This window comes from Marinobacterium ramblicola (assembly GCF_019084545.1).
Taxonomy (GTDB): domain Bacteria; phylum Pseudomonadota; class Gammaproteobacteria; order Pseudomonadales; family Balneatricaceae; genus Marinobacterium_D; species Marinobacterium_D ramblicola.
Genome location: NZ_JAHREP010000035.1, coordinates 1 through 44,346, shown reverse-complemented (window position 1 = coordinate 44,346; position 44,346 = coordinate 1). Strand labels below are relative to the sequence as shown.

Here is a 44,346-nt window from a genome sequence, read left to right as displayed (position 1 = left end):
ACGGCGCCGAACAGGCTGCCGCTACCCAGCGTCTTGCTGCCGGAGAAGCCGTACTTGGCGTAGCCTTCGCTCCAGGCGGGGCTGGATTCGCTGTTGCCGTAGGTCTCCTCGCTGCTGAAATGGCCGAGGATTATCTCGATATCCAGGTTCAGCTCGGTGCCGTCCTGGTTGTACAGGTTGTAGGCGGAGGCGGAACCGGAGGCGGCGGCGATTGCCGAGCCCAACAGCAGTGCGGATAGTGAAGGACGAAATGCTTTTCTCATGAAGTGTTCCTCAGTGTGTTTTTTTAGCTTTTCTTGTTGTGTTTGTCGGTTGCACTGAAGGTGAGAGGGGAGTCACCGAAAATACGAGATTCATTAGATCGCTTTTGCGAAAGGCTAAAAATCAACCGTACGGTTGATCCGGGGAACTATTGCTGCTGTTTGCGGTACTGCTGGGCGGTGACGCCGGTGTGTTTCTTGAAGAAGCGGGAGAAGTAGGCTGGGTCGGCGAAGCCGAGTTCGTAGCAGATCTCGCTGCTGCTCAGGCTGCTGAAGGTGAGCAGGCGCTTGCACTCCTGCACGATACGGTCGTGGATCAGTTTTTTCGGCGAGCGGTTGGAGATCCGCTGACAGATCTGGTTGAGACGGCTCTCCGATACCCCCATCTCCTGGGTGTATTGGGGCAGGTGCCACTGCTGTCGGTAATGCTCCTCGATCAGGTCGGAGAAGCGGTGGAACAGCCGGAGATCGTCATTATTGACGGTCATGCTCTCGGCGCGTCTGCTCGACAGCCGGGCGATGCGGATGATCAACAGCCGGACCAACGAGTCCAACGCCAGGTTCTTCGCCACCAGCTCCTGGTACCACTCTGCACGGATATTGCGCAGGTTCTGCGCCAGTCGTGTCCATAGCTTGCGCTGCTCTTGATTGAGGCTGGCGCGCTCAAGACAGATCCCCTCGCTGAGGTTACTTTCGATCTCCTGCTCCAGACCATCTTTCATCAACTGCCAGACGATCGACTGATGAATGGTCAGCACATGACCTTTGGCGTCGGCTTCGGTCAGGAAGGAGTGCGGTACCGAGGGCGGGGTCAGGAAACAGGCCGGGCCGGTGACGTGGTAGATCTTGTCGTCGATATGGAAGCTGATCTCACCGCGGTCGATATAGTGGATCTGCATATACTGGGCATGCCGGTGCACCGGCATATCGCGGCCGAAGAAGCCGGCCAGGTTTTCCAGCACGTCGTAATGGATCGGGGCGTCGATATAGCGCTGGTCGTAATCCTGCCCCAGAATGATGTTGGGGATCCAGGCGCTGTGTTCGGAATCGGTCACGCGGAGTCCAGAATCTGTTAGATAGGGGCGCCCCTGAACCGGGGCGCCCTTCAGTCTACCAGATCAGACTTTACCGAGCTGCGGCACCTTGTGCGTGCCGTGCGCGATGCAGACGTTCTTCGTTTCCATGTAGAAATCGAAGCTCCAGTCGCCGCCGTCACGACCGATACCGGACATCTTGATGCCGCCGAACGGGGAGGGCAGGTTACGGTTGTTCTCCGAGTTCACCCACAGCATGCCCGCTTCGACATGCTTGGCCATGCGCATGGCGCGACCGGTGTTCTCGGTCCAGATGTAACCGGCCAGGCCGTATTCGGTGTCGTTGGCGATGGCGATCGCTTCCTCTTCGGTGTCGAAGGAGATGGCGGTCAGCACCGGGCCGAAGATCTCCTCCTGAGCGATGCGCATCTTGTTGTTGGCACCGGTGAACAGGGTCGGCTGGACGTAGTTGCCGGCCGGATCCAGACCTTCACGACCGTCCAGGATACGGTTGCCGCCGACGGCGATGTTGGCACCATCCGCCTTGGCGATATCCATGTAGCTCATCACCTTCTCGAAGTGGCCGGTGTGCACCAGCGGGCCCACTTCGGTGTTTGGATCGAGCGAGTGGCCGACGCGCAGGTTGCGCACGCGCTGCTCCAGCGCGGCGATGAACTTGTCGCGGATACCGCTCTGGATCAGCAGACGGCTGGAGGAGGTGCAGCGTTGGCCGTTCAGGCTGTAGATCATGAACACCACGGCATCCAGTGCGCGCTCGAAGTCGGCGTCGTCGAACACGATCACCGGGTTCTTGCCGCCCAGCTCGAAGTGCATCCGCTTCAGGGTGTCGGCACCCTGGCGCATGATGTGGGAACCGGTAGCGGACTCGCCGACCAGGGCCACGGCCTTGATCGCCGGGTGTTCGGTCAGGCGCTTGCCGACGTTTTCGCCGAAGCCGTTGACCATGTTCCACACGCCCTTGGGCAGCACTTCATCGGCGATCTCGGCCAGGATATAGGCGCTCAGCGGGGTCAGTTCCGCTGGCTTGTGCACCACGGTGCAGCCTGCCGCCAGGGCCGGAGCGATCTTCCAGGTGGAGAGCATGAACGGCGTGTTCCACGGCGTGATGATGCCGACCGGACCGATCGCCTTGCGCAGGGTGTAGTTGGTGTGCTCATCCTGATGCAGCGCCAGGCCGTTCTGCGCTTCCGGCGCCTTGTCGGCGAAGAAACGGAAGTTGGCGGCACCGCGCACGGCGGCCTGCTTCATGAAGCGGATCGCCTGACCGCAGTCCATCGACTCGACCAGGGCGATCTCGTCGGCGCGCTCGACCAGACGGTCGGCAAACTTGTGCAGCAGCTTCTTGCGTTCGGCACCGGGCATGTTGGACCAGGCGTCGAATGCGTCTTCGGCGGCCTGGCAGGCGGCGTTTACGTCGTCGACGGAGCCCGCCATCACCTTGCCGATGGAGGAGTTATCGGTCGGGGTGAGGTTGTCGTACTCCTTGCCGCCCTGACCCAGGGTGAATTCGCCGTTGATGTAGTGGCCGGTGGTGTTGTTCTTGAAGCGCTCCAGATATTGAGTGGCGCGTTCCAGGTTGGTCTGCAGTGTATCGCTCATCATTATTCTCCCGAAGCTATTGCCTCAATCAGTATTTGTCGCCGTAGTATTCCTGCTCGCTGACCATACGGGTCTCGAGTGAGCAGATATCCTCGATAGTACAAACGATGGTGTCGCCCGGCTGGCAGTCGACAATTCCATGCGGTGTACCGGTGCAGATCATATCGCCCGGGTTCAGGGTCATGATCTTGCTCAGGTATTCGATGACGAACGGCACGTCAAAGATCATGTCCTTGGTGCTGCCGTCCTGAGTGACCTTGCCGTTGACGGTGGTGGTCAGTCTCAGCGCGTTGGCATTGGGGATATCCGCGGTATCGACGATCCAGGGGCCCATCGGCAGCAGTGAGTCACGGCTTTTGACGCGCAGGTTGGGGCGGTAGTAGTTTTCCAGATAGTCGCGGATCGCAAAGTCGTTGCACACGGTGTAACCGGCCACGTACTCCAGCGCATCTTCACGCTTGATGTTCTTGCCGGTTTTGCCGATCACGGCGACCAGTTCGCACTCATAGTGCTGATAGTCGATGTTGTCCGGACGGTAGCTCACCTGCTTATGGCCGGTCAGACAATTGGCATGCTTGATAAAGATCAGCGGCTCTTTCGGCGGCTCGAACGCCAACTCGGATGCGTGATCGGCGTAGTTGATGCCCAGCGCGAAGATGGTGCCCGGCGTTTTCACCGGCGGCAGCCAGGTAATCGCATCGGAATCCAGTGCGACGTCCAGCACCTCGCCTTCAGATGTGGTGATTGTGTCATCAGCGGCGATGTCGATATCCAGTTCGCGGCCGTCAAAAATGATGCGTGCATGTCTCATGTTCAGGCACCTCCCAGAGTATTTGTCAGGGTGCCTACACCCTCGATGCTTGCTTCAACCTTGTCGCCCTTGGCCACGGCAACACGCTCACCGGCGAAGCCGACGGCGATGATCTCGCCCGGCTGCAGGGTCATGATGCGTGAAATGATGCTGATCAGTTCAGCGACGCTAAGCTGCATATTGGCCAGTTCAAAGACGCTCTTCTGTTCACCGTTGATGTTTATGCAGACGCTCAGTGCGTCCGGCTTGGCGATCTTCTCCGCCGATACGATTTCCGGGCCGACCGGTGCGGAACCGTCCAGGCACTTACCCTTGATATCCGGGCGGTAGTAGCTCTCTTCCGGCAGGGAGAAATCGCCGACGATGGTGTAACCGCCGACATGGTCGAGTGCTTCGTCGACGGATACGCGGCAGGTCTCCTTGCCGATCACCACGCCCAGGCTCGCGCCAACTGCCATGGCCGGTACGTCGTTACCGTCAAAGTCCTTGGCCCACTCGATCTCGGCGCCGTCGATGTTCCAGGTGTTGCGCGGCTTGTAGTACAGCACCGGTTGGGTGGGCGGCTTTTTATAGGGCGCTTCATTGAAGGTGCTTGCCAGCGCCGCCAGTTGCGCCTTGTCGTTTAGCGCGACGCAGACCAGTTTGCTGTTAACCAGGGTATTCGTTGTCATATTCAACCTTTGTCTCTTAGTCTCCCGCTGTTATTAGTAACCAGCTTGGGGCTTGTCTTCTTCAACCGGCTTGCCGCTCTTGAACTGCTGTGCCAGTTTGCGGGTCGCCTGGGCCAGGATCATGGTGTCGACGCCGACACCGACGAAGTTGGCGCCCTGGGCCACGTACTGCTCGGCCAAGGAGGGATCCAGGCACAAGAGGCCAGCGTATTTCCCGGCGGCGCGGATCTTGTTCAGACCGGTGTTGATCGCCTCGACCACCACCGGGTTACCGGCATCGCCGATATAGCCCATGGAGGCGGACAGATCCGAGGGGCCGATAAACACGCCGTCGACACCCTCTACGGCGAGGATCTCATCCAGGTTTTCCATCGCGCTGGCGGTCTCCACCTGCACGATCAGGCAGATCTCGTCGTTGGCTTTCTTCAGGTAGCCGGGGATCTGGTTCCAGCGTGCAGCGCGGGCCAGAGAGGTACCCAGACCACGGATACCGGCCGGTGGGTAACGCACGGCGCGGACCAGCTGCTTCGCCTGTTCGGCGTTTTCGACCATCGGCACCAGCAGGGTCTGCACACCGATATCCAGCAGCTGCTTGATCAGTGCGGTATCGCCCTCCACCGGACGCACGATCGGCGCCACGTCGTAGGGGGCGATCGCCTGCAGGTGAGACATGATGGTGCGCAGGTCGAACGGCGCATGCTCGCTGTCGATCAGCAGCCAGTCGAACCCGGCCACCGCGGCGATCTCGGCGGCGCTGTTGTCCGGCAGTCCGAGCCAGAGGCCGTACTGGGTCTGGCCGGTGGCCAGGCCCTGCTTGAAACGGTTTTTCGGCATCTCCATCAGAGACTCCTTCTGAATCGGTTATACGAAGCCTATTTACACGAAACGTAGACCGATGCCGCCCAGCGGGCCGAAGTCGGCATGGATGGTATCGCCGGCCTTGACCGGTACCGGACGGGTGAAGGAGCCGGCCAGAATGATCTGGCCCGGCTCCAGGCCGACGCCGTGCGGCGCGAAGCGCTTGCACACCCAGCTGATCCCCTTGGCCGGATGGCCGAGTACACCGGAGGCCAGACCGGTCTCCTCGATCTGACCGTTCAGGTAGAGCGCGGCACCGGCCCAGCGCAGATCCATCTCGGTCGGCTTGATCGGGCGCCCGCCGAGGATGATGCCGGCGTTGGCGGCGTTATCGGAGATGGTGTCGTACACCTTACGGGTGTAGCCGGTTTCCGGGTCGGTACGCATGCAGCGCGCGGCGATCAGTTCCAGCGACGGAATGACGTAATCGGTAGCGTTGTAGACATCGAAGATGCTGACGTTTTCGCCGAACAGCGGCTTGTTCAATATGAACGCCAGCTCCACCTCGATACGCGGGTCGAGGAAGTCGGATGCTTTCAGTGTGGCACCATCCTCGAACAGCATGTCGTTGAGCAGGACACCGTAGTCCGGCTGATCGATGTTGACCGCCATCTGCATGGCGCGAGAGGTCAGGCCCACCTTGTAGCCGATGACCGAACGACCGTCATCGATCTTGCGGTCGACCCAGGCCTTCTGGATCGCATAGGCGTCGTCCATGGTCATCTCGGGGTGCTGAAGGGTCAGCGCGGGGATCTGCTTACGCTCGACTTCAGCCTGGTAGAGCCGCTCCGCGGCCGTTTTGATCTGCTCTTGGGTCAACATGTCGGGACTGAACCTTTCGTGGTATCGGCGCTGATCCATTGGCTGGCTGCTCTGTGACTGCAGTACCGGGAGCGGTGTTGCCGATGTTAGTTAATTTGTTAAGTTTCGTTCGCGAAGCGTGCCTCGCTTCAGCTAGCGTCCGTTAATTGCATTTTAGTTAACATCTTAAGTAAGTCAACCTGTCGTCGTTCGGAAATCACCATTGTTAGAGCTTAGTAGGAATATTCTGCACGGCCAGAATCGTCCCTGGCCCCCTGGAACTCAGGGGTAGCAGTGCATCTTGAGTCGAAGACACGACCAATTATCCGGGTATGCACATTGACAAAAGTTAATATGTTAATTAAGTTTTGCTGTAACGGACGTGTTTGAGCGTCCCAGCCCCAAAGACAAAATAGCTACAACAAGCACGGGAGTCGCTGAAATGCCCCATTTCATCGTCGAGTACTCAGGAAACCTGCATGACAAGCTGGAGTTCCAGCCGCTGTTCAAGTCACTGCATGAGTATGTCGTGTCAACCGGTGCCTTTCCTATCGGTGGCGTGCGCAGCCGCGCCATCCGCTGCAATGACTTCCGCGTTGCGGACGGTCGCGAAGATTTCGCCTTCCTCAACCTGAACCTCAAGATCGGTCACGGCCGTGATATGGCGTTGAAGAAAGAGGTGGCGGAGCGGGTGTTCGAGATCCTCTGCGATTGGATGAAGCCGATCACCGACAATGGCTACTGTCAGATCTCGTTCGAGATGACCGAGCTCGATCCGGTGCTCAAGTTCAACAAGAACAACATTCATCCTCTATTCGCAAAATCCTGACGCCAGACGACTGGCACAGCGCTTTCGCTGCGGCTTCATGCTGCGTTGAAAGTTAATATGTTAATAAATAACTATAATCTCACTACAGAGAAGCAGGTGGATAGCAATGATCAACAAGAAACTCTTTTCCAAGGCCAAAGCTGCAATCGCGCTGGGAGCGCTGACCCTGTCCAGCAGCGTATTCGCTGAAACCGTACTGCACGTCGGTACCTGGCTGCCGCCAACCAATCCGCAGAACGCCGTGGTCTGGCCGACCTGGGCGAAGTGGGTAGAAGAGGCGACCGAAGGTCGCGTGCGGGTTGAGATTCAGGACGGCCTGGGCCACCCGAAAACCCTGTTCCAGCTGGTTGAGGACGGTGTGATCGACGCCAGCTTCAGCTACCACGGTTATGTGCCGGGCCGTTTCGAGCTGCCGCAGGCGGTCGAGCAGCCGGGTCTGGGAGTCAGCGCTGAGGCGGCGTCCGTGGCACTCTGGCGCGTCTATGACAAGCACTTCAAGCAGGCCGACGAGTTTGCCGGTCTCGAAGTGATCGGTATGTTTACCCACGGTCCGGGCTATATCCACTCCAAGGAGCCGATCACCGCCTGGGATCAGATCAAGGGCAAGAAGATCCGTATCGGTGGTGGCGTACAGAGCGTACTCGGCGAGCGCATGGGCATTACTCCGGTCGCCGCGCCGGCACCCAAGGTGTACGAGATGCTGCAGCAGGGCGTTATCGACGGTGTATTCCTGCCGATGGGCGAGCAGAAGGCGCTGCGCCTGAATGAAGTGGCGCCGAACGTCACCATGCTGCCGGGCGGTATGTACCTGGGTAGCTTCTCGATCTTCATGAACCCCGATTTCCTTGACGATCTGGATCCGAAAGACCGTGAGGCGATCCTCAGCGTGTCCGGCGAGAAGCTGTCGCAGATGGCCGGCAAGGCCTGGGATGCGATCGATGCCGAAGGTTACAAGGTGGCTGAGGAGTCCGGCGTTAACCTGATCGAGGTGAAGGAAACCGATCCGATGGCGCGTGAATTCTACTCTATGATCAAGGGAATGAAGGAGGAGTGGGTCGAGAGCGTGGCTGACCGTGGCATCGATGCCAAGGCCGCAATCGATGAGCTCTGGTCCATCGCCCGCGACTATGAAAGCGGCAAGAATTAATAGGTACGACTATGTCTCTAAGTGCATGGGTTCATGCGCACTATGACGAGGTGGGGCCAGTCAGGTGGCTGGCCTTCGCCCTTGAAGTAGTCGCCGCAACCGTACTGTTTTTGCTGATGCTGCTGACCTGTGTCGATGTCACCGGCCGTTATCTGTTCGCCAACTCCCTCGACGGCGCTACGGAACTAACCGAGATCGGGCTGGCGATCATGCTGTTCGCCGAGATGCCGGTGGTAACCTGGCGCGGCGGCCATGTGGTGGTCGATATCCTTGACCGCGTCATGGGCAACGCCGTGGTCAAGGCGCTGGGTCTGCTCGCCGCACTGGTGATCTCCACCTCGATGTACTTCCTCGGCGTGCGCATCTTCGAATTGGCCGAACGCTCGCTGCGGCGCGGCGTGCAGACCGAGTATCTCGGCATACCCACCGGCTATATCGTCGAGTACATCGCAGCAATGAGCTGGTTCACGGCAGTGGGGATGATCACCTACGGTATCTACCGCATCCTCACCACCCAACCGAAATAGGTCCTAAAAGGTACAGTCTATGTCTGTCGTACTGCTCGGATTTGCGGTCCTGCTACTGCTGATTCTTGTTGTCCGGATGCCGATCGCGTTCGCTATGGGACTGGTTGGCTTCTTTGGCTTCGCCGCGCTTCAGGGACTGGAGTTCGGCAATCTGATGGATTTCCGCTGGAGCGGCGTGCTCTCCATGGCCTCCTACCGTGTCATCGATACGGTGCAGGAGTACAGCCTGTCGGTGATCCCTCTGTTCATTCTGATGGGTAACCTGGTCACCCGCTCCGGCCTGTCGCAGGAGTTGTACCATGTATCCAACGCCTTCCTCGGCCACCGCAAGGGCGGTCTGTCGATGGCGACCGTGGTTGCCTGTGGCGGCTTCTCCGCAATCTGCGGTTCCAGTCTGGCCACATCCGCCACCATGGCACGGGTGGCGATGCCGCCGATGCGCAAGTATGGCTACTCGGATAGCCTGGCGGCTGCCTCGATCGCCGCCGGCGGCACCCTGGGCATCCTGATTCCGCCCAGCGTGATTCTGGTGATCTACGGTCTGCTGACCGAATCCAGTATCCGTGAGCTGTTCGCCGCCGGTTTCATCCCCGGTATGCTCGGTATTCTGCTCTACCTGGCCGCCGTGCGTTACGTGGTCTGGCGTCATCCTGAACAGGGGCCGGCCGGCGACAAGATGGCTTGGCCCGAGCGGTTGCAGGCGCTGAAAGGGGTCTGGGGTGTGCTGGTGCTGTTCACCGTGGTCATGGGCGGTATCTACTTAGGTGTCTTCACCCCCACCGAGGCGGCCGGTATCGGTGCCGGTGGTGCGTTCATCATCGCCCTGGCCCGCCGTCGTCTGACGCTGGCAACGCTGTTCGATACGCTGACCGATACCGCACGCACCTCGGCGATGCTGTTCGGCGTGGTGATCGGTGCGCTGATCTTCTCCGACTTCATCAATCGCGCCGGGCTGCCCGATGCGCTGCTGGGGCTGGTGACCGGCCTCGAGGTGGCGCCGATCGTGGTGATCCTGGTGATTCTGGCGATCTACATCGTGCTCGGCATGGTGTTCGAGAGCCTGTCGATGATGCTGCTCACCGTGCCGGTGTTCTACCCGCTGGTGGCGAACCTGGGCTACGACCTGGTCTGGTTCGGTATCGTTGTCGTCGTGGTCACCGAGATCAGCCTGATCACGCCGCCGGTGGGGATGAACGTGTTCGTGCTCAGCGCAGTACTGCGGGATGTCAAGACCGGCACCATCTTCAAGGGGGTGACCCCGTTCTGGTGTGCCGATATCGTGCGCCTGGCGCTGATCGTATTCGTTGCGCAGATATCGCTGTTCCTGCCGCAGTTGCTTTATCGATAAGTCAAACGACCGACAGGCCCCCATGCGGGGGCCTGTTTTCGGATCAGCTTAAGGAGGCATATGCATGCTGCCTGACGTAAAGAAGATTCTCTATGCATCCGATCTGGAAAAGGGCGCACGGCCTGCGTTTCGTCGCGCGGTCAGCCTGTGCGGTCACTATCACTCCGAGATCACCTATCTGCACGTGATCGAGTCGCTGCCGGCTTCGGCGCAGAACCAGCTCCGCAATATCCTCGACGAGGAGGAGATGGAGAAGTGCCTGCATGACGGGATCGAAAACCTGCAAATCAAGGTCAAGGAGCGGATCGAACGCTTCTGCGAATCGGAGCTGGAGGACAGCGAGATCATGGACCCGTCGCAGGTAACGGCGCGGGTGGAGGAGGGTACCCCCTGGCGGGTGATCCTCAAGGTCGCCGACGAGATCGACGCCGATGTGATCGTGATGGGCGTGCGCCACCACACCGCGATGGAGAAGTTCCTGCTCGGCTCGACCCCGAACCGGGTGATGTACAACAGCAAACGCCCGGTACTGATCGTGCCGCTGCCCGGGGAGGATTGATTCTCCGGCGTTACGGGCGGAACCCGGCGCTCTCCTCCATACTGTCTACAGGGTCCGTTCCGCCTGCGGATCGGACCCGATGGATGGGCGCTTGTGGTTAACCTGAATAAGCGCGACTACGGCTACCCGGAATTGAACTGAGTCAGATCGGGAGGGTGAGTATGTCGGCTTTCAATATCGTGCGCTTGAAGGTCAAGCCCGGCTGCGAAGAGAAGTTCATCGACGTGCACCGCAAGGTCGACGAGGAGTTCTCGGGCATGAAAAGAGCGGCGCTGGTCAAGACCGGCGAGCGCAGTTACTGCTTCGTTGGCGAGTGGGACAGCATGGACAGTATCGTTGCGGCACGTGAGCAGATGATCGGCATTCTGGATCGCTTTCGCGATACGCTGGAGGATCAGGGGGGTGACCTGGGCGTCACCGATCCGGTATCCGGCGAAGTGGTGGTCGATATCAAATAAACCCGATATCGAATGAACCCGGTATCAAACAAACCAGGGCTATCTAAAAAGCCCCCTGCCTTAGTCGGGCAGGGGGCTTTTCCGTTTATGGGCCTGTCCTATGGTGAACAGACTTGGCTCAGAGATCGTAGACCACGGAAGTTTCCGGCAGTGCCGAGAGATTGAGCGGACGCACGCTGCCCATCCAGATCGCGCGATCGCGATGGTCGATCAGATCGAACCCGGTGATCGGATGGATGAACACCGTCAAGCCGCCCCGGTTCAATGTCAGCCAGGGGATCACCTGCTCGAACAGCTCCGCGCGAAACGCCAGCTGACAACTCCAGTCCGGGTGGGGGCCGACCGGCTTCTCATGCACCCGTCCCTTCTTCAGATCGGGGAATCGCTCTGCCGCCTGCTCGCACAGGGCGCGAGCCTGATCGATGCTGTCCGCATCGAAATAGACATGGGCATGCCAGCCCCGGATATCCTTTACCTCTGCTTGTTTGCTCATTACGCCTACACACTGCTGGTTTTGAGGGGTGAGTTTGGATGGCCAGTATAAACCATAGCCGCATCGGCCGACGTTGATCCAGTCGCTTCCCGTCGCCGTAATGAGTGGAGGCAGAGTTTTCATCCTCTGCTTAACTAAAGGTTGCGCGAACAGATCCACCCCAAAAACCAGGAGCGGTTATGAGCAGGCACAACAGATCAGAAGAAAATGCCCAGTCCTCGGTGGCGCTGACGATTCCGCAGCAGGCGTTCGACTGGTATGACGAATACGCCCACGGCGATATCGACCGACGTACCTTCATGCAACGCTTGGCCACGCTGGGCCTGGCCGGGCTGACACTGAATGCCGTTGCCGGCGCTCTGCTGCCCAACTATGCGCTGGCGGAGCAGGTCTCGTTCAACGATCCCGATATCAAAGCCAGCTACCTGGAGTTCGATGCGCCGCAAGGGCACGGCAAGGGACGCGGCTATCTGGTGGTGCCCAGCGGCGTCAGTGCGGACAAACCGGCAGCAGGAGTGCTGGTAGCGCACGAAAACCGGGGCCTGAACCCCTACATCGAAGATGTAGCCCGGCGCCTGGCCAAGGTCGGATACGTTGCGTTCGCCCCGGATGCGCTCTACCCCTTGGGCGGCTACCCCGGCAATGACGACGAGGGTCGCGCCATGCAGAGCACTCTGGAGCGCGGCAAGATCGAGGGGGATTTCGTGGGTGCGGCCAGGATGCTCAAGGCGCACGAGTTGACCACCGACAGGTTAGGCATGGTCGGCTTCTGCTTCGGCGGATATCTGACCAACCAGTTGGCGGCATTGCTCGGAGGGGATATCGCCGCGGCGGTGCCCTATTACGGCACTCCGCCACAGAGCGATATCGGTAATATCAAGGCTGCACTGCAACTGCATTTCGCCGGGCTGGACACACGGGTAAACGGTACTTGGCCGGACTATGAGGCCGCATTGAAAGCCGCGCAGGTGGAGTACACCGCCTTTGTCTATCCGGATGTGAACCACGGTTTTCACAACGACTCGACCGCCCGTTACGACGAGGCCAGTGCCGAACTGGCTTGGCAGCGGACGTTGGAGTTTTTCGCTCAGCAGCTGGCTTGATCATCTGACGTGGAGCGAAGCATGGATGGACAGACTCACGCCGATATTGGGCGGGGGAGGTGATTCGGGCACACTATGGGGATCTGTTTGAAGGTCCCGCCATGAACATCATACGACAGCGTATCGAGCGACAAATATTCAGTATCTCCGGGTTGGCGCTGAACACCATCGACTACGAGCATCCCCGGGGCGACCCGGGTCTGTTTGGCCCGGGGAGCGTCTGCTGGCGGGTTCACGCCGATTTCCCCTCCATGCTTTGTGGCGGCATCGGGGCGCTGATGTTGCAGATGATGCACCCGCTGGCGCTGTCCGGCGTTTGGGATCACTCCAGTTTCCGCGAGGATATGCTGGGCAGACTCAGGCGCACCAGCCAGTTCATCGCCGGAACCACCTTTGCCGCCAGTGAGGATGCGCAACGCCTGATTGCGCGGGTACGGGATATCCACAGCCGGATAACGGGGCGGGCACCCGATGGCCGTCCCTACGCGGCGAGCGATCCGGCGCTGCTCACCTGGGTGCATGTGGCCGAGGTCAGGAGTTTCCTGGCCTCATACATGCGCTACTGCGACCCGAGGCTTAGCGATGAGGAGCAGGATCGCTATTTCGATGAGGTGGCCCGTGTTGCCGAGGCGCTGGGCGCCGAAAACGTGCCCCGCAATCGCCGACAGATCGAGGCCTATATTGAAGCGATGCGCCCCCAACTGGTGTTCGATCAGCGCACCGCCGAGGTGCTCAGGCTGTTGCTGAATGCACCGAGTCCCAATCGCATGACGAGCCCGGTCGGCTATCTGATGGCCCGGGCCGGTATCGATCTGCTGCCGGAGTGGGCGCAGGCGATGGCCGGCCAGAGTCTGTCGGCGCCACAGCGACTGCTGATCCGCTCCTCCATGCACCTGCTGGTGCCGACCCTGCGCTGGTCGATCCGTAACGGCGCGTCGCACCGGGCGCGGCGACGGGTACAGGGGCATCCGGCACCTTGAGAGCAAGGGGCGTTTGTGGATAACCCTTTCCCGGTCGATAGCGAGGGCTGTCGATCAGCGATTGTCTGACGGCCTTTCCTGTTTAATCTCCAGCAGCTGCTCGGGCAGGAATGCGGTACAGAAGTTGCCCCAGTGACGACCGCCGACATAGAGCGGCACCGAGATGGAGTTCAGGATCTCGCCGGTGTCGCGGATGAAGGTCTGCAGCAGGAAGGGGGAGGTGTTGGCGGCACGGCGCTTCTCGGCCCGATTGGCGGCATAGATGCGGCGGTGGCGGCTGAGTGCGTTATCGGTGTTGAAATCGCCGGTCAGTGGCCGCGACACCTTGGCGTTGTGCGCCGGCAGGTAGCCGTTGATATCGAATGCCGAGGCGATCATAAACTCCGGACGCTGTTGAATGAATCGGTCAAACAGTGGCTGCAGTGCACGCTCAAAGGCGTCCGCGTAACGGGTATCGTATTTCTCCGGCAACTGGTTCGGGTTGGTGCGGCGGTAGTTGTGATCGAACAGGTCGTGTCCCTCTTTGGCCAGCGCCTGCAGTTGCTGCTCCACCTCCCTGGCCCAATCGCGGGCGGTGCTGATGATATCCTCGAAACCACCGAAGCCGATGCGGAAGTTGGACAGCAGCTCCTGCATCTCCTCGGTCGCCTCCTCCAGGGTACGGGAGTGGCGGGCGGATACCTCGATCTCGTCGCGGATACTGTCCGACAGCCGGTTGATCGACGAGATGTTGTCATGGGTGGCGCTGTTGGCGTAGGAGAGCTGCTCTACTGCTGCGCTGATCTCGCCGAGCTGGTTGTGCAGGGCGTCGAAATCGTTCAACAGCTCGGAGAACTTGCCATGGGTGGCACTGATAAAGCTATCGGTTTCGCGCACATGGTTCATGATGTTGTCTGATCCGGTGCGGGTGCTCTCCACCAGTGAGGTCATCTCGGTGATGCTGCGATCGATCCTCTGCGTCGCCTCGCTGACTTTCAGCGACAGGTTGCGCACCTCGTCGGCGACCACAGCAAAACCGCGTCCGGCCTCACCGGCGCGAGCCGCCTCGATCGACGCGTTCAGCGCCAGCAGGTTGGTCTGTTCGGAGAACCCCTGCACCATCGCCAGCACACTGATCACCTCATTCGAATTTTCCGACAGCCGGGCGACGATCTGCTGAAAACGGGCCACCTCTTCGCCGATCGCCGTCACCTGATCCTGAATGCGGGACAGCTCGTCGTTGGACGCGTTGATCTCCCCCAGGTTGTGTTCGTTGCGCTGTGCGATCAGCTGGGTGTGGCTAGCGATCTCGTTGATCGCCTGGGTTGCCTCCTCACTGGCCTGGAACACCTGACTGGCCTGGCTCGACTGCTGTTCCGCGGCCTGGTGCACCCGCTGGATGATGCTCTGCAGCTGGGCGGAACCAAGAGATACGTTGACGCTGCGCTGGCGGGACTGAGCGATCATCTGTTTCAGTGACTGGGCAAAATCGTTGTACGCCATTCCCAGGCGGCCTATCTCGTCTTCGCCTTTAACCGGCAGGCTGGCGGAGATATCGCCCTGACGGTTTTTGATCTCCTCGAAGGTCTGCTTGATCTCGAATACGCGCCGCACAAAAGAGCGGTTGAGCAGGGTGTAGCTGAGGATCAGTGACAGCGGGATCAGTGCCGCGATCACCAGGCTGGCGGGTGTCAGCGTGCTCAGCAGAGGATCTGCGCCCGGCACGGTCTGGAAGCCGGCATAGAGTATCAACGTGAGCATCGCAAGGCCGGGTAGGCTGGGCAGCAACAGCATCAGAAACAGCTTGGTGCGGGTATGGGAGGGGCTGGAGATCGACTTCTCTGTTTCCGATGCAGCCATGGATAACTCCTGTCTTATTATTCGTTGGGGTGGCGGAGCTCAGTCGGGATTTTATTCACAGCGCCCCGCATTAGCAGTAGCGCCGAACAACTCTTCACAACCTGTCACAGTTGCGTGCAGCCGGTTACAGCTGCCGTGTCATTGTCAGCCTGTTTTGGCTTATCTGTTACGGCAATTGATATAAATAATGTTGACGTGTGTCAATATAAAGTGCGGTTTTTATCGTCGCTAAACAGCTGTATTAGATCTGTTATATCAATAAAAACAAGGCGTTGAATCACTTTGGTATCTTCATAAATATGATACGCAATAAAAATATATAGTTGTTTTTATGTATCACTAAATCTACTCTTCAACCACGTTCATCACCATAACGACTAGAAGAGGTGTAAGAGATGCACGATAAAATCGCCGACAAGATGGAGTTCCCGCCCGAGACGCCGCAGCCGAACATCTACCCGCTGCGCTGGGAGACCAAATCCTCCAAGGTCGAGGAGATCTGGGACGCATCGCTGCGCGAAGCGTGGAATCCGAAGGATCTGCCCTGGGACACCTTCGACGTCTCCAGCTACAGCTGGGAAGAGCGTGAAGCGATCGCCTACTGGTGGACGCTGCTCTCCGTGTTCGATGCATCCGCACCGCCGGTGTTCGCCGAAGCGTTCATCAAGACCTACGAGTGCCACGAAGAGGACGCGATCCGTCGCTGCTTCTTCTCGGTGACCCGCGACGAACAGAACCACGAACAGATGTGCGGTCTGGCGATCACCAAGCTGCTGGAATCACCGAGCCCGCTGGAGTACGAACCGAAGACCGAACTGGGCCGTCGTCTGCAGAAGAACGCACGCTGGCTCTACTACAACGGTGGCCGTTACTGGAACGGCTACAAGCAGGCGGTGCCCAAGTACAGCCTGGCGGTACTGTTCAGCTCCTTCCTGATGGGCGAGATCGCCGCGGCGACCATCTTCAAGCAGATGTCGCAGAGCTGCGAAGAGCTGGTGTTCAAGGAGGCGTTCCGCAACATCGGCCGCGACGAAGGCCGCCACATGGCGATCTGCCTGTCGCTGATGGAGCGCGACTATCCGAAGCTGACCGCCGAAGAGAAGTCGATCATCACCAAGCAGATCCGCGCCGGCTACCTGTTCCTCTCCGCGGTGCTGTTCGAGCCGCCCGCCGAGTTCTGGGACCTGCCGGAAGACTTCATCGCCACCCAGCGTGAAGCGGAAGAGATCGCCCGTCAGGCCGGTTTCGGTGTGCCCTCGTTCGACGCCAAGAAGGACAACTGGCGCGCCGCGATGCTCAACCTGAAAGCGGTGCTCGACAAGTACGACACCCCGTTCCCGGCGATTCCGGAAGTCGACATCACCGGTCAGGAGGTCACCCAGGCCGACCTGGACTCTGCGGACATCATCCCGATCTTCTGATCGTGAGCGACCGTTGCACGATGCAAGCCGACACCCTTTCCGGGGTGCCGGCTTGTGCTGCCTTTGAACTACAAGAATCGAATAGGATGGGTACCATGACGCGAGTACGACTCTACCCCTCAGGCAAAGAAGTGGATGTAACCCCGGGCGATACCGTACTGGCGGCGCTGGAGAAAGCCGGTTACGCCCTGCCCAACAACTGCCGCGCCGGCGCCTGCGGCGAGTGCAAGGTGCGCGTGCGTAGCGGCGAGTTCGACCAGGGCATGGTGCTGGATATGGCGCTGTCCCAGGAGGAGCGTAACGAGGGCTACGGCCTCATGTGCATGGCCAAACCGCTGGGCGAGGTGTTGGAGATCGAGTGGGGCACCGAGGATGCCAAGCCGAAGCTGTTTCCGCCGCGCGAGAACGTACGCTGCGTCGTCGTCGACCGTATCGAGCGCACACCGCGTATCGTTGAACTGCGTATCCGCCCGGTTGGCGACACCCTGCGCTACTGGCCGGGCCAGTACGTGCAGCTGACCAATATCGAGCGCACCATTCCGCCGCGCTCCTACTCCATCGCCAACGCGCCGAGCAACAACGGCGAGATCATCCTGCAGATCACCCGCGTGCCTGAAGGTGCTACCAGCAACTGGGTACACGACAGTCTGCACCCCGGCAGTATGCTTAGCCTGTCCGGCCCCTATGGCACCTTTATCGGTGATCCGGCCACCGACGCCCCGGTGCTCTGCCTCGCTGCCGGCACCGGCCTTGCGCCGATCCTGGCATTGACCGATGCCGCCCTGCGCCGCGGCTTCAACAAACCGGTACATCTGATGTTCTCGGCGCAGACCGAAGCCGACATCTATGACCGTGGCCTGCTCGAACTGTGGAACCTGCGCCACCGCCGCTTCAAGTTTATCCCCACGCTGACCCGTGAGCAGAAAGAGGGGATGCTGCACGGCCGTATCCCGCAACTGCTGGCACAGCAGTACCCGGACCTGTCCGGCCACGCCATCTACATCGCCGGCAGCCCCGAGTTCGTCACCGACTGCATGAGCGCCGCCAAGGCACTGGGCGCCCGTGACGAGATGATCCACACCGAAGGCTTCTTCGATCAGGCGCTGCCTGAGGTGCCGGCGGGGGAGAGGTTGATGGGTGGCCACTGAGCCACCTTTTACGTTCAGGATGTACGGTATGCCGCGGGCGCACGGGCCGCTTTTTGCTCCTGCAAAAGCGGCATTCGCGCCATCCTTGGCGCTCATGCGCAGGAGCGGCGATTACCCGCCAGGAAACGATGAGCATGGCGTCAGGGTGTGCTTTTTTATGCGCAATAAAGTGTGGTTTTTTGCATTTTTATGCGCATAAAAGTGTGATGTATTGCCGAGAACTTCGTCCAGCAGGAGCTGGCCGCGATCGGTCTGGAGTCGACCTTCTCCTGGCGGGACGCCCGTGCCGAGATCGAAATTATCGTAGCGGACGATACCGGCCGGATTCTCCCGATCGAAGTCAAAAGCGGCAGCCGCACCCGCGCTAAACATGGGGGATTGCCGAGGAACGCGCTACCGTACCGACTGCTATTGGCCCTTAGCTGACGTTGCTTGGTTCGTAGGACTCCTAATCAATTGAAAAGGCTGTGGTTTATATATGGCTTCTAAAATAAATTAAATAAAGCTATCACCAGGCTACTAATAAGCGTACTATGATTTTGCTTGAGAGTAACACCTGCATTTATGCACCTTTTCGACGTCCTGCCTAATCGTATGTACCTCGTTCTGTTTTCATAAGTCCTTGTATTATTTAAAGCATTATCCGAACATCTTCAGCATTTTAGCTGCGGTGTTAAAACATTTTTCGAACGAGAATACTATTATGTCTACTACTACTGGCACCGTTAAATGGTTCAACGAAACTAAAGGCTTCGGCTTTATCTCGCAGAAGAACGGTGGTCCGGACGTTTTTGCCCATTTCAGTGCGATTTCGGGTTCAGGCTTCAAAACCCTGACTGAAGGCCAAGAAGTTCAGTTCTCTGTTACTCAGGGCCAGAAAGGTCCTCAGGCTGAAAACATCTCCGCGATCTGAACCTCGGGTTCAGTAACCGATTAAAAACGGGCCCTTGTGGTCCGTTTTTTTGTTTGGGAATTCGGCCTGACTTGAGACAGCCCTCGTTGCACACTGGGGCTGCGCAGGTTCGGGGTCATCTGCGGCGTTTCAGTCCTATGACCAGCGAGACGACAAACAGTGCAACAAAGAATACAAACAGGATTCTGATAATCTCGACAGCGCCGGCGGCGACACCGGTAAAGCCCAGTAATCCCGCGATGACAGCGACGATAAAAAATACAGCAGCAAAATACAGCATCTGCTTTTCTCTCCCGTTGTGCGATTAGTGATATAGCACCAGCGCCGAAGTCCGCGTGTGGTTGCTACTGGATCAGCCGGTCGTTATGGACCGCTTTCTCGCCTTTGACACCTGGCACCTCTGGGGGACTGTTGATATCAACCTGAGACCTGACGAATCCGCTCGAATGCAAGATACCGTTACTTACAAGATACCCTTACTTGAAAGTCTAGACGTCGATTCCAGAGATAACACGATTCGGGTCTCCGAATGGGGGGGAAGACGTATATTCCGCATCGTCATCCTTGTGTTCGCGTAGCTAGAGGATCGACACCGGCACCTTGATCGAACGGCCGATCATGAGGTCTCGGCAGGTCAGGATGTTTACCCGGAAAACTTGGGGGCGGTATACGCGTGCTATATTGAACCAGTGGCACTGGGGCGTTTCGCTTGTGGTGCCCCTGCAGCAATACAAGGGCTTAGACCCACGACGTCGCACAATCACCTGCCGCCGTGTTGCTAACCGATACAGGAACGTGGTTGTCCGTTTCGAAGTAGACCCTACTGCCTCTGGAGAAGCACATGCGGTTACGTGCCAGTTGTGACTTGACGTTCGATATTACCGTGCCGACCCCTTTTATTCTCATGCTGCGGCCGCGCAGCGGTGCCAATCAATGGGTTGCGCGTGAGGAATACAACATTGAACCCGTCGTGCCGGTTTTTGAATTCACCGATGGCTACGGCAACCTGTGCCAACGTCTGGTCGCTCCCCCTGGCACGTTTTCGGTCCATACGGTGGCCGAGCTGATGGTCGCAGATAGCGTCGACAGGGCGCCCGGGGCGCCATTCGTAAATGTGGAGCATCTGCCGGATGGGGTCCTTTGCTATCTGCTGCCGAGTCGTTACTGCGAGTCCGATCATTTCAACGAGATGGCCGCCGAAATCACCTCGGGGCAGCGGTTGGGATACGATCAGGTTGCGGCGATCGAGGCTTGGTTGCGTAGCGCATTCAGTTATGTACCGGGCAGCACCAGCGCTACCCTGTCAGCCGTGGAGGTAAACGCCAGGCAGGTCGGTATCTGTCGTGATCTGGCGCATCTTGGCATCGCCTTGTGCCGCAGTCTCAGCATTCCGGCGCGCATGGTGGTGGGGTATCTACATCACTTGGAGCCCATGGATCTGCACGCCTGGTTCGAGGCCTACGTGGGGGGCCGCTGGTATACCTTCGATGCCACTCAGTCGGCGTTAAAAGGTGGATATGTGGCGCTGGGTTACGGGCGTGATGCGGCCGATGTCGCGGTGTTCAATCAATTCGGCCCCCCCTCTTTCGCAACAGCGCAGACGGTGCGGGTCGAACGGCTTCACGACTGACTCCAAGCAGGAAGCTGGAAACCTTTAATCGTATGCCGACGAGGATCGCCAGCTTGCTATTCAACATCCAACATCGTACTCGCTACACCTACTCTCAACCCGTGCGGCTGAGTCCACAACAACTGCGCTTTTATCCACGCTGCGACGGCTCGCAGCAGGTACTCGCCCATCAGATTTACATCAACCCTGTACCTCAAGGGCAGAATGAGTTCCTCGACCTGGAGGGCAATCACGTCACCCAAGTATGGTTTGACGGCGAAACCCAATATTTCGAAATCGAGGTCAGCATGCAGGTCCAGACACTGCGGAAAAACGCTTTCGATTTCCTGTTGGCGCCAGCAGCGATGCGGTTACCGATAAGCCACGATCAGGATGCGATCTGCGCCAGGGCCTATCTGGAACGCAGCAGGGCGGACGATGCGGTGACCGTTTTCGCGGCCGAACTCAGCCTGGGCGTGAACCGCGATACCTTGCGATTTCTGGAGCGTCTCAATCGTTACCTGCACGATGAATTTGTTCAGATCCATCGTCACTCCGGCGCGCCGCAGGCGCCGGCATTTACCTTGCAGACCCGGCGTGGCGCCTGTCGCGATCTCGCCGTCTTGTTTGTCGATTGCTGCCGGGCCGAGGGCATAGCGGCGCGCTTTGCCAGCGGCTATCAGAAAGGCGATCTGCAGCGCGACCGCCGGGATCTGCATGCCTGGCCAGAGGTGTATCTGCCGGGCGCAGGTTGGCGCGGATGGGACCCAACTCACGGATATATGCTTGCCGACACGCATGTGACCATCGCAGCGGCGGCACTTGCACAGGATACGCTGCCCGTCAGCGGTGTCTTTGTCGGTGGCGGCGCGAGCAGCACGCTCGACTTCGCTGTGAAGATTCAGGTCTCTGACCCATAGGCGGTATGGATCTTTGAGTCGCCCAGAACAGCTTATCAACTTCTTGCAGAGTCGAACCTCCTTTCCCTCATTGCAGGGCGTTCTGGTTTCAGAGCACTGCAGTTGAAACGCCCCAGCCATCCCTGGCCGGGGCAGAGGGCTTATGACCAATTCTGCAGTGTTTCCACCACAATGCTGAGGAATTTGTTGGTCTGGTAACCGTCCAGCGCGCGGTGGTCGATGCTGAGGGTGAGGTAGCACATCGGCCGTATCACCATCGCATCGACGCCGTTGATCTCCTCGACCACCACCCGTTTCTGCATCTTGCCGATACCGAGGATCGCCACCTGCGGCTGGTTGATGATGATCGGCGCGGCCAGCAGCGAGCCGCTGACGCCGTGGTTGGAGATGGTGAAGGTGCCGCCGCGCATATCGGTCGGTTTCAGTTTGTTGGAGTAAGCCGCGTCGGTCAGCTCCTGCAGGCGGCGGGCGATGCCGAGCAGGTTCAGATCCTGCGCCCTGTGGATAACCGGCACCACCAAGCCGTCGTTGCCCAGCGCGGTGCCGATGCCGATATTGGCGTCGTGGAACATCTCCAGCGCATCGCCGTGGAAGCGGCTGTTGACCTCGGGTACTGCCTGCAGCGCCTTGACCACGGCGGCGATGAAGTAGCTGGTGAAGCTGAGTTTCACACCCTGGGCCTCGAACGCCTTTTTGTTGGCGTTGCGGTGGCGCTGGATCGCGCTCATGTCCAGCTCGAACACGCTGGTGACATGGGGGGCGGTGTGCAGCAGGCTCTCCACCATATGCTGGGCGATCTGCTTGCGCATGGTGCTGTGCGGGCGCAGGGTCGAACCGCCTGTGGTGACCGTTTCCACGGCACGGGGTAGCTGCTCGATGCGCTGTCCGGTGGCGTTCTCGGTGCGGACGGTGGCAGCCTCCGGCGCAGGCTTGCGCTCCGAGGTTTTCGGCAGTGCCGGAGCCTCGATCAGGCGATCGGTCTGGGGCAGGCCGGCGATATGTTCGAGCAGATCGCTCTTGGTGACGCGGCCCGCTTTGCCGCTGCCCTCGATGCCGCTCAGGTCGATCTGGTGATCGCGCACCAGGCGGCGTACGGCGGGGCTGAGCAGCATTCCGCTGTCGCCGTTGCAGGTTGGCGTCGACGGTGCGGCCGCGGTCACGACCTGTTCGGTCGACTCGGACGGGCTGGCCTCGGTGGATGCGCTATCCTCGGCGCCGCTGACAGAACCCAGCACCATGCCGGGGGCGATCTCGTCGCCCTCCCTTACCAGCTGGGCCGCAATGATGCCGTCGGCCGGTGAGGCGACCTCCATGGTGACCTTGTCGGTTTCCAGTTCGGCTACCGGCTGGTCCTTGGTTACCTTGTCGCCCGGCTTGACCAGCCAGGCGAGCAGGGTGGCGGAGGTGCCTTCGAGCTGATCTTCCGGCAGGGTGATATCGATAGATGCGCTCATGCTTACACCTCCAGCAGTTGGTTGATCGCGGAGCAGATCTTCTCCGCGGTCGGCACCACGGCATTGAGCAGCGCCGGGTGGTGCGGGCTGGGGATATCCGGCATGGTCAGACGCTGGATCGGTGCGTCCAGCTCGAAGAAGCACTCGTCGGCCAGGGTAGCGGCGATCTCGGCGCCGAAACCGGCTGTGAAGTTGTCCTCATGCACGATCAGGCAGCGACCGGTCTTGCGTACCGAGTCGAGAATCGCCTGCTTGTCCCAGGGCGAGATGGTGCGCAGGTCGAACAGCTCGACGGACTCGCCGCTGAGTTCCACCGCTTTCTGACAGCGCGGCACCATGCCGCCCCAGGTGACCAGCGTCAGGCCATCGCCTTCGGTCAGGCGTGCCGCCTTGCCGAACGGGATGATGAACGCATCGCCCGGGTAGGGGCGGCGGGCGGAGCTGTCGTCGAGCAGGTTGCGGTGCTCGAAGAAGATGGTCGGGTTGTTGTCGCGCAGGGCATAGCGCAGCAGGCCCACGGCATCCTCGGCGTTGGAGGGGATCGCCACCTGCCAGCCGATAGCGTGCGCCCACTTCACCTCGGCGGCCTGGCTGTGCCAGGGGTCGCCGCACTTGAAGAAGCCGCCGGGGATGCGCACCACCATCGGCGCGGCAAAGCGGTTGTTGGTGCGCCAGCGCAGGGTGCCGCAGTCGTTGAGCTGCTCCTCGGCCGGGTCGGCGTACTTGCGGAACTGGATCTCCGGCACCGGCAGCAGGCCGGCCTGGGCCATGCCCAGGGCGCGACCGATGATCCCCTCCTCGGACAGGCTGGTATCGAACACGCGCTCGACCCCGTACTTCTTCTGCAGGCCGAGGGTGACGGCATGGACGCCGCCCTTGGGACCGACATCCTCGCCGAACACTACCATGCGCGGGTTATGTTCCAGCTCGTAGTCCAGCGTCTGACGGATCGCGGTGACCATATTGATCCGTTTTCCCTCGGGGCGGGAATCAACGGAGCCGGCGGGAAATACTGGCTTGAACGGGGCGATACCGCCCTGCAACTGGACTTCCGGCAGGCCCTGTTCGTCGACCTCGGCAAACACGTGGCGGGTGATCTTCTCCGGCGACGGGGCCGGGCGGGCGCGGGCCTGCTCCAGTGCCTCGGCCACATCCTGCGCGGCGCGGGCGCAGAGTGCACTCCACTTCTGCTCGCTCAGCAGCGACGGCACCAGGAACTTTTTCAGCTTGGGCAGCGGGTCGCGGGCGCGCTCGGCATCGATAGTCGCTTCATCCTTGTAGCCCTGAGTGTCCTGTCCGGAGTGGCCGCTCAGGCGCGGCACGGTCAGGCGCAGCAGGACGGGGCGCTGCTGTTCGCGTACCCAGGTCACGGCGCTGCCGATCAGCTCGGCGGCTTCCTGCGGGTCGGTGCCGTCGCCGGAGTAGATCTTCAGGTTCTTGAACGAGGCCAGGTTGGCGGCGATATCGCGCCCGGGAGTCTGGTAGTCGGAGGTGGTGGAGATGCCGTAGCCGTTGTCCTCTATGTAGAACAGCATCGGCAGATCCTGGGTGGTGGCGATGGTCAGTGCGGACCAGAAGCCGTTGGTGGAGCAGGAGGCTTCGCCGCCGTGGGCGACACCGATGCAACCGGCGTAGCTGGCATCGTTCAGTACTTCACGGTGGTAGCGGATCGACTGTGCCCAGCCCGCGATCGGAGTGTACTGGGCGCCGACACCGCCGCTCATCGGCAGGCCGCAGGGGCCGTTCAGGTTGGGCAGGTTATGCACTACACCGATATCGCGGCCGTCGCTGTAGCCACCGGCGCGCATCAGCGGGCCACCGAGGGCATCGACCAGGTCCAGGCCGAGGGCGAGCATCAGCGGGCGGGAGCGGTAGTAGCCGCTGACCGCGTCGCGGGGGTGGGTCAGGTGCTGACCGAGGATTATCTGGCTCAGGTCATGGCCGCGGGCGGAGAACTGGTAAAGCACCTCTTTGGCGGGGACCAGGGTGTTCTCTTCCAGGTCGTCCAGTTCACGGGACAGCAGCAGTTGGTAGGCGATCACTTCCCAGTCCAGCTGGGGCTCGCAGGCGGTCTCTGCGCGTTGGGTGGCGGGCATAGTTGTCTCCTGATCCTGCTCGTACAGGTTTGTTTTTGTTGTGCCAAGCGCAAGGCTTGCTCAGGTCAGAAAATGCTACGCCGAAGATCGCGAAATGAGCTTTCTATTATTCGGTGGATTTTACGTATTGAGGAAGAGTATTCTTTGTATGTTTTGGTATAAGAAAGAATATTTCTTTAGGTGCTTAGATGTTCGATTCCTATGACCGCAAGATCCTGAACACGCTGCAGGCGGATGGGCGGATTACCAACCAGCAACTGGCGGAAAAGATCGGCCTGTCGTCGGCGGCCACCTGGCGTCGGGTGAAAGCGCTGGAGGAGGCGGGGGTGATCCGTCAGTACACAGCGCTGCTGGATGCGGCAAAGCTATCCCGCGGCCTGCGTGCAATCCTTACCGTGTCGCTGTTACGGCACGATGCCGACAGCAAAAAGCTGTTCGAGGATACCGTCAGCTCCTATCCGGAGGTGCTGCAGTTTTTCTCCATCACCGGTGACGCGGATTTCATGATCCATGTGGTGGTGGCGGATATTCAGAGCTACGACCAGTTCATCAACGAAAAGATCTTTACCCTGGAGGGGGTCGGGCAGGTGCAGTCCCATTTCGCGCTGCGCGAGTTGAAAAACGAAACCACCCTGCCGATCGGCTGACGTCTGCTGCTCTTAAAGCCCCATGCCAAACCGCAGCAGCATGAAGGCGGCCATCCCCACCAGAATGGTGGTCAGCAGGTCGCGCCGCACCAGTGCCACCAGTGCGGCGACCAGCGCCGCCAGCAGCCAGGGGTTGGTCGGGCTGAGCCAGAGTTCACCCTTGGGCATCAGTACCGCGGGCAGGACGATCGCCGTCAGCACCACCGGCGGCACAAAGCCCAGCGCGGTGTTGAGCCAGGGCGGGAAGTGCACTCGGCCAGCGACTGCGAACAGCAGATAGCGTACGCTGAAGGTCGCCAGGAACATGCCGAATATCAAAGCGGCTTCATTCATCTGTCGGTCTCCCTCTCCGTCATCGGTTCCGTTGCGGTCCGATCTTGATCCGCACGCTGTTGCTTGAGCAGATGCAGCGACAGCCCCGCGGCGATGCCGCAGATCGCCGCCACCATCAGCCCCAGTTTGTGCGGCATGCCTGCGGTGGCGATCGCCATCGCACCGGAGACGATCACCGCCGCCCACATCGGGCTGTTGCGCAGGTAGGGCACCACCATGCCGATAAAGGTGACCGACATGGCGAAATCCAGCCCCCAGCGGGTCATGTCCGGGAACACCTTGCCCAGGCCAACCCCCAGCGCCGTGCAGAACACCCAGTTGCTGTACATGGCCAGGAAGGAGCCCAGGTAGAACCAGTGCAGTTCTCTGGTCTCCTCCTGCTGCAGGTAACGATTGCTGACCGCGGCGAAGGTCTCGTCGGTCAGGCCGAACGCCATGGGGATTCGCCAGCGCTGCGGCAGGTGGCGGATCTTGGGCACCAGGTTGGCGGCGTAAAGCATATGGCGCAGGTTGACCACCAGCGTGGTGGCAATGATCACCGGCAGTGCGGCACCGGCGGACAACAGGCCCAGCGCGATAAACTGGCTGGCACCGGCAAACACGATCAGCGACATCGCCAGCGCACCCAGCGCCGACAGGCCGCTCGGTTCGGCCAGGGTGCCGAACAGAATGCCAAACGGAATCGCGCCGACAATCAGTGGCACGGTTGCCTTGGCTCCGGCGATAAACTCCTGTCGGCGGCGCTCGGCCAAGGGGTAATCGGTAGCGGACATCGAACTCTCCTGCCCAGTGGTCAACGTGTAGCGCTGAGTGCTTAAAGCGTCAGCGTCATATAGATATCGGAGCGCGGGTAGATCGATTGGCCATCGGGGTGGGGCACCGCTCGAAAGCCCAGATTGCGATACAGGTTTATCGCCCGCTCCAGCCGGGTGGCGCTCTCCAGATAGACCTCGGTCGCGCCCAGCTCCCGCGCCTTGGCCAGCGCGGTCAGCATCAGTCGGCGGCCGACGCCCTGACCCTGACAACTCTCGTCGACCCCCATCTTGGATATCTCGAACCGCTGCTCGCCCTGTTTGGCCAGCGCGCAGCAACCGACGATCTTGTCGTCGGCGCGGGCAAACCAGATGTAGCCGCCCTTGGCCAGATAGTAGCCTTCGGGGTTGTCCAGGGCCCGGTGGTCCTGCTCGGTCAGTTCTCCGTTAAAGTAGCGATCGAGCCAGGCCAGGTTCAGCTCGCGGAAGTGATCGCGCAGTTGGCTATCCCAGCCGATGATCTCGATCTCGGCGCAGGGCTGAATATCGGCCAGTGCCGCCAGCACCGGCGCCTTGAACCCCTGCTGTGCCACTTTCGCTTCGAACTCATCCATCGCCGCCAGCAGCGGGTGCTGCTGACCTGCCATCAGCGCATCCAGGTGCGACTGGATCTGCCGCCAGATCGGTTTGATCCGCGTCAGCAACTGCTGGCTGCGCTCGCTCAACGCCAGCAACTGGCGGCGCTCGTCGCTGGGGTCGGTGGTTTTGCTCAGCCAGTGTTCGGCCAGCATCTTGCGCGCGATCTTGCTGATCGCGGGGTGGGTGACACCGAGCAGTTCGGCCGCTTCGGTCACCGACATCGCCCCCTGCCGGTAGAGCAGGTTGAACAACGGAAAGAAGGTGGGATTCAGCTCCACACCCTGTGCCTGGTAGATATCCACCACGTCGGCGACCAGTCGGTCCGACAGCCGCCGCAACCGGCTGCCCAGCGACAGGCTGCCGAAGCTCTGCATTTGATCCATGAGGGGGTAATCCTGGGCTTTGTAATAGATTACGTAACTGGTTACATAATATTGGAGTAGGTTGATCTCAATCAAGTGCTGTTGTTATCAGCGGGTCATCTCTTCATGAATTTCGTCAGGATGTGAAGAATCTTTCTTTAAGCTAGTAACTATCGAATAGTCTTTTAAAACTGGTTGGTAATGGCATCGAAACTCTAAGCACCTTTCGTAACTAAAGGGATAGACTTTTTCACAGCTGTCACCGGTACGCCGAGCCATCCGGCCTAACCGGTATAACAATAAGAACGTGATGCTGAGGTGCGGAATGAACCGCGATAGAACCCCTTCAATCCAGCTGTCATCCAGTGACCTGTGCGGTCTGGCGCTATGCTGTCGCCGCGCACGCCTGTTTACCCTCTCTGAGCTGAAGCCCCGCGGCGAGGTTGTCTACGCCCGGCTGTTCAGCGCGCCCCCGGGCTACTGACCGCCCGAAAGCTAACGCCTGAAATCTGGCGTCTGATTTAAGTATTCCCCTATCCAATTCAATCCGAGCCTGGCGCGCGGCGCGTTGTCGCATCTGGCGTCGGCCAGGTTCTTGAAAGGTGGACTTCGATGTACGAAACACTGCAACCCGTAGCCGAGGATCCGATACTGGCGCTGATGGCCGGCTATCGCCGCGATATAAACCCCAACAAGCTTGATCTCGGTATCGGTGTGTATAAGGACGAGCAGGGGCAAACCCCGATCATGCAGGCGGTGTCCAGCGCCGAACGGCTGCTGCTGGAGCATGAGACCAGCAAGAGCTATATCGGCCCTGCCGGCAGCGAGGGTTTCAACCGGCTGATCGCGCAACTGGTGTTCGGTGCCGATCACCGGGTGATCGAAGAGAAGCGAGTGGTGTCGGCGCAGACGCCGGGCGGCTGCGGCGCCCTGCGTATCGGTGCCGAACTGCTGGCGGCCTGCAGCCCCACCGGGCGGATCTGGGTCAGCGATCCGACCTGGGCCAACCACCGTCCGCTGCTCGCAGGTGCCGGGCTTGAGATTCGCGAGTACCCCTATTACGACGCGGCGCAGCGCTCGCTCCGCTTTGACGAGATGATCGAGACCCTGAACGGGGCTGAAGCGGGCGATATCGTGCTGCTCCACGGCTGCTGCCACAACCCCACCGGCGCCGACCTGGAACCCGATCAGTGGCGGCAACTGGCCGAGCTGATCGAGCGTCGCGGCCTGTTGCCGTTCGTCGATATCGCCTACCAGGGGCTGGGTGACGGGCTGGATCAGGATGCCTACGGCGTGCGTTATCTGGCCGAACGCCTGCCCGAGATGATGGTGGCGACCTCCTGCTCGAAGAATTTCGGCCTCTATCGTGAGCGTACCGGTGCCTTGTTCCTGATCGGCCGCACCCCGGCGCAGACCGAGCGTGCCGGCGGCCAGCTGTTCAGCCGCATTCGCGGCCACTACTCCATGCCGCCGGCCCATGGCGGCGCGGTGGTGGAAACCATCCTCGGCGACGCGGGGCTGACCGGGCTTTGGCAGAGCGAGCTTACCGCCATGCGCGAGCGGATCGGTTACCTGCGCCACCGCCTGGTGGATCGTCTGGAGCAGGCCGGTGTGAATGGCGACTTCGGTCACATCCGCCATCAGCGCGGCATGTTCTCCTTCCTCGGCATCGAGCGCGAGCAGGTGGTGGCGCTGCGCAAGCGGCACGGCATCTATCTGGTTGAGTCCGGCCGTTTCAATGTCGCGGGCCTTAGCGATCGCTCCATCGGTTCCTTTGTCGCTGCGCTGGCGCAGACCGTTGGCGTATCGCCAGACCATGACACGCCCCAAGGCAAGCACTTCGATATAAGAAAAACAGTGGAGATCTGATCCATGAATACCGTCCTGTTCGATCACCCCGAATTCGACAACCACGTTAACGTGTACATGCACTTTGACGAGGCCACCGGGCTGAAGGCGATCACCGCCGTGCACCGGGCCTGGAACGGCAAGCCTGCGGTCGGTGGCTGCCGTCTGCGCAACTACGCCAGCGCCCAGGAGGCGTTTACCGATGTGCTGCGCCTGTCCCGTGGCATGACCTACAAGTCGGTACTGGCCGGGCTCGACTACGGCGGCTCCAAATCGGTGATGATTGCCAACCCGGAGGCCATAGACCGCCGCGCCACCTTCCTCGCCATGGGCGATTTTGTCGAGAGCCTGGGCGGCAAGGTGAAAACCGGTGTCGATGTGGGTCTCAGTGCCGCGGATGTGGAGGTGATGGCCGAGCGTACGTCACACCTGGGTGGACGTGCCGGGCTGGCGCCGGACCTGGTTACCGCCTACGGCGTGCTGACCTCGATCCTTGCCGCTGCCCGTCACCGTTACGGCAGCGATGACCTGAGCGGTCGCCGCGTGGCGGTACAGGGGTTGGGCAAGGTCGGCTTCAAACTGGTCGAGCTGCTGCGCGAGCGCGGCGCCGAGGTGGTGGCCGCCGAGGTGCAGACCTCCTCGGTCGAGCGCGCCCGTGACACTTTCGGCATCGACATCGTCGACCCCTCGGTGATCCATGCCCAGCCTGTGGATATCTACAGCCCCTGCGCGCTGGGGATGGTGATCAACGATGACAGCATCGGCCAGATCCAGGCCTCCATCGTTGCCGGCGCCGCCAATAATCAGCTGACCCACCCCAACCACGGCATCGAGCTGGCGCGTCGCGGCGTGCTCTACGTGCCCGATTACATCGTCAACTGCGGTGGCCTGCTGGCGGTCGCCGGTGACCTGGAGAAGAGCGACGACGCCTGGGTCTGGCGTAAGGTCGACGAGATCGCCGCCACCCTGGATCAGGTGTTCACCCTGGCTGATGAACGCGAAATCGCCACCAGCCACGCCGCCGATCTGATCGGCGCCGAGCGGATCGCTGGCTTCGATGACTGCCAACCCCGGGCTGCCGCCTGAGCGCTGCCGCCTCATTAACCGCACCACCTGAATAAGCATAAATAACTGGAGTGCTACCGATGAAAACCGCAATGAACCTGAAGAAGCTGCTGACCGCCGCTGTTGCTGCCACTACCCTGACCCTATCCGCGGCCCAGGCGGCGCCTGTGTACGTGGCGACCACGGCAATCGTCGAACACCCGGCGCTGGACGCCGTGCGTGACGGCATCAAGCAGACCCTGATGGAGAACGGCTACACCGAACAGGACCTGAAATTCACTTACGAGAGCGCCCAGGGCAATCCGGCGGTAGCGGCACAGATCGCCCGCAAGCTGGTTGGCGATGCGCCGGACGTGATCGTCGGCATCTCCACGCCGTCGGCACAGAGCCTGGTCAGTGCCACCCGGGATATTCCGGTGGTGTTCTCGGCGGTGACCGATCCGCTGTCTGCCAAGCTGGTGACCAACTACGAGGCGCCGGGTGCCAACGTCACCGGCCTGTCCGACATGACCCCGGTGGCTCAGCATCTGGGGCTGATCCGCGAGTTTCTGCCCAACCTGAAGAAGCTGGGCGTACCCTACAACCCGGGTGAGCCCAACGCGGTGGCGATCGTCGCCCTGTTGAAGCAGGAAGCGGAGAAGATGGGTCTGGAGATCATTGAAGCGCCGGCACCGAAATCCTCCGACGTGATGATGGCGACGCAGAAGCTGATCGGCGAGGTAGAGGCGATCTACTGCCCCACCGACAACACCATCCTGACCGCACTGGAGTCGGTGGTGAAGGTCGGTATCGACGGCAAGATCCCGGTGTTCTCCGGCGATACCGGCTCGGTTGAGCGCGGCGCGGTGGCGGCGCTGGGCTTCAACTACCACGATATCGGTCGCCAGACCGGCGCCGTGGTCGTGCGCATCCTCAAGGGTGAGAAGGCCGGCGATATCCCGGTGCGCGTGGCGGTCGGTTCCGACCTGTACGTGAACACCAGCATGGCCAAGCGGATGGGGGTCGAGATCCCGCAGTCCGTGCTCAAGCGCACCACCAAAGTCGTTCAGTAACAGCCGTAGCTTAAGCAATACCTAAGCAACCCCGGAGCCTGCACGGCTTATGTCTTGAGGTGAGTGTCGCGAGGTCGTCAGGGCCTTGCGGCACTCACCGGGTGCGGCACTAGACGAGGTATATCCACATGTCTCTATTCTCTTTTCTCGGCACGCTGGAGATCGGTTTCATCTTCGGTCTCGTGGCGGTCGGGGTCTACCTGACCTTCCGCGTGCTTGATTTCCCCGACCTGACCGTCGATGGCAGTTTTACCCTGGGCGCGGCACTGGCGGCGGCGCTGATCCTCGCCGGTGTGAACCCCTATCTGGCTACGCTGTGCGCCATGTTCGGCGGTGCCGCCGCCGGTCTGCTGACCGCCTGGCTCAACCTGCGCTTCAATATCCTGCACCTGCTGGCCAGTATCCTGACCATGACGGCGCTCTACACCATCAACCTGCGGGTCATGGGCAAGCCCAATCTGGCGCTGATCGCCGAGCCGACCGTACTGTCGCCGTTCGAGTCGCTGGGTATCCCCAATATGTACCTGAAGGTGATTTTCGTCGCCGCGGTGGTGATCGCAGTCGGCCTGCTGCTGGCCTGGTTCCTCAACACCCAGTACGGCATGGCGATGCGCGCCACCGGCGCCAACCCGCGCATGGCGCAGGCCAACGGTATCGTGATCAACGAGAAGATCTACGCCGGTCTGGCACTGTCCAACGGCCTGGTGGCGCTGGCCGGTGCGCTGTTCGCACAGACCAACGGCTTTGCCGACTCGACCATGGGGATCGGCACCATCGTGGTCGGTCTGGCGGCGGTGATCGTCGGTGAAAGCCTGCTCAACAGCCGCTCCATGCTGGTGATCGTGTTCAGCTGTATTCTCGGCTCGCTGCTCTACCGCCTGGCGGTGTCGGTGGCGCTGAATGCTGATTTCATCGGCTTCACCACCTCCGATCTCAACCTGATTACCGCGGTGCTGGTGGGTCTGGCGCTGATCCTGCCGCATTTCCGCCGTGAATGGAAAGCGCGCAAGGCCGCCCAGGGAGGTGCCGCATGATCCGCTGTGAACATCTGAAAGTCACCTTCAACGCCGGGTTGGCGACCGAAAAGCGAGCTTTGCGCGGCGTTAATCTGACCATCCCCCAGGGTGAGTTCATCACCGTGATCGGCTCCAACGGCGCCGGCAAGTCGACCCTGCTCAACACCATCGCCGGTGATATCCGCAGCTCCGCCGGGCGGCTCTACTTCGACGACCGCGACGTGACCGCGCTGTCGGCGGCGGCACGTACCCGCGATGTAGCGCGGGTGTTCCAGGACCCGCTGGCGGGTACCTGCGGCGATATGACCATCGAAGAGAACATGGCGCTGGCCTATGGCCGCGGCAACCGTGGCGGCCTGCGCCTGGCACTGAATGAGCGTCTGCGCCAGCTGTTCCGCGAGCAGCTTTCCCGCCTCAATCTCGGTCTTGAGGATCGCCTCGATGCCAAGATGGGGCTGCTCTCCGGCGGCCAGCGCCAGTCGGTCAGCCTGCTGATGTCGGCGCTGCAGCCGAGCAAGATCCTGCTGCTGGATGAGCATACCGCGGCGCTGGATCCGAAGACCGCGGCGCTGGTGATGGATATCACCGACCAGATCGTGGCGGAGAAGAAGCTCACCGTACTGATGGTGACCCACTCCATGCGCCAGGCGCTGGATCATGGCAGCCGAACCATCATGATGCATGAGGGCCAGGTCGCCTTCGATCTGTCCGGCGAAGAGCGCAGCCAGTATGGCGTCAAGGACCTGCTCAACCTGTTTGCGCAGATCCGCCCCGATGGCGAAGAGCTGGACGACGACAAACTGTTGTTGGGTGCTTAAGGCCGACTGAGTGCGATCAAGGTCGGCCGATCCTGCGCTTGAACCGTCGCACCGGGGCTGGCGCAACCGCAACAAGCTGTACCTGAGTGAAAAGAGTGTCCATTGGCAGATTTCCACCTGCCGTCTTGCTGGGAGGCCTTGAGCCTCCTTTTTTTATGTACAGGAAGTACGATATGCCGCGGGCGCATGGATGCGCAGGAGCGGCGATGTACAGGAAGTACGATATGCCGCGGGCGCATGGATGCGCAGGAGCGGCGATGCGCCCGTTCCAAGCGCACAAAAAAGGCGGGAGCAGTACTCCCGCCAAAAACTGCAGGGTGTATCTCAGAATTCCGATACCTTGCCCCAGGCACTTTTGCCGAGGCGGGACAGGCTGTACTGACGGTGCTCGACAAAGGGTGTCTTGCCGGTTACCAGTTCGGCGATCAGGCGCCCGGCGCCGGGGCCGATGCCGAAGCCGTGGCCGGAAAAGCCGGCGGCAAGCAGAAAGCCGGGCAGGTTGGCCGCTTGATCGATCACCGGTACGCCATCGGGCGTACTGTCGATATAGCCTGCCCAACCGGCCTGGATCGGGACTGAGCCGAGGGCGGGCAGCAGCCGTCGCGCGCGAGCCAGCGTCTCGTTCACGATCTCCTGCGAGGGGCGCGGGTCGAGGATGCGGATACGCTCCATCGGCGTGGGTTGATCCAGCGCCCATTTGGAGAGGGTTTCATGGCCCGACAGCCAACCCTGCAGATCACCCGGGGATAGAATCCGCCAGCGCTTGGCGAACATCGGCAGGAACTTGTTCGCGAATCGGAGTTGCTGCGGGGTCGGGTCCACCTGAGCCCGGCCCGATGTCGCCAGGGTATAACCGCCGTCGCCGCGGCGGGTAATCGATACCTCCGCCGTGTGCAGGGCATCGGGGATGCCCTCCGCGCCCGGCATCACGGACAGGATGGTGGAGCGTACCGAGGCCTGAGGAAAGCGGATACCGAGTTGACGGCAGAAGGAGGAGGCCCAGGCCCCGCCGGCCATCACCACCTGGGAGGTCTTGATCACCCCATTTTCGGTGATCACGCCGGATACCTTGCCCGCCTCGGTCTCGATGCCGCGTGCCGCGCAAAACTGATGTACCGAGCCGCCGTACTTGAGTATCCCCTTGGCGATCAACGGGGTCGCCCGTGCCGGATCGGCAATGGCGTCGGTGGGGGCGAATACACCGCCTTTCCAGCGTTTGCCGGTGGCAACACCGCGCTCCGCTGCTTCGGCGGCGCTCAGCATATGGCTGGCGACCCCCTGAGTGGCGGCGAACTTGCCCCACTTCGCCCAACCCTCGATTTCTGCTTCGTTATCCGACAGATAGAGCAGTCCGCAGCGGCGGAAGCCGAGATCCTCGCCGAGATCGGCGGTGATCTCCTCCCACAGATCTAGACTCTTGGTCGACAGCGGCAACTCGCGTGCGTCGCGGTTCTGTTGGCGACACCAGCCCCAGTTGCGGCTGGATTGCTCGCCCCCGATGCGGCCCTTCTCGATCAGGGCCACATGCATGCCCTGACGGGCCATGAAGTAGGCGGCGCACACGCCGATGATGCCGCCGCCGATGACAACCGCATCGGCATTTTGGGGCAGCTCTGGCGTGGACGGAATGGTTATCAACGGGGCCGGCATACGATTCTCCTGGCCTGAATATCTGTTTTTATATACCGCTTTTCAGCGCACCATAGGGTCAGGTTCTTTAGCATCACTGACCGGAGCCTGTCGTTTGGCCCTGTCGTTGGCCGAGTCGAACCAGGGCGACTCCTGGTCCAGCTGGCTCAACGAGGGCATGACGAGCACGCAGTTTGGATCGGGGCTACGAGTCGGTTTCCTCTCGGCTCAGGCGAGACCACCCTGACACAGATACTTGGTTGCCATGTAATCGTCCAGCCCGTAGCGCGACCCTTCGCGGCCGTAACCGGACTCCTTGATCCCGCCGAAGGGGGCCGACTCGGCGGCAAGCGCCCCTTCGTTGATGCCGACGATGCCGGTCTGCAACTGTTCGCTTAGGCGCCAGACGCGCGTGACATCGCGCGAATAGAAGTAGGATGCCAGGCCGAACGGCGTGTCGTTGGCCGCAGCCAGTACTTCGCTCTCGTCGTTGAAGCGGAACAGGGGTACCACAGGGCCGAAGGTTTCCTCGTGCGCCAGCTCCATCTCGTGGTTGGCATCGCCGAGCACAGTGGGGGCGTAATAGTTCGGCCCGTCGGTTATGCGCTGCCCACCGGCCAGCAGCCGGGCACCCTTGGTCAGGGCGTCCTGTACGTGGCGTTCGATCTTGTCGACCGCGCGGGCGTTGATCATCGGCCCTATCTGGCTATCCTTGCGATCGCCCGGACCCACGCGAAGGGCACTGACACGCGTGGACAACTTGTCGGCAAAGGCGTCATAGACCGACGCCTGAACATAGACACGGTTTGGGCTGACGCAGGTCTGGCCGCCGTTGCGGAACTTGGCGGCCATCAGACCCTCCACCGCCGCATCCAGATCGGCATCTTCGAACACGATGAAGGGCGCGTTGCCGCCGAGTTCGAGCGACAGACGTTTCAGCGTGTCGGCCGAGTCGCGTGCGAGCAGCTTGCCGACCGCAGTGGAACCGGTGAAGGTGATTTTGCGCACGCGGGAGTCCTTCAGCCAGGCACCCACAACCTCGGCGACCTGCTCGCGAGAGGAGGTGACGATGTTCAGCACGCCACGCGGCACGCCGGCCTGCTCAGCCAGAGCAACCAGCGCCAGTGCGGTCAGCGGCGTATCTTCGGCCGGCTTGGCGATAACGGTGCAGCCTGCCGCCAACGCCGGGGCGATCTTTCGCGCAATCATCGCCAGCGGGAAGTTCCAGGGGGTGATCGCGACGACCACGCCAACCGGCTCCTTGGTGACCAGCATCTTCTTGCTGCGTACCGCCGCCGGAATGATATCGCCGTAGCTGCGCACCGCCTCGGACGCGAACCAGTCCACGTAGGAGGCGCCGTAGGCCACTTCACCGCGGGCTTCCGCCATCGGCTTGCCCTGCTCGCGGGAGATCAGTCGTGCCAGATCCTCGGTATGCTGCAGAATCAGCGCATGCCAGCGTTTGAGCAGCTGGGCGCGTACCGCTGCCGGCTGCAAACGCCAGGACTCGAACGCACGATGAGCCTCGGCGGTGGCGGCTTGCGCATCGGCGGCGCCGCTGTCGACGACATCGACGATCTTGTTGCCGGTCGCCGGATCGTAGACGGCATATCGTGCGGCGGTGACGCTGCCTTGCCACTCTCCGCCGATGAAGTTATCGACGCGCAGAAGATCGGGGTAATCGAGAGAGATAGCCATGGCTGAAGCCTCGTTCGTCTGGTTTATAGGGTGCCCGGATACCCCCCCTGCCTTGGTCTTACGTGGGGGGCGGTTGTTCAGGCGGTGCTGTTGAGATCATATTAGCCATCCCGACACGGCGGAGGCTTTCGAATTGAGGGGGGGGAATCGCAGGAACGTGGGTTTTCGGGTCGGTGTGCGGAAGTTTATGCCGTGGCCGGCGCGGGAGAGGCGCCCGGCGGGTTCAATCCTGTGGTGCGATCAGTTTCTCGATCGGATAGTAGCGCTTAACAACGGGCGATTTGATCACGATATAGCTGAAGTACTTGTCGATACCGATCCGCTGTTCGAGCAGATCCTCCATGATGCTCTGATAATGCACGACGTTGCGGGTCAGGAAGGTTAGCTGATAGTCGAAGCCGCCGCTGACCAGGTGACACTCGAGAACTTCGTCCACCTTGCGGATGTAGGACTCGAAACGGGCGAAATCCTCGAGTCTGTGGTCGGACAGGGTGAGCTGGGTGAATACCCTTTGGATATTGCCGAGCTTCTCGAGCTGCAGATGGGCACCATAGGCTGTGATATAGCCCGCCTTCTCCAGCCGCTTGACTCGGGTTAGACAGGGACTGGGGGACAGGCCGACGGCATCCGCCAAGTCAACGTTCGAGATCCTGCCGTTTTTTTGCAGATGACTCAGAATACGGATATCGATGCGGTCCAGTTTATGCGCGTCGTTCATCGATCGCTCTGCATTGGTCAAGGGTTAATGGGATAGTATCAGGTGGAAAGTGGGCGCACCACTGTTGGATGCGCCACTTCAGCGTCAGCGCAGCGCGCGACGAACGTCCGGCAGATCAAGCACTTGGTCCAGTGTCCGTTCGAGACGTTCGAACAGCAGATCGAAATCCTGACCGCTGTAGCACAGCGCTGGCGCGAAGCCGAGTATATTGTCGGCGAAGGCGCGCAGGATAATGCCGTTACGGTAGGCGATCTCGAACAGTTGGTCGGCCAGCTTCAGGCCAGGGTCGAACGGGGTCTTGCCGTTCTTGTCGGCCACTAACTCGAGCGCGCCGAGCATGCCGCGACAGCGAGCATCGCCGACCAGGGGGTGGTCGAGCAGCGCATGCAGGCCCTGTTCGAAACGCGGCGCCTGCTCGACACCGTTTGCCAGCAGGCCGCCTTCGCCGTACAGGCGCAACACCTCAAGGGCGACGGCGGCGCTGACTGGGTGGGCGGAGTAGGTGTGGCCGTGGCCGATCGGGAACCCGTTGGCACCGTCGGCGATGCCTTGATACACGGCGTCGCTCATCAATACCGCACCCATTGGCGCGTAGCCGGCGGTCAAGCCCTTGGCCAGGGTCATCAGGTCGGGGGTCACCCCTTCCGCTTCGCAGGCGAACATCGGGCCGGTGCGGCCGAACCCTGTAATGACCTCATCCACCACGAACAGGATGCCGAGTTCGCGGCAGCAGTTCTCCATCGCCTTGAGCCAACCCTTGGGCGGTACGAGCACGCCGCCGGAACCCTGGATCGGTTCGCAGAAGAAGGCGGCCACCCGGTCGGCACCGAGCTCCTGCACCTTGTTCCGCAGCGCCGTGACGGAGGCGTCGATGATCGCGGTCGGGTCCGAGCCCACCGGGTTGCGATAGGCGTAGTGCGACGGGATGCGATGATGGGTCGCCAGCGGCAGGTCGAAGTTACGGTGGAACACCGGCAGTGCGGTCAGGCCCGCGCCCTGGGACGACGAGCCGTGATAGCCGCGTTCGAGGGTGATGAAGTGCTTCTTCTCCTGTTTGCCCAGGGCGTTCCAGTAGTTGACGATGAAGCGGATAGCCGAATCAACGGCATCAGAGCCGCCCAGGGTGAAATAGACCCGCTTGAGAGATTCGGGCGCCAGCTCGACCAATTGAGCCGCCAGCTTGATGGCGGGCTCGGAGCCGAAGTGGAAATAGCCGGTGGCGTAGGGCAGGCGGCGCATCTGCTCTTCGGCGGCACGCACGATGCTGTCATGGCCGTAGCCGGTGTTGACGCACCAGAGGCCGGAGAAAGCGTCGAGCAGTTCATGGCCGTGGCTGTCGCGCAGATAGGCGCCCTGGCCGGATTCGAGCACTGCTACACCGCGCTGTTCGTGGGCGCGGTAGTTGACGACCGGGTGGATTAGGTGGTTGCGATCCAGTGTGACGAGGGATTCTGTATTCATGATTGTTTTCGCCGTATGTCGAGTGAGCGTTAGGCTTGTTTCGAGCCGGGGTAGTCTGGCGCGAGAGACTGCCTGCCCTTTTCGCAAGGCGGGCGATACGGTGCACCATGGTTTATGGTAGTGACCGCTCGGCAACGTTTTATGTCGACTTGCGGTTGGCGACAGGGTAAAAATTTCGAATTTGCCCGGCAGACGACAGCATGTTCCGCCTGCCGGCGGTAACTCAATAACCCCGCTCGCGGTTCACCAGGCCGACCAGCGGCGCCCCCTCCCGGTGCCGACGCAGGTTGTCGAGCACGATCTCGGCGGAGCTGTCTGCCTGCGTCATGCCGGCGATATGGGGTGTCAGCAATATGCGTGGATGACGCCAGAAGATGTGCTCCTTCGGCAGTGGCTCGACACTGCAGACATCGAGAATGGCCGCCGAGAGCCGGTCACGATAGAGCGCGTCCAGCAGGTCCTCTTCGATCAGGTGGTCGCCCCGTCCCATATTGATCAGCACGGCGCCTTTCGGCAGTTGCCGGAACAGCTCGGTCGACAGGATGCCACGGGTCGAGTCGGTCAACGGCAGCAGGCAGACCAGAATGTCGCTACGTTCCAGGAAGTCCTCCAGCCCTTGCTCGCCGGTATAGCATTCGATACCGGGCAGGTTGTGTTCGGAGCGGCTCCAGCCCGCGCAGCGGAAGCCAAAGTCGCGCAGCTTTTCAAGTACTGCCCTGCCCAGCACCCCCATGCCCATTACCCCTACGCGGCGCGAGTCGGCGGTACAAACCGGCTTGGGTCGCCATTGGCCCTGCTGTTGCTGTGCGATGTAGGTGATCCAGTCGCGATGGGCGGCCAGTACGGCCAGCGTCGCATATTCGACCACCCCGGCGATCAGGCCCGGTTCGATCATCCGCACCACCGGAATATGCTCCGGTATGCAGGAGAGATCGAACTGATCGACCCCGGCACCCACGGAAAATACCAGCTCCAGATTGGGGAAGGTTTCTGCAATATTCTCCGGCGGCTGCCAGGCGGCGAGATAGCGCACCTGTGACGGGTCGTCGACGGCGGGCCAGATATGAAAGTCGATCTCGGGCGCGCGTGCGGCGAACAGCTCGGCCCAACGCGCCCCGCGCAGTGGTTCGGATTTATATAGAAAGCTCATCTATCAATCTTCCTTATTTATGGTATCGGGTCAGTCTTTATGCGGGAGAGGAGCGATCGGTTCAGCAGTTACTGTGGCAACGGGTGGTAGGGAAAGATAGGACGTTCTTGCTGCGCAGTGTACATGGAACGAAATATCGAAAATATTGAAGAAAACGAAATATTAATGCGTCAGTAGTTCGGGAATGGGGCGATATGTTTGGGGGAACGGAGTTAGAGTCATTCTGCTCGGGTTGTCCGTGCAGTCAAGGATGATGTTTTTGCTGATGGTTGTTCTTGTTTTATGACTTAGCCATTCGGGTTGCAGGCAATAAGGTTGCGGTTGTATAGGATCATGGCAAACCCATGGTTGGAACCAGCTAATGGGAGTCGCCAAATAAAAGGCGACGAAAGCTAAGGGAAATTAATAGCGATGCGCGCAAAGGACAGGCTTGAAAAAAACAAACGTAAGTTTGGTGTGCCTACTGTAGGGGTTGAACGGATCGACTTCGCTTATTCTACTTTCAAACTACGACAGAACCGCCTGGGCGATCGCAGGATTGCTTGCCGCTGCACACACCATTGCCCAAGATGAAGAAAGCTGCGGGGTATTAGGTATGGAGAAAGTCGCAATCGAGATGAAGGCTGTTAATAGTGTCATGCCATTGGACCATATTTTCGCTAGCAATACTGGCGGTTTAAAGTCCGAAGGTCGCTAGCGTGACAAGCTTTCAATTTTGATAGGCATGCATCATTTTTGTTTTGAGGCCGAGAAGTTTGAGTGCATATAAGATAAATACGTTCAATAGCCTTTTGTCCATCGATAACACCTCGGCAGGTGATTTGTTGGAATTTGAAGCCAATGATCCTACATATGAGATAGTCTGCCTGGTGGAAGAAGGGGAGCCGAGCGAACTGTACTTAGCCGACATGAATTATGCTGCGGCCAAGTTGATGGGGATAGCGCAGGATATGGCAGTTGGACGTAGCTTTTTTGAGCTATGGCCCTTGGATGAGAGTCGCGTGCTGGTAGCAAATAAGCTGTTACACTGCCTTGAGCATGGTGAAACGTTATGTTTTCAGGTACATACCGGCCTTCCTGACGGTCGCCACGCTATGGATATCAGCCTTATACCGTTGCTCTCCTCATGCGTGGGGCGTCGGAGGATACTGATGCTGGCCAGGGATATCGCAGAACAGCGTCGGCAGTGCCGGCAATTGGATAGTCTTGAGCGCGTTTACCGTACCGCAGTGGACAACACCCCCGATACCATAGTCCGTTACGACAGAAATTGTCGTCGTATCTACGCTAACAGATCCTTTATACGGATGTGCCGCAGGCCGATTTCGGAGTTGCTTGGGAAAACGCCGTTGGAGTATCCAGGAGGCCCCTCAATGAATAAATACCAGCGGGCGATACAGACATGTTTACGCAGAGGAGAGGCGGTCGAAGTTGAGCTCAGATGGCGTAATAGCAACGATAGTGAGCACTGCTCACTGGTTAGGCTGACACCGGAACATAGCGAGCAGGGCGAGATTGCTAGCGTGCTGGCAGTGGGGCGTGACATTACCAATGTCGAGTATCTCCGGAAACAGGTGCACCATCTGTCCAATTTCGACACCCTCAGTGGCTTACCAAACCGAGATCAATTCTATTACCGGCTGCATGAAATGATTACCATCGCCGGGGCGCGGGTAGCGTTGATAATGCTCGACCTGGACCGCTTTCGGGTCATTAATGATAGCCTGGGGCACAGCATAGGCGACGTCCTGCTCCACGATATTTCAGGTCGGCTTCTCGAGTACATCAACGATGACGGCTTCGTCGCGCGTCTAGGGGGAGATGAGTTTGCCATCCTGGTGATGGATAACGACAACAACTCAAAGATGCTGAAAGAGTCGGTGCAAGGCCTTATGGCGCTCCTAGCCCAGCCCTTCCAGATCGACGAGCATGAGCTGAGGATTTCGGTCAGCATGGGAATAGCCTTATACCCCGATGACGGTAGCTCGGTGAACGAACTGATCAAGTTTGCAGATTCCGCCCTGCACCACGTAAAGGAGTGCGGTCGCAACGGTTTCGGCTTTTATGATCGAGGGCTGACCATCGGGCTGACTGAGCGAATGCTGCTCGAAGGTGAACTACACAAGGCCGTTCAACGAACGGAGCTGGAGCTGTATTATCAACCAAAGATCGATCGGCTTCGCAACCGAGTCATCGGTTGTGAAGCGCTGCTACGTTGGCACAATCCACGCCGAGGCCTGCTGACACCGGACAACTTCATCTCTATCGCTGAAGAAACGGGAATCATCCTCGAATTGGGTGAATGGGTACTACGCACCGCCTGCGCCGCTGCGGTACTCTGGAACCACAATAAGATGGAGCCGTTTAAGGTAGCCGTGAACCTGTCGGCACGACAGTTTGTCGGCCATGACCTGCTCGGCAGCGTGCAGCGGATACTGGCCGAGACTTGCTGCCGGCCGGAGTGGATAGAGCTGGAGATCACCGAAAGCCTGCTGCTCGATGACCGCTCCGAGACGCGGAAAACGCTCGATGAGTTGCACGCGCTCGGATTTACAATCGCCATCGACGATTTCGGTACCGCTTACTCGGCACTAAACTATTTTTCCCGTTTCCCCATCGATGTACTGAAGATCGACCGTTCATTCGTACAAGGGGTAGAGCAGGATTCTCAGCGGGAGAAACTACTGCGTGGTATCGTCGCCCTGGCTCACTGTTTGGAGATAGGGCTGGTGGCCGAAGGAGTGGAAACCCAATGCCAGGCCGACTATCTCTGTTCAATAGGCTGCCACATAGGGCAGGGTTATCTCTTTGCTCGCCCCATGCCCGCATTGGATCTGGAGTTTAGTCTGGCGCACGATCAGCTGGTTTTATCATAATTATTCCAAAGCGGAAGTGATTATCGGGCGGGCTGACTATCGATCCGAAAAGAGAGATGTCAGTAGTGTTAGCCCAAGGCTGTGCTGTCTCCTTTGCCCAAACCAATACAATTGAGTTCGGGATGCTGGCTATTATCGCCAAACAATCTTACGTTGGTTATAGCTGAGCCGGGTATCAGACCGGGAGCCAGCACCAGTCGTTCCGTGCTATGAGTGCGCCTGTCCGGGTGACATTCTGCATATGGATATCAAATAGCTGCCCCGCTTCGATCGGCTTGGCCATTGGGTTACACGGACCCGCCATCAGTGTTAACGCCGATTGAAAAATGACCCTCTGACGCCGAGGTAAAACTGACACCTGGGCTGATAATGGCGGTTATTAGCCGCTGGGTGTGCCCACAGGTACTGCCTGACGAGAAGCAGAGTACCACGACCCGTTTTCTGTAAAAGGCATTGGTCACGTATCGCGGTTTGGGCATCGGGGTTAAATGCCTGATGACGTACAACGGTTAGGCTTGCCGGCCAAGTTGCTTCAACGACGTATTATTCAGCGCTGGGATCAGCCGCCAACAACAAACGGCGGCATCATTGCCCTATTGGAAATCTCCCACCAGTGTCACGTATACCGAATCTGTTTGAATAACGTGCTTAGTATTCCTATCTAGTCACGAAGGGCGAACAGGCTGGCCTAACGCGCCCCGCGCAGCGGTTCGGATTTGTAGAGAAAGCTCATCTATCAATCTTCCTATATTGGCGTGCCGGACCAGGTTTTTACGCGGAAGGGGGCGCTCGGTCCGGCAGGTAAAGCGATTAACTGTGGCAACGGGTGCCGGGGAAGGCTAGGACATTCTTGCCGCGGGCACGGTTCGACATTTACTGCCGAACTTGGTGCCTAAAACCAAGGAATATGTGTCGGAAGCAGCGTAAAACGAAATGTAGCGATATGGCAGCGTGTTGTAATTCAAGGAGCGAGAGATTGGCGGCCCTGGAGGTCTGTCGATTCCGCTTATTTTTTAAGGCGCTCCCGCACGGGGCTGAACAGCGCGCAATGATAGAGATTTGGAGGCATAAGATGAAGAACAAGAAACAGCCTTTCGACCGGATCGGATCCCAAATGGGCGAGACCGGTATCGAATCCGTCCACGGCATCTCGCGGCGCGATCTGATGCGCGGCATCGCCGCCGGTACCCTGCTGGCGGCAACCGGTGGCAGTCTGCTGGCCGGTGCGAGTTCCGTCTATGCCCAGTCCCAGACGCCGCAGCGCGGTGGGCGGATTAAGGTCGCCACCGCGGCCGGGTCGACCGCTGACACGCTGGATCCGGCGCGTGGATCCAACTACACAGACTATTGTCGTCTGTTCATGTTCTACAACGGCCTGACGAC

At 60.1% G+C, this 44,346-nt stretch carries 43 protein-coding genes and 1 pseudogene; 23 read left to right on the top strand and 21 right to left on the bottom strand.

From position 1 onward, the window contains the following. The 7 genes and pseudogenes from KQ940_RS20730 to hpaH form a co-directional block, all read right to left on the bottom strand. Positions 1-263, bottom strand: a pseudogene (locus KQ940_RS20730) (hypothetical protein); the annotation flags it as partial. Positions 264-409: 146 nt separating this feature from the next. Then, on the bottom strand, positions 410-1,315 hold the full coding sequence (hpaA, locus tag KQ940_RS20725; protein WP_217416489.1) for a 4-hydroxyphenylacetate catabolism regulatory protein HpaA: 906 nt from the start codon (positions 1,313-1,315) through the stop codon (positions 410-412). Positions 1,316-1,378: 63 nt separating this feature from the next. Continuing rightward, positions 1,379-2,914 (bottom strand): 5-carboxymethyl-2-hydroxymuconate semialdehyde dehydrogenase, encoded by a 1,536-nt coding sequence (gene hpaE / locus KQ940_RS20720; RefSeq protein WP_217416487.1) that lies wholly within the window; start codon positions 2,912-2,914, stop codon positions 1,379-1,381. 28 nt (positions 2,915-2,942) lie between these two features. Further along, positions 2,943-3,725, bottom strand: a complete 783-nt coding sequence (locus tag KQ940_RS20715; RefSeq protein WP_217416485.1) for a fumarylacetoacetate hydrolase family protein — start codon at positions 3,723-3,725, stop codon at positions 2,943-2,945. A 2-nt stretch (positions 3,726-3,727) separates the two neighbouring features. Further along, the gene (locus KQ940_RS20710) at positions 3,728-4,396 is read right to left on the bottom strand and encodes a fumarylacetoacetate hydrolase family protein (RefSeq protein WP_217416474.1); all 669 of its coding nucleotides are present in this window, start codon (positions 4,394-4,396) and stop codon (positions 3,728-3,730) included. Positions 4,397-4,429: 33 nt separating this feature from the next. Further along, positions 4,430-5,236: a 4-hydroxy-2-oxoheptanedioate aldolase gene (gene hpaI, locus KQ940_RS20705; protein WP_217416467.1), complete on the bottom strand. Its 807-nt coding sequence runs from the start codon at positions 5,234-5,236 to the stop codon at positions 4,430-4,432. A 36-nt stretch (positions 5,237-5,272) separates the two neighbouring features. Further along, positions 5,273-6,076, bottom strand: coding sequence for a 2-oxo-hept-4-ene-1,7-dioate hydratase (hpaH, locus tag KQ940_RS20700; RefSeq protein ID WP_217416497.1), 804 nt, complete (start codon positions 6,074-6,076; stop codon positions 5,273-5,275). Positions 6,077-6,497: 421 nt separating this feature from the next. On the opposite strand from hpaH, the gene KQ940_RS20695 reads away from it, so the two are divergent. The 6 genes from KQ940_RS20695 (at position 6,498) to KQ940_RS20670 (ending at position 10,923) form a co-directional block, all read left to right on the top strand. Then, entirely contained in the window at positions 6,498-6,884 is a 387-nt protein-coding gene (locus tag KQ940_RS20695) for a 5-carboxymethyl-2-hydroxymuconate Delta-isomerase (protein WP_217416465.1), read from the top strand. 106 nt (positions 6,885-6,990) lie between these two features. Next, positions 6,991-8,031: a TRAP transporter substrate-binding protein gene (locus tag KQ940_RS20690; protein WP_217416463.1), complete on the top strand. Its 1,041-nt coding sequence runs from the start codon at positions 6,991-6,993 to the stop codon at positions 8,029-8,031. A gap of 11 nt (positions 8,032-8,042) precedes the next feature. After that, positions 8,043-8,558: a TRAP transporter small permease gene (locus KQ940_RS20685; RefSeq protein WP_217416461.1), complete on the top strand. Its 516-nt coding sequence runs from the start codon at positions 8,043-8,045 to the stop codon at positions 8,556-8,558. A 19-nt stretch (positions 8,559-8,577) separates the two neighbouring features. Further along, positions 8,578-9,906 (top strand): TRAP transporter large permease, encoded by a 1,329-nt coding sequence (locus KQ940_RS20680; protein WP_217416459.1) that lies wholly within the window; start codon positions 8,578-8,580, stop codon positions 9,904-9,906. Positions 9,907-9,970: 64 nt separating this feature from the next. Then, the gene (locus tag KQ940_RS20675) at positions 9,971-10,465 is read left to right on the top strand and encodes a universal stress protein (protein WP_217416458.1); all 495 of its coding nucleotides are present in this window, start codon (positions 9,971-9,973) and stop codon (positions 10,463-10,465) included. Positions 10,466-10,626: 161 nt separating this feature from the next. Further along, a complete protein-coding gene (locus KQ940_RS20670; protein WP_217416456.1) occupies positions 10,627-10,923 on the top strand; it encodes an antibiotic biosynthesis monooxygenase in 297 nt (98 codons plus the stop codon). 118 nt (positions 10,924-11,041) lie between these two features. On the opposite strand, the gene KQ940_RS20665 is transcribed toward KQ940_RS20670, so the two are convergent. After that, positions 11,042-11,416 carry a DOPA 4,5-dioxygenase family protein gene (locus tag KQ940_RS20665; protein WP_217416454.1) on the bottom strand — a complete coding sequence of 125 codons (375 nt, stop codon included), beginning with the start codon at positions 11,414-11,416 and terminating at the stop codon, positions 11,042-11,044. 179 nt (positions 11,417-11,595) lie between these two features. On the opposite strand from KQ940_RS20665, the gene KQ940_RS20660 reads away from it, so the two are divergent. Together KQ940_RS20660 and KQ940_RS20655 are read left to right on the top strand one after the other, a co-directional pair. Next, positions 11,596-12,519, top strand: a complete 924-nt coding sequence (locus tag KQ940_RS20660; RefSeq protein ID WP_217416452.1) for a dienelactone hydrolase family protein — start codon at positions 11,596-11,598, stop codon at positions 12,517-12,519. A gap of 101 nt (positions 12,520-12,620) precedes the next feature. After that, a complete protein-coding gene (locus KQ940_RS20655) occupies positions 12,621-13,499 on the top strand; it encodes an oxygenase MpaB family protein (protein ID WP_217416450.1) in 879 nt (292 codons plus the stop codon). A gap of 54 nt (positions 13,500-13,553) precedes the next feature. Here KQ940_RS20655 and KQ940_RS20650 read toward each other — a convergent pair whose 3' ends face one another. Next, positions 13,554-15,338, bottom strand: coding sequence for a methyl-accepting chemotaxis protein (locus KQ940_RS20650; protein ID WP_217416448.1), 1,785 nt, complete (start codon positions 15,336-15,338; stop codon positions 13,554-13,556). Positions 15,339-15,733: 395 nt separating this feature from the next. Between KQ940_RS20650 and KQ940_RS20645 the strand changes: the two genes are divergently transcribed. Together KQ940_RS20645 and KQ940_RS20640 are read left to right on the top strand one after the other, a co-directional pair. Continuing rightward, a complete protein-coding gene (locus KQ940_RS20645) occupies positions 15,734-16,759 on the top strand; it encodes a hypothetical protein (RefSeq protein ID WP_217416446.1) in 1,026 nt (341 codons plus the stop codon). Positions 16,760-16,854: 95 nt separating this feature from the next. Next, entirely contained in the window at positions 16,855-17,907 is a 1,053-nt protein-coding gene (locus tag KQ940_RS20640; protein ID WP_217416444.1) for a 2Fe-2S iron-sulfur cluster-binding protein, read from the top strand. A 111-nt stretch (positions 17,908-18,018) separates the two neighbouring features. On the opposite strand, the gene KQ940_RS22850 is transcribed toward KQ940_RS20640, so the two are convergent. After that, positions 18,019-18,279, bottom strand: a complete 261-nt coding sequence (locus KQ940_RS22850; protein WP_246590226.1) for a hypothetical protein — start codon at positions 18,277-18,279, stop codon at positions 18,019-18,021. A gap of 331 nt (positions 18,280-18,610) precedes the next feature. Here KQ940_RS22850 and cspE point away from each other — a divergent pair, with 331 nt between their 5' ends. Further along, entirely contained in the window at positions 18,611-18,820 is a 210-nt protein-coding gene (cspE, locus tag KQ940_RS20630; RefSeq protein ID WP_217416442.1) for a transcription antiterminator/RNA stability regulator CspE, read from the top strand. Between the two features lie 115 nt (positions 18,821-18,935). On the opposite strand, the gene KQ940_RS20625 is transcribed toward cspE, so the two are convergent. Further along, complete coding sequence (locus tag KQ940_RS20625; protein WP_217416440.1) at positions 18,936-19,100, bottom strand: DUF1328 domain-containing protein; 165 nt, start codon at positions 19,098-19,100, stop codon at positions 18,936-18,938. 561 nt (positions 19,101-19,661) lie between these two features. Here KQ940_RS20625 and KQ940_RS20620 point away from each other — a divergent pair. Further along, positions 19,662-20,450 (top strand): transglutaminase domain-containing protein, encoded by a 789-nt coding sequence (locus KQ940_RS20620; RefSeq protein WP_217416438.1) that lies wholly within the window; start codon positions 19,662-19,664, stop codon positions 20,448-20,450. 53 nt (positions 20,451-20,503) lie between these two features. Continuing rightward, positions 20,504-21,349 (top strand): transglutaminase family protein, encoded by an 846-nt coding sequence (locus KQ940_RS20615; protein WP_217416436.1) that lies wholly within the window; start codon positions 20,504-20,506, stop codon positions 21,347-21,349. Between the two features lie 140 nt (positions 21,350-21,489). On the opposite strand, the gene KQ940_RS20610 is transcribed toward KQ940_RS20615, so the two are convergent. Together KQ940_RS20610 and KQ940_RS20605 are read right to left on the bottom strand one after the other, a co-directional pair. Next, entirely contained in the window at positions 21,490-22,803 is a 1,314-nt protein-coding gene (locus tag KQ940_RS20610) for a dihydrolipoamide acetyltransferase family protein (RefSeq protein WP_217416434.1), read from the bottom strand. Positions 22,804-22,805: 2 nt separating this feature from the next. After that, on the bottom strand, positions 22,806-24,899 hold the full coding sequence (locus tag KQ940_RS20605; RefSeq protein ID WP_217416432.1) for an alpha-ketoacid dehydrogenase subunit alpha/beta: 2,094 nt from the start codon (positions 24,897-24,899) through the stop codon (positions 22,806-22,808). A gap of 188 nt (positions 24,900-25,087) precedes the next feature. On the opposite strand from KQ940_RS20605, the gene KQ940_RS20600 reads away from it, so the two are divergent. Beyond that, entirely contained in the window at positions 25,088-25,546 is a 459-nt protein-coding gene (locus tag KQ940_RS20600) for an Lrp/AsnC family transcriptional regulator (protein ID WP_188745735.1), read from the top strand. A gap of 12 nt (positions 25,547-25,558) precedes the next feature. On the opposite strand, the gene KQ940_RS20595 is transcribed toward KQ940_RS20600, so the two are convergent. Genes KQ940_RS20595 through KQ940_RS20585 form a run of 3 tightly spaced genes read right to left on the bottom strand, consistent with a single transcriptional unit; the run spans position 25,559 to position 27,653 of the window. After that, the gene (locus tag KQ940_RS20595; RefSeq protein WP_217416430.1) at positions 25,559-25,879 is read right to left on the bottom strand and encodes an AzlD domain-containing protein; all 321 of its coding nucleotides are present in this window, start codon (positions 25,877-25,879) and stop codon (positions 25,559-25,561) included. Further along, positions 25,876-26,652, bottom strand: a complete 777-nt coding sequence (locus KQ940_RS20590) for an AzlC family ABC transporter permease (RefSeq protein ID WP_217416428.1) — start codon at positions 26,650-26,652, stop codon at positions 25,876-25,878. Before KQ940_RS20590 ends, KQ940_RS20595 begins: the two co-directional genes overlap by 4 nt. A gap of 41 nt (positions 26,653-26,693) precedes the next feature. Next, on the bottom strand, positions 26,694-27,653 hold the full coding sequence (locus KQ940_RS20585; RefSeq protein WP_246590225.1) for a bifunctional helix-turn-helix transcriptional regulator/GNAT family N-acetyltransferase: 960 nt from the start codon (positions 27,651-27,653) through the stop codon (positions 26,694-26,696). A gap of 304 nt (positions 27,654-27,957) precedes the next feature. Here KQ940_RS20585 and KQ940_RS20580 point away from each other — a divergent pair, with 304 nt between their 5' ends. From KQ940_RS20580 to KQ940_RS20555, 6 genes are all read left to right on the top strand, one after another. Continuing rightward, a complete protein-coding gene (locus tag KQ940_RS20580; RefSeq protein ID WP_217416426.1) occupies positions 27,958-28,116 on the top strand; it encodes a hypothetical protein in 159 nt (52 codons plus the stop codon). Positions 28,117-28,244: 128 nt separating this feature from the next. Next, positions 28,245-29,501, top strand: a complete 1,257-nt coding sequence (locus tag KQ940_RS20575; RefSeq protein WP_217416424.1) for an amino acid aminotransferase — start codon at positions 28,245-28,247, stop codon at positions 29,499-29,501. 3 nt (positions 29,502-29,504) lie between these two features. Then, on the top strand, positions 29,505-30,566 hold the full coding sequence (locus tag KQ940_RS20570) for a Glu/Leu/Phe/Val dehydrogenase family protein (protein WP_217416422.1): 1,062 nt from the start codon (positions 29,505-29,507) through the stop codon (positions 30,564-30,566). A 59-nt stretch (positions 30,567-30,625) separates the two neighbouring features. Continuing rightward, positions 30,626-31,597 carry an ABC transporter substrate-binding protein gene (locus KQ940_RS20565; protein WP_246590224.1) on the top strand — a complete coding sequence of 324 codons (972 nt, stop codon included), beginning with the start codon at positions 30,626-30,628 and terminating at the stop codon, positions 31,595-31,597. 128 nt (positions 31,598-31,725) lie between these two features. Continuing rightward, on the top strand, positions 31,726-32,631 hold the full coding sequence (locus KQ940_RS20560; protein ID WP_217416421.1) for an ABC transporter permease: 906 nt from the start codon (positions 31,726-31,728) through the stop codon (positions 32,629-32,631). Continuing rightward, positions 32,628-33,431, top strand: coding sequence for an ABC transporter ATP-binding protein (locus KQ940_RS20555; protein WP_217416418.1), 804 nt, complete (start codon positions 32,628-32,630; stop codon positions 33,429-33,431). Before KQ940_RS20560 ends, KQ940_RS20555 begins: the two co-directional genes overlap by 4 nt. 324 nt (positions 33,432-33,755) lie before the next feature. Here KQ940_RS20555 and KQ940_RS20550 read toward each other — a convergent pair whose 3' ends face one another. From KQ940_RS20550 to KQ940_RS20530, 5 genes are all read right to left on the bottom strand, one after another. Further along, entirely contained in the window at positions 33,756-35,081 is a 1,326-nt protein-coding gene (locus tag KQ940_RS20550; protein WP_217416416.1) for an NAD(P)/FAD-dependent oxidoreductase, read from the bottom strand. A gap of 207 nt (positions 35,082-35,288) precedes the next feature. Continuing rightward, positions 35,289-36,758, bottom strand: a complete 1,470-nt coding sequence (locus KQ940_RS20545; RefSeq protein ID WP_217416413.1) for an NAD-dependent succinate-semialdehyde dehydrogenase — start codon at positions 36,756-36,758, stop codon at positions 35,289-35,291. Positions 36,759-36,981: 223 nt separating this feature from the next. After that, a complete protein-coding gene (locus KQ940_RS20540; protein WP_217416410.1) occupies positions 36,982-37,476 on the bottom strand; it encodes an Lrp/AsnC family transcriptional regulator in 495 nt (164 codons plus the stop codon). Between the two features lie 84 nt (positions 37,477-37,560). Beyond that, positions 37,561-38,937, bottom strand: a complete 1,377-nt coding sequence (locus KQ940_RS20535) for an aspartate aminotransferase family protein (protein ID WP_217416408.1) — start codon at positions 38,935-38,937, stop codon at positions 37,561-37,563. Positions 38,938-39,160: 223 nt separating this feature from the next. Then, the gene (locus KQ940_RS20530; protein WP_217416406.1) at positions 39,161-40,087 is read right to left on the bottom strand and encodes a 2-hydroxyacid dehydrogenase; all 927 of its coding nucleotides are present in this window, start codon (positions 40,085-40,087) and stop codon (positions 39,161-39,163) included. Positions 40,088-40,559: 472 nt separating this feature from the next. Here KQ940_RS20530 and KQ940_RS23005 point away from each other — a divergent pair, with 472 nt between their 5' ends. The 3 genes from KQ940_RS23005 to KQ940_RS20515 all read left to right on the top strand — a co-directional run. Further along, on the top strand, positions 40,560-40,784 hold the full coding sequence (locus tag KQ940_RS23005; RefSeq protein WP_217416400.1) for a chemotaxis protein CheB: 225 nt from the start codon (positions 40,560-40,562) through the stop codon (positions 40,782-40,784). A gap of 58 nt (positions 40,785-40,842) precedes the next feature. Then, positions 40,843-42,963 carry a putative bifunctional diguanylate cyclase/phosphodiesterase gene (locus KQ940_RS20520; RefSeq protein WP_217416397.1) on the top strand — a complete coding sequence of 707 codons (2,121 nt, stop codon included), beginning with the start codon at positions 40,843-40,845 and terminating at the stop codon, positions 42,961-42,963. Between the two features lie 1,072 nt (positions 42,964-44,035). Beyond that, positions 44,036-44,346, top strand: a 311-nt coding sequence (locus tag KQ940_RS20515; protein ID WP_217416395.1) for a twin-arginine translocation signal domain-containing protein, incomplete at its 3' end; no start/stop codon positions are given.

Coding starts and splice junctions, on each gene's coding strand:
- hpaE (WP_217416487.1), bottom strand. CDS start 2,914: ATGAGCGATACACTGCAGACCAACCTGGAACGCGCCACTCAATATCTG.
- KQ940_RS20715 (WP_217416485.1), bottom strand. CDS start 3,725: ATGAGACATGCACGCATCATTTTTGACGGCCGCGAACTGGATATCGAC.
- KQ940_RS20710 (WP_217416474.1), bottom strand. CDS start 4,396: ATGACAACGAATACCCTGGTTAACAGCAAACTGGTCTGCGTCGCGCTA.
- hpaI (WP_217416467.1), bottom strand. CDS start 5,236: ATGGAGATGCCGAAAAACCGTTTCAAGCAGGGCCTGGCCACCGGCCAG.
- hpaH (WP_217416497.1), bottom strand. CDS start 6,076: ATGTTGACCCAAGAGCAGATCAAAACGGCCGCGGAGCGGCTCTACCAG.
- KQ940_RS20695 (WP_217416465.1), top strand. CDS start 6,498: ATGCCCCATTTCATCGTCGAGTACTCAGGAAACCTGCATGACAAGCTG.
- KQ940_RS20690 (WP_217416463.1), top strand. CDS start 6,991: ATGATCAACAAGAAACTCTTTTCCAAGGCCAAAGCTGCAATCGCGCTG.
- KQ940_RS20685 (WP_217416461.1), top strand. CDS start 8,043: ATGTCTCTAAGTGCATGGGTTCATGCGCACTATGACGAGGTGGGGCCA.
- KQ940_RS20680 (WP_217416459.1), top strand. CDS start 8,578: ATGTCTGTCGTACTGCTCGGATTTGCGGTCCTGCTACTGCTGATTCTT.
- KQ940_RS20675 (WP_217416458.1), top strand. CDS start 9,971: ATGCTGCCTGACGTAAAGAAGATTCTCTATGCATCCGATCTGGAAAAG.
- KQ940_RS20670 (WP_217416456.1), top strand. CDS start 10,627: ATGTCGGCTTTCAATATCGTGCGCTTGAAGGTCAAGCCCGGCTGCGAA.
- KQ940_RS20665 (WP_217416454.1), bottom strand. CDS start 11,416: ATGAGCAAACAAGCAGAGGTAAAGGATATCCGGGGCTGGCATGCCCAT.
- KQ940_RS20660 (WP_217416452.1), top strand. CDS start 11,596: ATGAGCAGGCACAACAGATCAGAAGAAAATGCCCAGTCCTCGGTGGCG.
- KQ940_RS20655 (WP_217416450.1), top strand. CDS start 12,621: ATGAACATCATACGACAGCGTATCGAGCGACAAATATTCAGTATCTCC.
- KQ940_RS20650 (WP_217416448.1), bottom strand. CDS start 15,338: ATGGCTGCATCGGAAACAGAGAAGTCGATCTCCAGCCCCTCCCATACC.
- KQ940_RS20645 (WP_217416446.1), top strand. CDS start 15,734: ATGCACGATAAAATCGCCGACAAGATGGAGTTCCCGCCCGAGACGCCG.
- KQ940_RS20640 (WP_217416444.1), top strand. CDS start 16,855: ATGACGCGAGTACGACTCTACCCCTCAGGCAAAGAAGTGGATGTAACC.
- KQ940_RS22850 (WP_246590226.1), bottom strand. CDS start 18,279: ATGTTTAGCGCGGGTGCGGCTGCCGCTTTTGACTTCGATCGGGAGAAT.
- cspE (WP_217416442.1), top strand. CDS start 18,611: ATGTCTACTACTACTGGCACCGTTAAATGGTTCAACGAAACTAAAGGC.
- KQ940_RS20625 (WP_217416440.1), bottom strand. CDS start 19,100: ATGCTGTATTTTGCTGCTGTATTTTTTATCGTCGCTGTCATCGCGGGA.
- KQ940_RS20620 (WP_217416438.1), top strand. CDS start 19,662: ATGCGGTTACGTGCCAGTTGTGACTTGACGTTCGATATTACCGTGCCG.
- KQ940_RS20610 (WP_217416434.1), bottom strand. CDS start 22,803: ATGAGCGCATCTATCGATATCACCCTGCCGGAAGATCAGCTCGAAGGC.
- KQ940_RS20605 (WP_217416432.1), bottom strand. CDS start 24,899: ATGCCCGCCACCCAACGCGCAGAGACCGCCTGCGAGCCCCAGCTGGAC.
- KQ940_RS20600 (WP_188745735.1), top strand. CDS start 25,088: ATGTTCGATTCCTATGACCGCAAGATCCTGAACACGCTGCAGGCGGAT.
- KQ940_RS20595 (WP_217416430.1), bottom strand. CDS start 25,879: ATGAATGAAGCCGCTTTGATATTCGGCATGTTCCTGGCGACCTTCAGC.
- KQ940_RS20590 (WP_217416428.1), bottom strand. CDS start 26,652: ATGTCCGCTACCGATTACCCCTTGGCCGAGCGCCGCCGACAGGAGTTT.
- KQ940_RS20585 (WP_246590225.1), bottom strand. CDS start 27,653: ATGGATCAAATGCAGAGCTTCGGCAGCCTGTCGCTGGGCAGCCGGTTG.
- KQ940_RS20580 (WP_217416426.1), top strand. CDS start 27,958: ATGAACCGCGATAGAACCCCTTCAATCCAGCTGTCATCCAGTGACCTG.
- KQ940_RS20575 (WP_217416424.1), top strand. CDS start 28,245: ATGTACGAAACACTGCAACCCGTAGCCGAGGATCCGATACTGGCGCTG.
- KQ940_RS20570 (WP_217416422.1), top strand. CDS start 29,505: ATGAATACCGTCCTGTTCGATCACCCCGAATTCGACAACCACGTTAAC.
- KQ940_RS20565 (WP_246590224.1), top strand. CDS start 30,626: ATGAAAACCGCAATGAACCTGAAGAAGCTGCTGACCGCCGCTGTTGCT.
- KQ940_RS20560 (WP_217416421.1), top strand. CDS start 31,726: ATGTCTCTATTCTCTTTTCTCGGCACGCTGGAGATCGGTTTCATCTTC.
- KQ940_RS20555 (WP_217416418.1), top strand. CDS start 32,628: ATGATCCGCTGTGAACATCTGAAAGTCACCTTCAACGCCGGGTTGGCG.
- KQ940_RS20550 (WP_217416416.1), bottom strand. CDS start 35,081: ATGCCGGCCCCGTTGATAACCATTCCGTCCACGCCAGAGCTGCCCCAA.
- KQ940_RS20545 (WP_217416413.1), bottom strand. CDS start 36,758: ATGGCTATCTCTCTCGATTACCCCGATCTTCTGCGCGTCGATAACTTC.
- KQ940_RS20540 (WP_217416410.1), bottom strand. CDS start 37,476: ATGAACGACGCGCATAAACTGGACCGCATCGATATCCGTATTCTGAGT.
- KQ940_RS20535 (WP_217416408.1), bottom strand. CDS start 38,937: ATGAATACAGAATCCCTCGTCACACTGGATCGCAACCACCTAATCCAC.
- KQ940_RS20530 (WP_217416406.1), bottom strand. CDS start 40,087: ATGAGCTTTCTATATAAATCCGAACCACTGCGCGGGGCGCGTTGGGCC.